The organism is Chloracidobacterium sp., assembly GCA_016711345.1.
Classification (GTDB): Bacteria; Acidobacteriota; Blastocatellia; order Pyrinomonadales; family Pyrinomonadaceae; genus OLB17.
Genome location: JADJTD010000001.1, coordinates 1,901,872 through 1,959,542, shown reverse-complemented (window position 1 = coordinate 1,959,542; position 57,671 = coordinate 1,901,872). Strand labels below are relative to the sequence as shown.

Genomic DNA, 57,671 nt, shown 5'->3' with positions numbered 1-57,671 from the left:
GCAACGGCTACAGAGACGTTTACACCAACAGCAACTGCGACGGAAACGTTTACTCCAACAGCAACTGCAACGGAAACGTTTACTCCGACTGCGACAGCGACGGAAACGTTTACTCCAACCGCAACCGCAACGGAGACGTTTACTCCAACGGCTACAGCTACGGAAACATTTACTCCAACGGCTACAGCCACGGAGACGTTTACTCCAACAGCAACTGCGACGGAAACGTTTACTCCAACCGCTACGGCAACGGAAACGTTTACTCCAACCGCGACAGCTACGGAAACGTTTACTCCAACGGCAACGGCTACAGAGACGTTTACCCCAACCGCTACAGCCACGGAGACATTTACACCAACAGCAACTGCGACGGAGACATTTACGCCGACAGCTACTGCAACGGAGACGTTTACGCCGACAGCAACCGCAACGGAGACGTTTACTCCAACGGCTACAGCGACTGAGACTTTTACAGCGACGGCAACGGCGACTGAGACGTTTACTCCGACAGCAACCGCAACGGAAACGTTCACTCCGACAGCTACGGCAACGGAAACATTTACTCCAACGGCAACGGCTACAGAGACGTTTACTCCAACAGCAACTGCAACGGAAACGTTTACTCCGACTGCAACTGCGACTGAGACGTTTACTCCAACAGCAACTGCAACGGAAACGTTTACTCCAACCGCTACGGCAACGGAAACATTCACTCCGACAGCAACTGCGACGGAGACGTTTACTCCGACAGCAACTGCAACGGAAACATTCACTCCAACAGCAACCGCAACGGAAACATTCACTCCAACAGCAACCGCAACGGAAACATTCACTCCAACAGCAACCGCAACGGAGACGTTTACACCAACGGCCACAGCGACGGAGACATTTACTCCAACAGCAACCGCAACGGAGACATTTACTCCGACAGCAACCGCAACGGAAACGTTCACTCCGACAGCTACGGCAACGGAAACATTTACTCCAACGGCAACGGCTACAGAGACGTTTACTCCAACGGCTACAGCGACTGAGACTTTTACCGCAACTGCAACTGCTACGGAGACATTTACACCGACGCCAACGCCTCCGTCCACAATCAGTGGAACTGTTTCGTACGGAAATGCCGTCGGATCAGGGCCGCGATTTGTTCCAGACGTTGTTATGAGCGCCAACGGCCCGTCTTTGATCTCCGTCATGACAGGAGAGCAAGGTTTGTATTTGCTGAGCGGCTTTGGGTCGGGTAGTTATACCGTTACGCCTTCGAAATCGGGCGGTATCAATAGTGCGATTGGTTCGTTCGATGCTGCATTGATTGCAGGATATGCTTCCGGGACGGTCTCATTAAGTCCGGTGCAGTTAGCATCCTCAGATGCTAGCGGCGGCGGCGGCGTATCATCCTTCGACGCTGCACTTGTCGCGCGGTACGCGGTCGGATTGCCGCCGCCCGTCGGACTCTCAGGAACGTGGATATTTAACCCGGCAAGCAGAATGTATTCCGCTGTTGATTCCGAACTTACGAATGAGAATTATACTGCGCTGCTGATAGGTGAAGTTTCGGGCAATTGGACTAGCGGCATCGGTGAACGCTCTGCGGGCGGCGGCGGCCCTGAAAGAACTTCGGCGGTAAGATTGCCGGATCTTGTTACGCAAAGCGGCAAAGAAATCCTTATTCCAATACACATCGAGAACGCGGCGAATAAGGGAATAATTTCCTATGAATTCGACCTCATGTATGACCCGTCGGTGATCCAGCCTCAGGCCGATCCTGTTGACCTTGTCGGAACGGCGAGCCCCTCGCTCTCTGCGGTCGCAAACGCAACTGAACCCGGACTTTTAAGAGTTGTAATTTATGGCTCGATCCCGATCGACGGTAATATCGTGCTTCTCAATCTTAGATTCTTTGCAGTCGGTTCACCGGGCGCGGTTTCGCCGCTTATCTGGGAACGCCTGATGTTTAATGAAGGCTTACCGGAAGTAATAGCAACCGATGGTAAAATTGAACTGTTTTAAGCGCAGTTTTTAACTTAGTGATACTGCTAGATCAGCGCTGAAGAGGAACTTGACTGCTCAATAAAGGTTGGCTTGGCAATGTGAGATCAGACTTGTGGGCTTTTCGTTGCTGTTTATTCAGGTACATCATCGCGTCGGCCTTAGCAATAGTGTTTTCGAGGTCATTGATATCAGTAAAATTCTCGAACGCATGCGAAATTCCTATCGTTAGGGGTTGATCGGCACCCATGACGTTTACATCCGTCAACAGTTCTTCCATTTTTACCATTCTTTTGTAGGCAACTTCCGCATCAAGCCCGACCATGATTACAAAAAATTCGTCGCCGCCCCATCGAAAGATCAGGTCCTCACCTCGAATAACTTCTCGTATCGCTCTGACTGCCAATCTTATCGCAGCATCGCCGACGGCGTGCCCGTAATTGTCGTTGATGTCCTTAAGGCCGTCTATATCGAAGAAACCAACGCTGCCAACAACTTTTTGATCCGAATCGCCCTGGCGTTTCAAATAGCCATGAAAAGCGTGCCTGTTGAGGGCCGCAGTAAGCGGATCCATATGAGCAAGTTCCTCGAGCCTTGCATGCGCTATTTGGAGCTTTTCATTAGCACTCTTCGCATCGGCGAGAACCTGTTCGAGAAGAACGATCACCATCCCGAACCCAAGCAAGATCTGTAGCGTTAGGTCGATAACTGAATTGTAAGAGAGATAATCGGTATCGATTAAAAGATACTGGCGGGCAGTAAAAACAACAAAATACTGAAAGAAATCAACGAATAGCAGGCCCAGCGCGATGAGCATGACACGCCATCCGAATGTTCGCAGTTTTGTCCGCCACAGAGCTATAAATGCGAGTATGAAAAAACCCGACAAGATCAATGAATGGGCATTGAATATAAGGTTGAAATCGTTGCCCATGAATGGCAAACCGAACGCTACGAATATGAATGGAAGTATGAAGAGCTCATTACTTATTCGCATTTCCTTGTTCTCGGTTAGGCTTCTGCATCCGGCTACAAGGAGGAATCCGAAAATGTACTCATTCAAAAAATATAGGCTGAACAGTTGAACAGAATATACCTCATAGCTAAACGCGAGACGCAGGCAAAACAGCGCAAAAGAGAGAAAAAGCCATGCATTGGTCCAATGCTTGAGCGCTACAACATTGATCGAGCGCCGCAAAAAGAGCGTCAGCAGCGTGATCAGCGAAACTCCGGCTAATTGGATAATGAGGCCTATCTTCGAGTCCATAAATGTCGGGCTTAGATTGTCGGTCGGTCAGCAAACGCTGGAAGGGCGGAAGATGAGCAAGTGGTGCGCAGGAGAAGCCACTCTTTAATTCTAATACAGCCGGTTTGTTTCGTCTATATGTTTTTTTAATAGCAAGTTTAATTCTTGTTTGTTTGGCAGCCCAGATCTCGCTCCAAATTTACGGCACTTTAGAGCTGCAACAGCGTTTGCGATGCGAGCACTATCCTCAACCGTTTCGCCGGCCAATAATCCATACAGGAGGCCGGCTCGAAAGGCGTCGCCCGCTCCGGTTGTATCTTTGCAGCCGTTTGGAACGTCAAAGCCGGACGTTTCGATAAATATGTCTCCGCACAAAAGTGTTGAGCCTTTGCGGCCACGAGTAATGCCAACTACAGCACATCCAAATCTGGAAGCGATATCGAGCATTGCCGACCTGTCGTCTTCCAAACCGGAGAACTTTCCAGAAAACGAGGCCGAAGCAGTGAAAATATCGATCAACGGTAGAAGTTGGTCTACTTCATCAAACACATTGTCAATGTCAATCGATGTTATCAAGCCTTGCAGCTTTGCAGTTTTTGCCATTTCGATCGCTGCCCTAGTGTCGTGCGGCGTCAAATGTAGAATTTTGCCGCGTTCAACAATCGCAAGCGGAGCTTCGGACGGCTGATATTGAAGTTTATTGTCACGATGCCAAATGATCGTGCGTTCACCGGTTTTCTCGTCGATCACGATAAATGCGGTTTGCGTCGCAGCACCGTCAACCATTTCCGCGTGTGCAGTATCAACACCTTCTTTGATCAATGTTTGCAGGCCAAACTCACCTTCGGCATCGGCACCAAATCTTCCGGCATACGCCGTTTTAAATCCCAACCGTTGGAGGCTGACCAACGTTGAGGCAACTTCACCGCCGGCGTCTTTTGTGTATCCAGTCAATTCGACCTTCGAATCAAAAGCAGGATATGCGGGCACGCGTATGAGATGGTCGACCGCGTTTGTCCCAAAACCTATGACGTCAAAATCCGCTTGTGGTAATAGTTGAAATGGAAACTGCATTATCAAACTCCAAAATTTGGACATAGGTCTTGCCAAATTATCGCAAATCTAGTTAGATTGAATAACATAATTATTTTCACCGTTAATCGCGTGATAGACAAATAAATCTTTAGTTTTACGGAGAGAGGTTTTTTTACATGCCCACATCAATTTGCCCCGAATGCAGCGAAGAAGTTTTCGTCGATGCCGAGATCGAACAAGGCGATACTGTCATTTGCGAAGAGTGCAATGCCAAACTCGTTGTTGTTGGTTTGGATCCGATCGAACTTGATCAATACGACGAAGAAAATGACGGAGGTTCGTCAGGTGATGACTTTAACAGTTATGAATTTGATGACGACCGCTATTAACTGTCAGTTGATAACACATCGGTCAATCTGACCGCATTGTTTCAATTTGAGCGGTCATCGAGACAGGTGACTCTTCTTTCTACACCCCCTTCTTTTTCTTTATTAGTCAAATAAATTCAGGGTTTTACGGCGTGTCTTATCATGGCACGCCGTTTGATTAGATTCTGATCGAGGCTCTCCGTTTTATTCGGGGAGTCATGCAAATATATATCCCATTTGTTGAGGATACTAATTTTGACGGGTGCTAACGAACTAGCTAATACCACCTTCGCAAGTTTCGGCCTATTCCAATGAAAGATCTAGCCATACATCAATATCGACCACCGACTTTGCTGTTATTTGGTTCTTTGTTTTTATTTACACTCGCCCTGTTAGGGTTGGCGGCCGTGTCGATCGTCGAACTTCCAATTTTTGGGATCGTTGCTCTCGCAACGGCGGCTTCTGTGTCGGGATTTGTTGGCAGATTTCAGATCAGGCTGCCCAAATCTGCCGGTGTGTTGCCTGTGCAGATATTGTTTGCGTATTGGGGAGTATTGTGGTTTGGCTTTGCCGGCGGAGTTGTTTTGGGAGTCCTTTCGACGATCTTGAACATCTGGCCATCACGAAAAAATAAAAACGATCTTATCTTCGAAACATGTTCGATGGTTACGTCGATCATAGTTTCTGTCTCTGCTTTTTCTCTTATCTTCGGCCAGGCCGCTAGCGTCGGCTCCAAACCCGGCCTCACGGCTCCTTTCGTCGGACTTATTGCCATCGGCGGTTTAACGGTCGCGGCGATCTATCTTTTTATGAACGCCGTTATATCCGCAGCTTTCTATGAGTTGGAGAGCGATGGCAAAACTCAAAGAAGTTTGCCGGACCGGTTTAAGGAGCAATGGCAGGATGGCTTATTGATGGTTTTGTCGTCGATAGTGGTCTGCTTGTCTTTTTCTCATTTTGGCATTGAATTTGGGTTTGTCGTCGCACCGATCGCGATTCTCGCAAACATTGCGTACAGCATCCATACAAAGAGATTAGATCAAAAAACGAAACAGATATCTGATGCCAGCCGGATACACCTTGCGACAGTCGAAGCCCTCGCGACCGCGATCGATGCCCGCGATCAAGTTGGCCTCGGCCACGTGCAGCGAACACAGATATATGCAATTCGAATGGGTGAATTGCTAGGCTTGGGCGAATCCGATATCAACGCACTCCGCACGGGAGCCTTGTTGCACGATATAGGCAAACTTGCTGTGCCCGATCATATCTTGAACAAGCCCGAGAAACTTACGGCTGCGGAACTCGAAAAGACCAAGATACATTCGCTCGTCGGTGCATCTATCCTTGAAAAGATCGGCTTCGATTATCCTGTTGTGCCGACGGTGAAATATAACCACGAATTTTGGGACGGAAGCGGTTATCCTGAAGGCCTCAAGGGCGAAGAAATTCCGCTAACCGCTCGAATATTGGCGGTTGCAGATGCCTACGACACGCTGCGAGGAGCTCGACCTTACCGGCCTGCGATTCCAAGAGATCTTGCGAGACAGATCATTCAGGACGAGGCAGGAACGCATTTCGATCCGGCGGTGGTTCGTTGTTTTATCAAAAATCTCGCAGGGCTTGAGGCTGAGATCGAGGCTAACGGTCTTGCATACACCGCGGAAAATGACCATGGCGGCCATAATTATGTTGAGCAAATCAAACTGGCGAATCGTGAAGTGTTTGAGCTGTATGAGTTAGCTCGCGAATTTAGCTCCGCGCTGAATTTTCAAGAAACACTTGGGATGTTCAGCAAGAAGATAGGAGAATTTGTGCCGTTTACAACGTGTGCAGTTTTCCTTCTGGATGAAACAAAAAAATACGCGTCAGCCATTCGTGTTGATGGCGAAAATTCGGTTGATCTGCACGGCGTGCGTATCAGGGTCGGTGAAGGAGCGACCGGCACAGCCTTGAAAGCAAAAGAATCTGTCCGAAAGGGTGACACACGTTTTGACCCGTCACTTTTTGATTCGGAATTGTCTGAGGGTTACTCGACAATGGCTTCGGTACCGCTGATCGCGAACGACGAGTTGATCGGCGCGGTGTCTATCTATTCGAGCGAAATAGCTGAGTATGGTGAAGAGCATCTACGGCTTTTGGAAACCATCGCAAGGATCGCAGCTGAAGCGATCGATAAATCGCAGGAGCATGACGAAGCTAAAACTAACGCTCTGACCGACCCGATGACTGGGCTTCCAAATGCCCGTAGCCTGCAAATGCAGTTTGAAAAAGAGGTTGGCCGAGCGAGTCGCGGCGGCACTTCATTTCAACTGTTGATGCTCGACCTCGATGGGTTTAAGGCGGTAAACGATTCTTTTGGGCACAAAGTTGGCGACGATGTTCTTCGTGAGGTCAGTAGGGTGATCCGTGAACAGCTCCGTGATTACGATTTCCTGGCACGTTACGGCGGTGACGAATTCGTAGCCTTGATACCGGACACTAGCCTGGAGGATGTAGCCGACCTGTGCAGTCGAATCGAGGCAGGTGTATCTGAATTCAAACTCACAGTCGAAGGCGCGAAATATGCATCGGTCGGGGTCAGTATCGGCTCAGCGAGTTATCCTGCAAGCGGAGAAACATTTGATCAAGTGATCATTGCGGCCGATAAAGCAATGTATAGGAGAAAAACTAGACGGCGGCTCGATCCAAGCAGGTTTATGATAAGCGGCATTGGTCTTGATAGAGAGATTTCCAGTCTTATTCCTAACGCTGAAGATAAGAGCGGCCTTATTGTCGAACTGGATGAGTCACATGTAGTTACGTCGAGCGCGGTAAACTAATTGTTTGTTAAATCATATTTTCATACGTGCCCAACAATATTCTTGCAAAGCAATAGGTTAGGGAGTAATCTAATCTCGTTTTTTTCGTTTAGAACAGTCATTTTTTTCGCTTCATGGAAACTGATCGTCCATGTTCCGATTGAGCATTGGTTGTGTGTTCATAAGGCACACAAGGAGATCGGTCAGCATGAAACTTCCTAAATCTTTGACTGTCACATCTTCATTACCACGCTCTCATTCGCGGAAACTCTTTGCCTTTATTTTAGTTGGTATTGGTGTTCTATTTGCTCTGTCAGAAATGCATCAACGAGCCGATGCAGGAGTGTTTGTTGAATCTACGGGTACCGAAACTCCTACAGAAACGCCGACGCCATGCTCCTCACCCGGAAGCCTTGACACGACTTTCGACAGCGATGGCAAGGTTATCACGCGTCTTAGCGACGGTAGCGTTCTTTATGCAATCGCTGTTCAAGCCGACGGCAAGATAGTCGCAGTCGGTTCAGTCGAGATGGGAACATCAAATCAGTTTTTGGTTGTTCGATACAATGTCGACGGTTCGCTAGACGAGACTTTTGCGGGTCAAGGTTATACGGTCACGGAATTCGGCGGCAGTTCGAGCAGGGCAAATGCAGTTGCGATCCAATCGGACGGCAAGATAGTCGCTGTCGGCACTGTTTTATTTAATACTAGTAATGATTTTGCAATCGCACGATACAATCCTGACGGCTCGCTAGACACCTCATTCGATGACGATGGAAAAGTTACGACCTCTGTACCTGGTCCGCACGGTGACGGTGCAGATGTCGCCAACGCTGTTGTAATTCAGAATGACGGTAAATTGATCGTCGCCGGCCGAATTCCCGATGGCTCGGGTACCGCGTCAGATTTTGGCGTATTGAGATACAACACCAACGGCTCTGTCGATCTGACTTTTGGTTTTCGAGGTTTAGCGGCGGCATCGATCACCGACGTTGATCACGCCCACTCGGTAGCGATTCAGTCGGACGGCAAGATCGTAGCAGCGGGCCTGAGCGGTTTTTATTTGGGCATGGCGCGATTCAATGCAGACGGCTCGCTTGACATGTCGTTCAGTGGCAATGGAATATTGTCAACAACATTCGGATTGTCCACCAACAGCCTTGCGATAACCTTACAGAGCGACGATAAGATCGTAGCTGCAGGCACTTACAACGGCAAGTTTGCCTTAGCTCGATTTAATGATAACGGTTCATACGATACGTCGTTTGGAACGAATGGAATTTCCCAAGCGCCTATTGGTAGAGCTACCGTTGTCTCCATGCAACCTGATGGAAAACTTGTTGCTGCGGGTGATTTTTATTCTCCGCAGCTTAGTCAATTTGTGACGGTCAGATTAAACCCGGATGGAACGCTCGACAACACGTTTGACGATGACGGCATTGTCGTGACCCCGCTGGATATCGGGAGCGGCCAAGTACAGGCACGATCACTGGCAATCCAATCCGACACAAAGATAGTTGCAGCCGGTTACGTTTCTGCGGGATCAACAAACGGGTTAGGGCTGGTGCGTTACAATGGAGCTCCGTGCGGCTCGCCGACGGCTACGCCCACCGAAACGCCGACATTCACACCATCCTTAACGCCGACTGCAAGCTCAAGCCCAACAAGCACACTTACCAATACTCCGACGGCGACTCCAACCGCGATTCCCAATTCCTCATGCACTTTCGACAACGGAGGTTCGGGCGGAGGCCTAAATCCGCAAGCCTTAACCGAAAGCGGTGTTGCCGCGCCGGAAGGTTTTTTCTGGAGTGAGGTCCAACACGACAGCGGCAATCTCGACGAGGCAAACAACGTTGGAGGCTGGAATGCTCGTCAGGGCGCTTTCAGATTGGCGGACAATTTTACGATCGCACAGCCATGCAGAATAGAGACCATTGATCTATACGGCTATCAGATCAATGCTCTGGGACCGCTTTCACCATTCACGGCCACTACATTGCGTATATGGAAAGGGCGTCCGGGCGATCTTGGGAGCCAGATAGTTTTTGGTGACACAACAACAAATCGTTTGACGGCCTCTGCCGATTCGACCTACTACCGCATATTTAACACTGTTGCTCCTCCGCCTGGAACAGAACCGGCCGTGACGAACAAGATATGGAAAAATACCGTAGCTGTCGGCACCACGCTAACCGCAGGAACATACTGGATCGACTGGGCCTCGACTGTGTCCAGCGGTGGCAATCATTTCTATCCGGGAAAGACAATTGCGGGTTCGCGAGGTGATTTATTGGATGACGCGCGACAGTTGAGCGGTTCACCTCCGCCCCAATGGTCAAATGTCATCGATTCAGGATTTCCATTTTCGGCCCTTGATTACAGGCAGGACTTTCCGTTCAACGTAACGGGCGAGATAGCTTCGCTGACACCGACAGCAACCGCGACTGCCACTCTGACGCCCACCGCAACGCCGGTCACACCTGTGACGGAATGCGATCTTGCCGAAGAATTTGATGACGTGACTACTCTTTCCGCGAGCGGATGGCCTGAGATCAATCGCAGCTTACCGATCGGTTCTGGGAAATGGTTTCAGGGTAACAACGATGTCTTTTCGTCTCAGTCCAGTGCTGACAATTCCTACATAGCTGTCAATTTTCAGAGCGGTGGCGGTGCTTCGACGCTAAGCAACTGGCTTTTGACACCGCCTTTGCTTCTGCAGGACGGCGGACGGTTGACCTTTTGGACGAGAACCGTCGATCAGCCAGGTTTTTCCGATCGGCTGCAAGTGCGTATGAGCACCAATGGCATCAGTATGGAGATTGGAGCGTCTGCTCTGGACGTAGGTGATTTTGCAACTTTACTGCTCGATATCAATCCGACCTATCAGCTGAATGCGTATCCGAATGTTTGGACACAGTACACAGTAACTATCAGCGGCCTGGCCTCGTCCGTAAAAGGACGCCTTGCGTTCCGCTACTTTGTCGAGGAAGGCGGCCCGTCGGGCAATAACTCGGATTACATCGGCATCGACTCGGTAAATTATTCATGCACTCCAACAACGCCGATCCCTACAGACACACCAACGAGTACGCCGACAGTCGCGCCTACAGCTACATCGACAACTACCCCAACTTATACCCCGACGGGGACACCTACTCCATCGATCCCACCGGCGATCGAAGGAGTTGTTACATATGGTAATGCGGCTGTGCCTCCGCAGTTTGTTTCCGATGTTACCATCAGCGGCCAAGGTTCAATTTTTGTGGAAGCCACAACGAGTTTCCAAAACGGGGCATATTACCTTATAGGTTTTGGCGAGGGTGCATACACCGTGACTCCGTCTAAACCAAGCGAATTTACCACAGCTATTTCGTCCTTTGATGCAGCGATGGTCGCTAGGCATGTAACCGGAGCAAGTTCATTGACAGGAAATCAACTTTTGGTTGCGGACGTTAGTAACAACGGTAAGATCAGTTCATTTGATGCGTCGCAGATCGCTCGTTATGTGATCTCGTCGCCGCCGCATGGAACAACCGGAACATGGAAATTTCTACCGGCGAGCAGAGATTATCCAATTATTACATCTAGTATTGCGGGTGAAGACTATAGTGCGTTATTAATGGGCGAAGTTTCGGGTAACTGGACCGATAACAATTTACGTACTGTTAATAGTCCCGAGCGTAGCATTTTTGTGGAAGCCCCTAGGCTTATGACATCCACAGATGGCGAGATCGTCATGCCTGTAACAGCACAAGGAGTCGCAAATCATGGAATTATTTCTTATGAATTCGAACTCAGATACGATCCGGCTGTGATATTACCTCAAGCTTTTCCGGTGGATGTTACTGAAACGGTCAGTCTCGGTCTCACGGCTGTAGCAAATGCTGCGGAGCCCGGATTGTTAAGGGTTGCTGTTTATGGCCCCATGCCTATCGAAAGCAATGGGGTTTTGCTGAATCTAAGATTTTTCGCGGTCGGAGCTTCCGGCACGGCGTCACAGTTGACGTGGGAACGTTTTGTATTCAATGAGGGTGATCCGCGAACGCTTATTGCCGCCGGACTTGTGGAGTTGTCCGACGCGGCTACAACTTATCGTTAAAGAATCCGACAACCAATGCCCAAGCGTCCTTTGCGGCGTTTTCGTCATAAACCTCGGACCGCGTATTGTTAAAAAAGGCGTGGTCAGCATCGTATTTGACGGAGTGAACCGGTAATTCAAATCTTTCGGCAGCATCTTCGAGCTGCGCGACCTTTTCGGGTGTGATCCATCCATCGCGCGTACCTGAGATGAAAATGACAGGAACCTTTAGCTTCTGCAAAACATCATCTGCCGGTATGTCGCCGTAAAACGGTGCGGCGGCGCTTAGGCCCTCAAGTTCGCACGCCGCGAGCAGTGCAAAGCTACCGCCCATGCAATATCCCGTTATTCCAAAATGCGAAATATCATATGCCAAAGCTATTGCGTCAATCGCATTTTTAATAGTATCTAGGCCATCTTCGTTTGTGAGGTCATGCATCATTTGCGAGGCCTCGGTGGCGTCTGCAGCGACCTTTCCGCGATAAAGGTCTGGCGCAACCGCAATAAAACCTTCGGCGGCATAGCGGTTAGCAATATCTTTGATGTGATCGTTAAGTCCCCACCATTCTTGAATAACAATGACGGCCTTGCCGTTTGATGCCTCCGGCAGTGCAACATACGCGCTCGTCGGGCCATTGGCAGCGTCGAATGACAATGTTTCATTTCGCATAAATAATTCTACTGGAATCTTAATGGGCCGCAGTCATTGCTCGCGGCGGAGTAAAGAGGTGTTTTGAACATGCCGTCTCGACGAGTTCGATTATTTCGTTTTCGCCGGGCGAGCGGCCTCTGGCATACGCATTTGTGATTTCCGAAACTATCAGCAATTTCGATTTTTCGAGTAGCGTTTGCTCGCGAAAAGACAGCTTCTTTTGGTGACTTAAGAATGTGAGCGTTTTCATCACTTCGGCTGCCTGAAAAATATCTCCCGAACGCAGCTTTTCACTAAATTCGCGCGAACGCGTTTTCCAATCGCAGCAGACCGGTTCAAAGTCCTCGGCCAGCATATCGATGAGCTTCCGGCATTGCGACGAACTGATCAGCGGCCGCAACCCCACATTGTCTGCGCTTTCCTCGGGAACGAAAATGGTGGAGTTATCATTCAACACGCGAAGACTAAAACCGTTGATCGAGCGCGTTCCTACAGTCTGCTGCCTGAATCCTTCCACAAGGCAGACGCCTTGATTTGGATACGATACTTTCTGACCGATCGTTAGCTGCATTGCCGCTTCTCTCCCAAAAATGAGATAGGACGCGCTGCGTTTCAAATCATGAAAGAGGCATTTGTCGCCCGCGCTTGCGTTGTCAAGAGATGGGAAAAGTATAGCACGTATAGTGCAGCGTTAAAAGCAACTCAAAATGGCTCTGATTTGATTTAGTGCGATGCGCGTGGAAGCTCGATGCGAAAAGTCGTTCCTGTGCCGAGAACCGAGTCTACAAAAACTTCGCCGCCGTGAAGACGGGCTAAGTGCTTGACGATCGCAAGCCCGAGGCCTGTGCCTCCGATATCACGCGAACGAGCGCGGTCAGCTCGGTAAAACCGCTCAAAGATACGTTCCGAATGTTCCGGCAGCAAGCCTTCACCGGTATCTGAAACAGAAATGAATGTGTGCCGGTCATCTGCTTCAAATCCAACGCTAACCTTGCCGCCCTGACGGTTAAACTTGATCGCATTATCGACAAGATTGGTGATCATTTGTTCAAGTCGTACGAAGTCAGCGGAAACGAATGATCCAACGGGAACTTCGTTTTTCAGGTCTACATCTCGGTCCTTTGCTTTTGCCGATAACGCAGTAAGCACATCCTGAACGGCTGAATGTAAGTTGACCTCGCGCACATCGATAGTGACGTTGCCCGATTCGATCAGTGAAAGCTCTAGAATATCCGCGATCAGGCTGTGCATCCGTTCGGCATTGCGCCGAATGATGCCGAGAAAGCGTTCATTGTTCTCTTTGTCCTCGAGTCCGCCGTTTTCCAGTGTTTCAACAAAAGCGAGTATTGATGTGAGAGGCGTGCGCAGTTCGTGTGAGATATTCGAAAGAAATTCCTGGCGTACAGTTTCAAGCCGGTCGATCTGTGTTGTTTCGTAGAAAAAACCGATTCCAAAATCGACTCCGTCAAACTCGATCGGGGCAATATGAACATCAAATTTTCGATTGCCTGCGCGACTAAGCTCGAGACGTACATCTGAAGAAATATGTTCCACGGCGGCTTTCTGAAAGGCTTCACACACACCGCGATCGCTAAAAACTTCGCTCAAATGTTCGTTCTCGAGATCGAGGCCGTCCCGGCCAAATGCAACCGCTGCCGGAACGTTACACTTGGTGATCCGCATATTTTTGCCGACAACAATGACGCCTTCGCGCGTGGTGTCCAGGATCTTTTGCAAGGCCTGAGCCGATGACGGTGTTTCAGCTATTTTGAGGCTCGTCGCTCTCATAAAAATTTCACAAGAGATCAAGCGCGGGGAAAGGTTCTGCGTTGATCTTGCCTAATCTTATCTCAGTGCCGCTATTTGCAGCCGACAAAACGATAGCCGACGCCGACTACCGTTTCAATGCAGTGGGCGCAGGCGTCCAGTTTTTGCCGCAATCGGCGAATGTGTACATCGAGAGTTCGCGTGTCGCCAAAATAACTGTATCCCCAAACATTGTCGAGAAGCTGCTGCCGCGAAGCAACGCGGCCCGCAGCTTGAATCAGGTATTCGAGCAAGGCAAATTCCTTTCGAGTTAGTATTACGGTCCTGTCGGCACACGTCACGCGCATATCGGCAAAATCAACAGCCAACAAGCCATCTTCGTATTTTGAAGCACTTTCCGTTTCTGATCGACGCAGTACGGCACGTACGCGTGCGATAACCTCTTTTACAGAGAAAGGCTTGACGATATAATCATCCGCTCCTGCCTCAAGGCCCAATATCTTGTCGCCCTCAGCCGCCCGCGCCGTGAGCATTATTATCGGTGTTTTTTCGGTCAGTGTTTCGCGGCGCAAGCGGCGGCACAAGTCCATTCCGCCGATGCCGGGCAACATCAGATCAAGCAGGATCAACGAAGGCGGGTTTTTTTCATCAAGTGCAAGACGGAGGCCCTTTTCACCGGATTCAGCTATAACCGTGCGAAAGCCTTCGCGCTTCAGATTATAGTGCAAGCCCTCGGCTATATCCCCATCATCCTCGACGATCAGAATTGTTTGCTGCATATCGATTAGTAAAATTGTAATTAATTCTTAATAGATCTGCGACTACTCTAACCGTTGGGATTGAATTGGGTGTTAACAGAATGTTACAAGGGTGTTAAATCTCTAGGCCGAAAAATGCACTTTAATTTTCCGCAGCCGTCAGCGACATCGTTCCAACTGTCGATATTTAGGTCGATCACAGCAAGAGCGGCAGTCGGCATCGGTTCCAGATCGCCGGTGAGAAAACGAATAAAACCCTCGATGCCGGGATTATGGCCGACAAGCATAGCTGTCTCTCTAGAGTTGTCGATTTCAGAAACCACTTGAAGCAATGCTTGCGGATGTGCGTCATAGATACGTTCGTCAAATTTAAGGTCGGACAAAAAACCGGCGGCGTCTTTTACAAGCTGCGCCGTACACTTTGCCCTGACAGCCGGTGAACTTATGATCATCGACGGTTCAAAACCTTTCTCACGCATGAATCTTCCCATAAACGGCGCCGTTCGCTCCCCCCGATCATTCAAGGGCCTGTCAAAATCGGCGATGCTGGCATCATTCCAAGAGGATTTCGCGTGGCGCATTAGAAAAAGAGTTTTCATCAATGGACACAATTTTACGCTCACCGCAGACAAAACTCCAAAATCTATTGCGTAGGGAACATAAAATTACTATACTTAAAAGATTGTGTTGTACCTTGATCCGGTTTCAGTAAGAAAGCGAAGCAGAAGGCGCCTGTTGGCGGCTCTCTTCTTGGTAGTCTTTCTTGCCGAAGTTGGCTCTCACGGTTTCATCTGCTCAAGCCACTCATCTACTGACGAACAGGCGGTCACTTCTCAAGAAGGCGGACATGACGACCCTTGTAAATCGCTTGCTCTATGCGGTGACAGCCAGCGTAAGGATCGGCAAATGCCAAACCTCAGTCACGATGCCGTGCAACACAATGCGTTGTTTGACGGGAAAGATGGCTTTTTTGCGCAAACGCTCTTTCAAAAAGATCCGCCTATACCATTTAAGACGGCACACTGCCTTTTCCGGTCTATAAGTCCACCTTTTCACCCTCCAGAACTCTCGTAACTGAACAAAACTCCGTGCGGAACTGATTGTCATACGTGACATCTGTGTCTGTATTTTTGTCGCACTTAGGTGCGCGTTTTGTCATGCTCCGGCATTAGTGCTGAGAGAATTTGGAGGTTGATGTAATGAATACAATTTTTGTTTTTTCCGTAGGGATCCTTTTGGGAAGCGCTGTTTGTTTTTCTCAAAGCACCGACAAGAATAGCGGCTCTATGCGGCTTACCGGCGGCTTTTGGGATAAAACCGGTGCGGTGGTTTCGTGGGCATGCGCAATTCACTGTCTGGCGATGCCGTTTCTAATTTCTTTTTTGCCTCTTATCGGTCTTTCATTCTTGGCTGATGAAGGATTTGGATTCGTATTTTTAGGACTTTCCGTTTTGGTAGCGGCCGTTAGCCTTTTGCCGGGCTATTTCAAACAACACGGCAAGATACGAACACTGCTTTTATTTATTAACGGGATCGGCCTGTTGTTTTTCGCGGATATTCTCTTTCCGGAAAATATCATCGGTGAAACGGTCTTTGTTTTGTTTGGGGCAGGCTTGATAACCGCTTCGCATATTCTCAACAGGCGCCTGTGTCGAGAATGTGAACAATGCGATGAAACCGATCCAAAGTCGGCAAATCATCCTACATTTTCGAACAACCTTTTGCTCCAAGATGCTGTGATTACAGATCCAAGCACAATTAATTCTCTCTCAGCCCGCATTAAAACCACTATGAATAATCTATTGAAACCATTACTTATTGTTATTTTCTGCGCAGTCACTTCATTAGCCCAGTCCAACGGCACCATCCGTGGTGGTGTAACAAGTCAGGTAAATAACGCCCCGCTTGCCAATGTCACGGTTCAAATAACGCAGCTCGGCCGTTCCGTCGAGACCAATGAGAATGGTGTCTATGAATTTGCTAACGTTATGCCGGGCAGGTACACGCTCGTAACCCATACCGACGGTTTTTCCGATCAGGCACAGAGCGTCGTCGTCGCCAGCGGAGCGACGTCAAACATCGATTTTGCACTAAGCCTGACTGCCCTGCGCGAGGAAGTTACTGTAACGGCCACCGGCAGCGAGGAGTCGGTATTTGAGTCATTTCAGTCGGTCAATGCCGTGGGAGCCACCCGTATAAGGGAGCAAGCGAGCACATCTATAGGTGAAGTCCTCGAGCGTGAATCAGGGGTCGGAAAACGGGCATTTGGTCCTGGAGCAGCTCGACCTGTTATTCGCGGCTTTGACGGCGACCGCGTGTTGGTAGTCCAAGACGGCATCCGCACCGGTTCGCTTGCATCGCAATCGGGCGATCACGGTGAACCGATAGATTCGCTCAACCTTGAGCGTATCGAGATTCTAAAAGGCCCGGCGACGCTGCTTTACGGCTCGAACGCCATTGGCGGCGTGATAAATGCGGTCAGCTCTGACGAGAATCAAGCACACGAAGGTTTTCGCGGGAACTTCACCGGCCTCGGTGCGACCAACAACAAACAGGGCGGCGCTTCGGGCGGTGTCGAATATGGTTTCGGCAAGTCCCTGTTCAACGCTAACGCCAATTACATCCGTGAGGGCGATTACAAAACGCCCTTTGGTGAGATACCGAACTCGGCGGCTCGTTCATTCGGCGGCCACGGGAGCTTTGGACACTACGCAGACAAATGGTTTATGGCGGGTTCCTTCAATCTCGACCGCCGTCGGTACGGAATTCCTTACGCGCCTCTTTTTGAAGAAGGTGTACTGCTGACCGATGATGACGGCAATCCGTGCGAGCCGGGTAAAAAAGCTTTAAGAGGCAAGGGCGGTGAATGCCAGTACGATATCTTTGCGATCCGCGACCGCTTTAGCAGGCAGTTGCCAGAAGTGCCGGACGAGGCCATCGACATTAAGATGAGGAGTAATAATTTCCGCGTTCGAGGTGGTTTTCGCGATGTTGGCGGTGCTATTCCCCAGGGCAATTTCAGTATCAACTATACTCGCTACCGCCACGACGAGATAGAGACGGCAGACGCCGTTGACACCGTCGCTACATCTTTTACAAACAACACGTTTTCATACCGTGGTGTTTTTCAACAAGCAAAGTCCGGTCCGCTGAGCGGCCAGTTTGGATTTGAGGGCTATGCCAGAGATTACCTGACGGTAGGAGCCGAACAGCTTATAGACGGCAAGGTCAAACAGAATAACTTTGCGTTCTTTGGTTTGGAAGAACTCAGCTTCGGGCGTGTAGCGCTGCAATTTGGCGGGCGAGTTGAATCAAACCGCTTTCGGCCCGCCAACACCACGCTTTACATCGAACGCGATTTCACAGGGTTTTCAGGTGCGGCGGCAGCCCGCATCGGCCTGTGGGAAGGCGGTTCTTTCGTTGCTAATTTTACGAGCGCTTATCGGTCACCTTCCATCGAGGAGCTTTACAATGAGGGCGCTCATATAGGCACCGTGACGTTCGAGATCGGCGATCAAAATCTTGTCCGCGAGCGCTCGAACGGTATCGAACTGAGCCTGCGTCATCGAGCAAAACGGGTGCGGTTTAGCGGCAGTTTTTTCTATTACAAGATCGACAATTTTGTCTTTATCGCGCCGCAGGACGAAGACGGTAACGGCAATGTAGATGTCGAAGACAACCTGCCGATCGGTGCTTACCGACAGAACGACGCAAGGTTCATGGGCGCCGACTTTACGTTTGATGCTGACATCAAAAAGTGGCTTGGGACTTTTTTCATTGCTGACGCTGTGAACGCCGAGCTGCGTGGCACCAGCAGCACTCCGCTGCCGCGAATCACACCGGCACGCATCCGAGCCGGGCTCGATCTCAGATACAAGGGTTTATCAGTGAGGCCTGAGGGCGTTTTTGTTGGAGCCAGAAAGATAGACGATGTGTTCATACTTGAAACGCCGACCGCCGGTTACGGCCTCTTCAACGTAAACGCATCTTACACCGTCGCCAGTGACCGAATGGCTCACATCTTCTCACTCGGCACGTCCAACCTTGGCAACCGGCTCTATCGCAACCACCTGTCATTCATCAAGGACCTCGCTCCGGAGCCTGGCCGAGGCTTGCGGTTGAGTTATACGATGAGATTTTTTTGACGGCGTAGAAGTTCGGTCAATTCGAATGATACCGACAGTGGTTTGTGAAAAAACAACGGCCCAAGGTGGTTGATCACATTGGGCCGTAGTGTTTGTAGAAAATATTCTCAGAGGATCAAACGCCCATGAGAGTCTTTATTCCATCGATCACAGCGTGCAATAAACAGCCGCAGCCGCCGATAGTTGTGTCATCTCCAACCGCTAAGTTGGGTCCGGCAATCACTATCGCTGCTAACGAGAGTGTCAAAGACGCACCAAGGATTAGTGTTGAAATTCGCTTTTTCATTTATTTTAGCCTCCAATTTTTATCCCTTAGGTGCGTTCGAGGGCTGATCGGGTCGTCACCGGCACCGTTTCGGTAACAAAGCCTACGGTACCGAGCATCATATATGTTTTTCCTGAACCTGGCAAGGTGATTTTGTGATGCTTGTTCTGTGTCCATATCTTAAGTTCGGAGCCAAAGGTTAGACTTCTGGAATTGTCCAGACCGAGGCTCCGAAAAGGCTGCGTTGATCGGGCGCAGCCTTCTTCAGTTAATTTGTCGGTTTTTTGTACCTGGCTTTGACGACAGTTTTGATGTTGCCGCGGACGTGAAAATCGCCTTCGATCTTGACCTTGAGCGGGTCGCAGGCTGCGACAAAATCTTCGAGGATTATGTTGATAACGTGCTCGTGAAAGACCTTTACCTCACGAAATGAATTGATGTAGAGTTTGAGGCTTTTTAGTTCGATGCAGAGTTGGTTTGGGACGTAGCTAAGGCGAATTACGGCAAAATCCGGGAAGTCGGAAAATGGGCAGATGGCTGTGAATTCCGGCATTTCGAATTCGATCCAGATCTTCTTGCCTGGAAACTCGTAGGCAAAGGTGTCGAGCGGTGTTAGGCCCATCTCGCCGCGCGGTGTCGGACAGATCTCGAGTTGCTGATTGTTTGCGGGTTGTGGTGACTGTTTATCTGACATATCTGTGTTTTCGCGAGCCCAATTTACGCACTGCGGCAAGATCATTTACGCCGCGATCACTCAATTTTGCGAGCAGATTTACAAAAATGTGGGCGGTCGCATAGGCGTCTGCGCTGGCTCGATGGTGATTGGTAAGATCTATAGAATAATGCTCGGCGACGGTCTTGAGTTTGTGATTTACGATGTCCGGCAGCAGTTTTCGCGACAGCAGCACTGTGCATAGACATGGATTTGCCATCCTGTAACCGCCAAAAACACGGCCGATCTCAGAATTTAGAAATCGCATATCAAAACCCGAATTATGCGCCACAAGTATCGAATCGCCGATAAAAAGCAAAAGATCATGAGCAATGTCGGCAAATTTTGGTGCTTCGCGGACCATTTCGTCGGTTATGCCTGTGAGGTTCGTGATGAAGACAGGTATCGGCATTTCAGGATTTACGAGCGTCTGAAAACTCTCCGTCACTTCGCCGTTTCGGACGCGATAAGCACCAACCTCGGTGATCCTGCACGGCGGTGCTTTGGCGCCGGTCGTCTCAAGATCAAAGACGACAAACTCGGTCTCACCCAATTCACGATTCTCAAATCCGTCATCCGCAAGCTCAACCGTGTCAATATTTAGTGTCAGTCGCGGGTCACGTTCGATAAGGTCGGCGACGAGCAATCTCGCAAGACGCGGCTCGGGCTTTCTGATCTTCATTACAAAATCAACGACACTTACCGCCGACGCTTTGCCGCCGAAGGAACGCAGCAGCGCGATGGTCTCGTTTATTAGCAATGACTCGGAAATTAAGTTAGGATACGGTGTCATCAGGAAGAGTTTAGCAGAAGAGTTACTAGAGTTTATAGAGTTCGTTGAGTTTTTTGAAGAAATATAGTTAGGATGGAGATATTAGACCAATTTAAGGAAACCAATGCCTTGCTCGAGGGGCATTTTGTGTTGTCGAGCGGCTTGCACAGCCCTAAGTATCTGCAATGCGCTTTGGCACTACAACATCCGTCAGATGCCGCCGCGTTTGGTGAAATGATAGCCGGAAATTTTACCGGCGATGCTATCGACACAGTCGCGTCGCCCGCGATCGGCGGGCTTGTGATCGGATTTGCAACTGCTCAGGCCCTCGGCGTTCGATTCATCTGGACAGAAAGAGAAAATGGCGTAATGACGCTTAGGCGCGGCTTTTCTGTTAAAGAAGGTGAGCGAATTTTAGTTGTCGAAGACGTGATAACAACCGGCGGATCGACACGCGAATGCATTGAAGCTTTGGAAAAGCACGGAGCAACCGTAATGGCCGCAGCATCTATAATTGATCGTTCAAACGGCTCGGCGGATGTCGGAGTTCCGCGTGTCTCGCTCGTTAGTCTCGATGTGCCAAGTTACACGCCCGAAGACTGTCCGCTCTGTGCAGCCGGCACCGAGGCCGTAAAACCAGGAAGCCGCATGTAATGAATGCTGACGTTCAGAAATATTGGAACGAATTTCTTATACTAAATCCGGCGATCCTGAAGGACACGCCTTTTCAGGCCTGGTTTTTTGGCAACACAGCGGAAATGGCTTTGGAACTTGCGCAGCTCGTCATCGAAAGTAAAAAATTTGCGACCGCGAGTCTAGTCGCGGTCAATGACCTCAAACCCGAAGAAGCGCCGATACCCGATGGCTACAGCGTCGTCACTGATTTTCACGGCGTTCCATTGTGTGTGATCCAAACCGTTGAGATAAAGCATTTGCCGTTTGAAGAGGTTGACGCCCAGTTTGCCGCAGATGAAGGCGAAGGCGACCAGTCGTTGGAATATTGGAGAGACGTGCATTGGCGTTATTTCACACGCGAAGCCGCCGAGCTTAGCATCGATTTTAATAAACGGTCGCTTGTATGCTGTGAGCGTTTTCTACTTTTGTATCCCAATCCAAAATGAATCATAAACTTCTTATTCAGTACGACGGAACGGATTTTCACGGCTGGCAAGTGCAGGAAAATGACCGCACCATTCAGGGCGAGCTTGAACGCGTGATCGGTATGCTTGCGGACACCGAGGTTGCTGTCGTTGGTTCTGGACGGACGGACGCAGGGGTTCACGCTGAAGGACAGGTGGCAAACGTTCGCCTTGATGGAAGCAAATTTACACCTGAAAAGCTCAAACACGCGATCAACGGCAATATGTGGCGCGATATTCGGATACTAAAGGCCGAAAAAGCGCCGGACGAGTTTCACGCTCGGTTTTCGGCAAAAAGAAAAACATATATTTATCGAGTAATAAACGCGCCGGTGATCTCACCGTTCTGGCGGCGCTATGCACATCACGAATCGCGGCCGCTCGATGTTCCCCGTATGAATGAAACGGCTAGGCTGTTTCTCGGCGAACACGACTGGACAGCATTTGCCTCGGCAAAATCGGATGGCGAAAGCCGTGTGCGCAATATACTCGATTTTACGGTCGAATCAAGTTGGGATGATCGGGCGCAGGGTTTAATGATCGAGTTTCGGATCAGTGCGAGCGGCTTTTTGAGGTACATGGTTCGCTCGATCGTCGGTACGATGATCGAGGTCGGGCGTGGCGAAAAGGATTCTGATACAATTCAGACGGCAATTGTCACAGGCGACCGCAGTCTGGCAGGCAAAACCGCCTCGGCACAAGGTCTGACGCTGTATCGCGTTGAATACGACTAACTTGAAAATGTTCATTTATCATATAGTTTTGCCAGAGATTTGGGCCGCTTTTGAGGGCGATCTTTATAAAGCGCCGAGCCTTGAAACAGAAGGTTTCATACATTGCAGTTTTGCCGAGCAGCTTGATGGCGTGATCGAAAGATATTACGGTGACAAGGATCAGTTGGTGATACTTGAGATCGATCCGGAACGTTTGATGTCGCGGATGATCAAAGAACCATCGACAAATAGCGAGGTCTATCCGCATATTTACGGTCCGATAAATCGAGACGCGATCGTCTCAGTGACAGAAAGAAATTAACCACAGATGAACGCAGATAGACACAGATAATGGGTTTTTCTATTCGAGTTAATCTGTGGTTTCAGTTTTATGTACGAGAATTTTGCCGGTATCGTTAAGCCCGATTCTGCCGAAGCCAAGTTATTGGCTGCGATCGACAAAGCGCGTTTGCCGCAACACATCGCTGTCATAATGGACGGGAATGGGCGTTGGGCAAAGCAACGTGGAAAGCCTCGCATTTTCGGGCACCGTGCCGGATCGGAATCGGTAAGGGCGATCATTGATACCTGTCGCAGACTCGAAATAAAGGCAGTCACTCTCTACGCCTTTTCGACCGAAAACTGGAAGCGGCCCCGCACAGAGATAACAGGCCTGATGCAGATGCTCAAGCGTTTTATCCGAAGCGAATTGAAAGAGGTTAACGCTAATAATATTCGCTTTCAGGCTATGGGCGACATTTTAGGCCTTCCCGACGATGTGCAAAGAGAGATTGCGACAGCAACTGAAACGACGGCGAAAAACTCCGGCATGGTTATGAACGTCGCTCTCAATTACGGAGCGCGGGCCGAGATCGTCCGTGCAGCGCGGCTTGCATTTGCCGACATCGAACGCCGTAACGACGTGATAGACCATTTGACCGAGGACGACATCAATCGCAATCTCTATACGCACGGTTTGCCGGAGGTTGATCTGTTGATCCGAACTAGCGGCGAATTTCGAATTTCAAATTTTCTATTGTGGCAACTCGCCTATAGTGAGATATACGTCACGCCAACCTTTTTTCCGGACTTTCGGCGTCCTGAGGTTTTTGAGGCGATCATTGATTACCAAAAACGTGAGCGCCGCTTCGGTGATGTAAAGCCCAAATAGCTAAAATGAAGACTCGAATTTTAACAGCCGCCATTGCCCTGCCGATCATTATCGCATCGATCGTTTTGCCGTCTTATATACCGGAGACTGTCTGGCTTTTTGTTGGCATCGCAGCGTTCGCAATTGCGGCGGGGCTTTTTGAATTTTATTCGTTTACAAAAAAGCTTGAGCTAAAGGCGGATGCATCGATAGGTTATCTAGGTTCGGTTGCTTTGTTTATGGGCTTTGCTGTCGATGCACCGGCAAAGGCTCCTGATCTGCTGATCATAATGTTGGCCTTGTTCGTTATGCTGGCCCTGATCACGCAGATGTTTCGGTTTCAGAAGGATTTTTCAAAGATGCTAACGGGCATCGGTGTAACGGTGCTCGGTGTTTTATATATAGCGTTTCTCGGTGGTTTTCTCGTCGCGATGCGTGTGGGTTTTGAAAATTTTCCAAATTTATCGACACACCTTTTAGGCTACTTTTTTCTTGTCTTGTTCGGATCTGATATCGGTGCATATTTTGCGGGCAGTGCATTTGGCAAACATAAACTTGCTCCAACGATCTCTCCGGGTAAGACCGTCGAAGGCCTCATCGGCGGCCTTTTGCTGGCGGCTGGCTGTGCGGCAATTGCTTCGCTCTCCTTCTTTCAGGAACTGCCTCTTCAATGGTCGATACCGCTTGCAATAGTGCTTGCTGCCGCTGGTGTACTAGGCGATCTTGCTGAAAGCGCCATGAAACGCGGCTCAAAAACAAAGGACGCGGCAAGCATTCTGCCGGGCCACGGCGGATTCCTTGATCGGCTTGATAGTTTGCTTTTCGGAGCGCCAATCCTGTATTATTTTGCTCGGTTCTATTTTTAAGGTTTTATGTACGCCTTTATTCGGTTTAATGACAATAATTGACTGGCGAGTACGTTAATTCTTAGCGTGCCGCCTTTCGTTGTCATAAATCGAAAGGCGTTTTTATTTTTATGCTCGATGTTTTAGGAAATTTAGAGAGATCTCACACTTGCGGCGAGTTGCGTGAAACACAGGTTGGTACGCAAGTCGTGCTGATGGGTTGGGTTGCGAAAAAGCGTGATTTTGGTGTCTTTACTTTCATCGATCTGCGTGACCGCGACGGTGTAACGCAGGTTGTAGTGAGCGCCGAGACCGCCGCCGAGGCTCATGCTAAGGCAAAGAACCTGCGCGGCGAATTCGTGATCGCCGTGAAAGGCGAGGTCGTCCGGCGTGACGAAGGTGCTAAGAACGCTAAGCTGCCGACTGGCGAGATCGAGGTGAAAGTCAGCGAAATTCTCATTCTGAACGATGCCAATGTTCTTCCATTTCAACTCGAGGTGGCTGGCAGTGAGAATCTCGCCGCTGAGGACACTCGTTTGAAATACCGCTATCTTGACCTCAGAAGGCCACAGTTGCAGCACAATATTCGCACTCGTGCTAAGGCAGTTGCGTCGATACGCGAGTATTTTGACGAACGCGGCTTTATCGAGATCGAAACACCTATATTGCTCAAATCAACGCCGGAGGGCGCGAGAGATTTTATTGTTCCGTCGCGTATTCACTCTGGTAAGTTCTTTGCGTTGCCACAATCACCTCAGATACTCAAACAACTGACGATGATCTCGGGTTTTGACAAGTATTATCAGATCGCTCGTTGTTTTCGCGACGAAGACCTCAGGGCCGACCGCCAACCGGAATTTACGCAGCTCGATATGGAGATGTCGTTTGCAAACCAGGAAATGGCATATCGCGAAATACAGGGCATGTTCAACCATGTCTTTAAGCTGATCGATGTCGAATTGCCCGCCGAGTGGCCGCGAATGACGCACGCCGAGGCAATGCAGCGATACGGCAGCGACAAGCCTGATCTGCGTTTTGAGATGGAGTTGGTCGACCTGAGTGAAGAGCTTAGAGATACGGATTTTGCACCGTTTGCAGACACGCTTAAGGCGAATGGCCAGATCAAGTGCATTGTCGTCAAAGGCAAGGCAGATTACTCGCGAAAACAGCTCGACGAGCTGCAGGAATTCGTGAAACGTTACGGAGCAAGCGCACTTGCTTGGATCAAAGTTTGTGACGAAACCACCTCATCGCTACTCAAGATCATGGGAGCTCCAAAGATCGGTGAGTTGGTTGCTGCTGCGGGAGCACACAAAGACGATTTGGTGCTGATCGTAGCCGGGAAAAGATCTGTCGTCGCTGCATCTCTTGGCGCATTGCGAAATGAGATCGCCCGTAACGAAAATCTTATTGATCGCAGCGCGTACAAACCGCTGATCGTCACAGAGTTTCCAATGTTTGAGCACGATGAAGAAAATGATGCTTATATTGCTGCACATCATCCCTTCACGTCGCCGATGGACGAAGATCTCGAAATGTTTAAGACGGCGGTCAACGACCCCTCACAGCATCATTTGCTTGGACAGGTTAGGGCAAAGGCATACGACGCCGTCATAAACGGTTATGAATGTGCGGGCGGTTCGATCCGAATTCACCAGAAAGAAATACAGGCTTTGAATTTCAAGGCCCTTGGGTTATCACCGGAAAAGGCACGCGAGCGATTTGGTTTTTTCCTTGACGCATTGGAATATGGCACGCCGCCGCATGGAGGTTTCGCAGCCGGTATCGAGCGAACGTGCATGATACTATGCGGTACCGAGAATATTCGCGACGTAATGGCATTTCCAAAAACCGCATCTGCACAAGACCTGATGATGGATTCACCTGGTGAGGTTGATGTTTCACAGTTAAAAGAATTAGGGATCGAGGTTACCGATTGACCAAAAGGCGAAAGTCGATAATGTTCTTGCTAATATCTGTCGCGGTATACAGTGCAAGTGCGTTTTTGTTTTTGCGTGCCGATACTATCCGACGAGCAACATTTGATGAATGGACCGGAGGTGGTTCTGCTAAATCCGATACTGGGAAAATAGTATTTGGCATATATTCTACGTTTGATAGCCGTTGGTTTATAGAAGATCACCTTGCATTGGTTTGTTTTGTCGTTGCTACAACAGCATTGATATACGGCGTGTGGATGAGAAAAACAATATAGGATCCATCGTTATCACAACAGCCACGACAATTATTCGAACTAATTATCTCAAAATGTCGTAGAATTTTTAGCGATGCCGACTAAGTACGATACAAACCCGCTAGATCCAGACTTTCCGGAGAAGGTAAAAGCCGCTGCTGAGGCGGAAGTAGCTACTAGTGTGCTCGACAAACACGGAGTTCAGACAAGGCAATTTGCCGAGCCGAGCGAAGATCAAACACGCAAATTTACGCAGACAAATACGTCCGGTTATGCACCGCCTTACACCGGCCAGTATGTTCCGGCGAATTACGGTCCGGCTGGATTTGCCAATTTTGATCAATCGATCTCTCGAAAGGTTGACAAGGTCGGCTTGCCTGAAAACATTCTCACTGCGCTTCCGTACATTCCGTGGTATATCGGACTGATTGCCGGATTGGTGATACTCTTTTTAGTACCGAGAACAGAGACAAAAGTGCGGTTTCACGCTGCTCAAGGCCTTGCAGCACATATCGGCATATTGATCGTGACTTCGATCCTCGGAATCGTCGGCAATATTACCGGACTTGCTGAGGTTGGCAATTTGATCTTTCAGATATTAACGACCGTAATGTTGTTTATCTGGGCTTTTAGGGCATGGAAAGGCCGTCCCGTTCACATCGAATCCGTAGAATCTCTTACCAACTGGCTCGACGATAAGATCAGTCCGAAACAGCCTTAAGATTTGGTTCGCTTCGTATCCTAACAATTCCATTTATAACCAAAAAGATCGCGAGCCCGATCAGTGCCAGCGACATAATGCCGTTAATCAACTTGATGTCAAAACCCGACGACATCTGAAAATTGCCTATCACCATCGCGCCGAGTGCCCACAGCGTAATAACCAACACAAAAAGCATCGGCAGAAGCGTAAACGCGATTCGCTTTCTTGCTTTGTAAAGCCAAACCGTTATCGACAATAAGGTTAGTGCTGCAAGCAGTTGATTTGATGCGCCAAACAGCGACCAAAATTCAATATAGCTTCCTGGTTTTGCGAGAAAGATCAGAGCAAGTGGTAATGAAACGGTAACAAGGGTTCCTATCAAGGCGCCCAAATGTCCCGGTATGCCGAGCAGTTCCTGAACCAGATAACGACCAAGACGCATCGTCACATCAAGTGTGTCGAAGACAAAGGTTGAGAAAGCCATCGCTCCAAATGTAACGGCAAATTTCAGATTTTCTTTCCCAATAATAAGCGACAAAAAATTACCGATGCCGTTGCCGTAAATCTTTCCCGCAGGCAGATTCTTGCCGTCAGGACCGACAAGCGAATCTCCAAAAGCGATCATTACTGTGACTAGCGCTATAAACGCGACAAAGCCCTCGGCAAGCATCCCGCCATAGCCGATGGGACGAGTGTGTGATTCCTTGTCGATCTGTTTCGATGTAGTGCCCGAGCAAACCAGGCCGTGAAAACCGGAACACGCTCCGCACGCGATCGTCACGAAAAGAAACGGGAATAGCATTCCCGTCATCCCACCGACGTCGAAAGATTTGAACGCCGGTTGCTGAATCGTGTAACCGCCAAAAAATATACCTATCACGCCGACCGCGATCGCCGCATAGAGCACGAATCCGCCGAGATATCCGCGTGGCTGCAGCAACGCCCAGACTGGCAGCATCGATGCAACAACGCAGTAAAGCATTATCAAAATCGCCCACGTTTGGTGGCTGAATATCAACACATGCGAGAACTGAGTGCCCAGATAAGAGAGAGCAAATGTTGCTGGGACAAAAATAATTGTCGCAAGCCAAAGCGGCGGTTTGAGAAAGCGTTCGGTGAGGCCAAGGACTATCGAAAGGCCAAGGTAGAGTACGCTTGCCATCGCAACTGCTCCGCCGGGATTAAAACTCGTTTCGCCAAGGAGCGATTCGTCACCCGAGACGAATGTTCCTGCCGTAATGTCGGTGAAAGCGACTGCTACATAAACAAGTGCGATCCAAATAAAGACCATCAACGCCCGTCCCGCAGCACCGCCCAATCGTTCGCGTGTGATCTCGGCAATGCTTTGTGCTCCATGGCGAACCGACGATGCAAGCGCACTAAAATCGTGCACCGCACCTATCAGCACCACGCCAAGAGCTATCCAAAGCAGGCATGGCAGCCAGCCGAACGTAAGACACGCTATTATCGGCCCTGCTATTGGCCCCGCTGCCGCGATCGCCGAAAAATGCTGTCCGAAAAGATAGAATGGCTGCGTCGGCACATAATCTTCGCCGTCATTTACAGCATTGGCCGGTGTGGTGCGGTTGTCATCCAGATTGAACTGTCGCACCACCCATCGCCCGTAAGCAAAATAGCCAAATACGAGCCAGACGATCACCGCAATGGCAATTATCGTAAGCATATAGATCTAAATTTCCGTTCTGAAAATAGCTGTTAAATAATAACCGATAACCGTTTACGATGCTCGATTTTTTAGACTGAATCCTCGACAATATTTTTATGACAAATAATCTTTCGCTCCAGCAAGAATATTCGCCTTCGAGCATATGTTTCGGTTGCGGACCTGCTAACGATAAAGGCCTGCACATAAATAGTTTCCCAGATGGCGACGAAGTGGTTGCAACGTGGCATGCCGAGCCGCACCATCAGGCATTTCCGGGCATGTTGAACGGCGGTATTATCGGAGCTTTGCTTGATTGTCATTCAAATTGGGCTGCAACATATTTTTTGATGAAACGTGATGGCAAAGATAAACCCGACTGCACGGTGACGGCAGAGTTTCATGTGAAACTGCTGCGTCCAACTCCGGTTGATGACCCGATCACGCTAAAGGCGCGTGTTGTTGATTCAAGTGAGGACAGAGCGACCGTAGAGGCAGAATTGATCGCCGGAGGAAAAGTTTGCGATACATGCCGAGGTGTTTTCGTCGCCGTCAAAGAAGGCCATCCTGCTTATCATCGTTGGTAAGACATTCTTTGGATTTGTGACATTCATGTCATTCGTTGGCAATGATCTTCTGGAGTTGGCGTTCGAACTCTTCGTTCAATCCAAGCTTTTCTAGCCACGCATTTTGCTCCGCCATTAAGCGAGGCAGATGCACAACATCCGAAAGAGCATAATCAACAAGTTCGTCCGTCCAGATGCCGTTCCAATTGCGGCTGAATTTTGCACGATGCGATTTGTCTAGATCGACAGCAAAATAGCGGTATAGTGTTTCGGCGAGCGACGCCGATTGGTTGGCTCCTCGCGTGAGGACCTTTTCAGCGATCATCGTGTCATATATATTTTCAACCGCGTATCCGTTCTCACCTAAAAAATCTATATCAAATTTAGCGTTGTGAAATATCTTTCGGATCGAATTATCGACGAGGATTTCGGCAAGCCGTCCTAGCGGCACACCTTCGCTGACCGGCACTAGAACATTGTATTCACCGTCGGAAAATTGGACGGAATAGAGCTTTCCGTGCCGTGCGCTCAAGCCTGATGTTTCCGTATCGCAGCCCAACTGCTCGGCCAAAGAAAGCTTCTCAAAAGCATGATCGATCTCTGCCTTAGTGCGTGCGACTAGAACATCCATGCTCTAAATTGTAGATTAATACGGTAAACTAGAAAACCGCATCTGACTTATGCTTGAAATACTCACTGAAATCGAAGCCCGCATCTTAGGCTCACTTGTCGAAAAGCAATTGACGACGCCGGAATATTATCCGCTGACGCTAAACGCGCTTGTTAACGCTTGTAATCAAAAGAACAATCGTGATCCTGTGGTTTCATATGATGAGAGTGCTGTAAACAACACGATCGAGAATTTACGCGACCGAAATCTCGTGTATGTTTTTTACGGCAGCACTAGTCGCGTGCCGAAATACAAACATATGCTGCCGAGTGTTTATGAGCTAGACGAACCGGCGACTGCGATCATTTCGGAATTGCTGCTGCGTGGGCCGCAGACGCTTGGCGAACTTCGCGGACACTGCGAAAGGCTCTATTCATTTTCTAGCCTTGGTGAGGTTCAAGAATCGCTTGACGGCCTTATGCGGCGTGATGATCCTTATGTCGTCAGGCTTCCGGTTCAACCCGGAAGGAAAGAGGCTCGTTTCGCACATCTGCTTTCCGGCGAGATCGACATCGAGGCTTTGGCAACAGCGGCGCCAGCAACCCGCGCTGCACGCTCTAGCGTAGATGTGGAAAGGATTGAAAAACTTGAGGAAGAGGTGACAAATTTGAGGTCTGAGGTTGAGGCCATCAAGCAAACATTCGAGGAGTTCAAAAAACAATTTGAATAGTTACGATCTTATCTGGAGGAGGAAAAGTTATGACAGTGGAACAGCTTCGATATTTCTTCGGCTGGTGTGCAATGTTCAATTACGGCTTGCTGATATTTTGGTTTTTGTGCTGCATTTCGTTTCGTGGCCTGTTATTGGATCTGTGCCGCAGATTTTTTCAAATATCCGAGGAAACGTACGATAAGGGAATGTTTTACGGCATCATGTTCTATAAGCTGGGCATTATCATGTTGACTGTTATGCCGTATTTTACTTTACGAGTACTAAAATAAAAGGCTAGCGTTCGCTTATCCCGCCAATTTCTCAAATGCATCTCCCGCAAACTTGAAATGTGTCTCCTCATCGTTAGAAACCGCACCTAGCTTCTTATAAAATTCGATCGAAGGTGTATTCCAGTCCAGAACCTGAAAGTCGATCCGCTCAAATCCTTTTGAAGCCGCATCGCGTGCGATCTCTTTGAGCACTGCCTCTCCTATACCTTTTCCGCGATATTCCTTCTTCACATAAATATCGTCGAGATGAAAGCCGCGTTCGCCTCGAAAGCTCGAAAAGTTTGGATAGTAAAGTGCATAGCCAATCGCCGCTTCATCATCAAAAGCGATCAATCCTTTGACGACAGGATCTGCTCCAAACATTGCAGTATGCAGACGCTCTTCGGTTACGGTGCAATACGAGATCAGATCTTCATACGCCGCAAGTTCGCGCAGTAGTTCTAAAACAGTCGGCAGGTCTTCCGGGCATATTTTTCTGATCACGATAGCTCCTTAAAGATAAAGCCAGGTCTCGATCTGCTCAAGAACCTGGCTCTCGTATTTTATCGTTCGTTATTGGGTCAATTCTTTTTCTTCGGCGTCGAAGGCACTTTTTGGGGAGCCATTTTTTGTGTTTTGAGGTAATCCACAGTTTGCTTAATGCTTTCCTTTAGTTCCTTCACCGCCAGTGTATCTGTGGGTGAAACGGGAGACATTTCGGTGTATTTCTGCATGTAATTGAGCCCTTCCTGTTCCATCTCCTTGTTTGTCGGCTCGGTTAACGAAGCCAGTCCAAAAAGTGAAAGTCCCAGTTGACCTGTTGCCTCAGCGTGGTCCGGTTTGGCGGTAAGGACCTGGCGGTATGCTTGTACTGCTTTTTCAAAATCACCAGTCCTCAACATTATATTTCCGAGCACCATTTGGGCTTCGAGTTTTTTTCCAAGGTCGGGTTCCAAAGCGATGTATTCGGTGACAATTGCGCTAGCTTCGGCGGTTTTTGTCACATCAACACCTGTCACCGCCTTCAAACGGTGAATTTCTGTAGCGACCGTATAGAGGCTTAACCTTACAGTTTCCCTTCGTTTTGACAAAACTGTATCAGTTGTCGGTGCAGCGGTCTTAAGCAAGGCGATCGCTCGCTGAAATCCCTCCAGGCCCTCATCATAAGACTTATTTGCTTCATCCCATTTCGCCCTTCTGAGATCCCTGTCTGCGGTGGCTGTGCCTTCTTTGTAAATAAGATGGCCCTTTCCTTTTAATGCCTCTATTTTGCCGTTGAGCATTATCGGCGTGCTGTCGACATAATCCGGAACAGCTTCGATGCCTTCGCTGAATTTCGAGATCGCCAGATCGAAGTTAGGCGGGTCTGCTTTTAGAGCGGTGTAGCCTTCCTTATTAGCTCTGGTTGCGATCGCGTCGGCATTTTTGGTCTTTTCGTTCTTAGCGTTGATCTCCTCGTTTTTCTTCGCAAGTTCTGCCTGAGCCTTTCTTTCCTCCTCGCTAATTTCAGAACCGGCATCGCCCGGTTTAGAAGCTGCTGCACCCTGTCGAGCTTCGGCCTCGGTAAATTTTCTTCCATCGCCGGGATACATAGTTATAACCAGCTTTTCCTGGCCTGCTTTCACAGAAAACAGTATCGGCTCACAATTGGGAGCGCTTATGGAAAGTACATACTCCGCTCCGTATGGCACACCTATAAAACGGAATTCGCCATTTTTCTGGGTCTTGGAAGACGGAAAACGGCCTTTCATGTCCGTGCGATAGACATCGATCGCGGCCGACGAGACTGGTTCGGTCGTTTTGTCTGCTTTTTGCAGAACAACGGTTCCACTGAGCTCCGTAGTTTGCGAGTATGCGCTCATTTGAGCGGTTAACGCGATCGCCGCAGCGAGAACTAGATATAAATACGATTTTCGAAACATTGAATCCTCCGATGTTGTTCAGCAGAAACCTGCGTCCTGTAAGATGCCGGACCGCTGCAAAAGTTTGTCCTTTTCCGAATATTCTAACTCAATTCAGTTCGAAAAAGCATCTGTCTCTATGGTATCTTATCCCTTCGATAAGAAAAACCATTTGCCAAAAAACAGATGACTCAGAAAGTTTACAATTTTAGTGCCGGTCCGGCTGTGATGCCGGTTACGGTTTTGGAAAAGGCACAGAGCGAGATACTTTCGCTCAGCGGCATCGGAATGAGCGTAATGGAGATCAGCCACCGCTCAAAGGCATTTGCTCCTATTCTGGCTGCAGCAGAAAGCGGCCTGCGTGAACTGCTTAATGTTCCCGACAATTACAAGATCTTGTTCTTACAAGGCGGTGCAACTCAGCAGTTCTCGATGATACCGATGAACTTTCTCGGTAAAGACGAGACTGCCGACTATGTCATCACCGGTGCTTGGGGTAAAAAGGCCCTGAAAGAAGCTAAACGCTGCGGCAATGCTGTAACGATCTTTTCGACAGCTGACGAAGGTTTCAAATCCGTGCCGGAACAGGCCGAGCTGAACTTTAGTCCTGGTGCAAAGTACGTTCATTACACGTCGAACGAGACGATCGAAGGTGTCGAGTTCAAATACGAGCTTGAAGGCAGCGGTATTCCGGTCGTATGCGATGCGTCGTCAAATATTCTGTCTAAACCGCTCGACATCGAAAAATATGCATTGATCTACGCCGGTGCTCAAAAGAACATCGGCCCGAGCGGCGTGACCGTTGTCATCATCCGCGATGACCTGTTGGCTGCTGTTCCCGAAAATCAGCATTCTATCCTCGATTACCGCCTGATCGCTGAAAACGATTCGATGCTGAATACGCCGAACACTTGGGGCATATATCTCATCAGCCTCGTTTGCGAATGGCTCAAAGGCCAAGGCGGTTTGTCGGCTATGGAAACAAAGAACGAAGAGAAAGCTGCGATCCTTTACGATGCTATCGATGCGAGCGACGGTTATTACACCGGACACGCCGATCTATCTGCTCGTTCGTTGATGAACGTCACATTCCGCCTTCCATCCGAAGATCTCGAAAAGCAATTCTGCTCAGAAGCTACTGCTCTCGGCCTTGACGGTCTAAAAGGCCATCGTTCGGTTGGCGGTATCAGAGCGTCGATCTACAACGCCTTTCCTAAAGCAGGTGTCGAGGCTCTCGTCGATTTCATGCATGAATTTACCCGTAAGAACGGTTAGGCTTGGAACATTTAATACAGACGACGAATAGTTCCAAGTGTTACACCTGTTCCAGCTAAGCAAAAGCAGCAACAGGCACTGAGCGTTTCGATGCAACAGTTGAACGGTTACGTTTTATGTTATCAATCCCGCGGAGAGTGGTTGCGGTAAGATAGCTTTCACCACAGTGTGGACAGGAAACGACTGGGACATTTTCGATTACAAGCAATTCGCTCCCGCTGCCGTAACTGCGGCTAACTTGGATTATCCTTGCTCCTCTCTTTCTGCACTTATCGCAATTCATTGAATACTTTTAATAATTGTGTTTCCTCTGAGTCTGAAACCGTTCTTAAGTCGATCATCACTTTGTCGTCAACGATCCGAGCGATGACCGGAGGATCGGCTTTTCTTAATAGTTGTTCCAGCCTCTGCGGTTTCAGCTTCCGATGTGACAGAGCGATAAGGGTTGTATGCAGTTCTGCGTTTGGAGCTGCTCCGCCTCCAACGGCAGACACTCCGTCTAAAATCTCAAATTTCAGATCTGAAATTCCGTTGAGTTTTTCTTCGAGTTGTTTTGCAAACCGCTCGACACGCTTTGCGATCTCGTCTTTGCTCATCGAGAGCATTTTCAGGACGGGAACTTCGTCTAAAACAGCTTCACGGCGATAGGCATCGAGCGTCGCTTCGAGGGCGGCATATGCCAATTTATCCACTCTCAAAGCCCTATAGAGCGGATGCTTTCTTAAACGAGCGATAAGCTCACTCTTACCTGCAATAATTCCCGACTGCGGCCCGCCGAGCAGCTTGTCTCCGCTGAAAGTGACTATGTCGGCACCGTCTGCAATGGAACGGGCAACAACAGGTTCGTCGCCTAGCCCAAATTCGCTCATATCTACCAAAGCACCCGAACCGATGTCCTCGTAAAGCAAAATTCCCTTACTGTGTGCAAGCTCGGCAAGCTCGCCCACGTTAGGCATCGCCGTAAAACCAACGATCCTGTAGTTCGACGGATGCACACGCAATATCAACCGCGTTTTGGCGTTTATTGCTTCTTGGTAATCGGCGATCTTGGTGCGGTTGGTGGTTCCGACTTCGTGCAGCTTTGCTCGTGATTGCTTCAAAACATCAGGCACTCTAAAGTCGCCGCCGATCTCAACAAGCTCGCCGCGTGAGATGACGACCTCGCCGCCCGAGGCGAATGCCGTCAGCACAAAGAACGCCGCTGCCGCACAGTTGTTGACGATCAAAACATCCTCGGCACCGGTCAATTCCGCAAGCAAACTCTCCGCTCGACGCCCACGGCGGCCTCGCTTTCCGGTTTGGATGTCATATTCGAGAGTGCAATAGCCCGAAGCATCGGTAACAGCCCGACGAGCATTTTCCGACAAAGGTGCACGTCCAAGATTTGTGTGTATGACGACGCCTGTCGCGTTAATTACTCTACTAACGCCGCTCAAACGTTCCGTCTGCCATTCGCTTGCCAAACGCTGTTCCGACAACGCCAAGAGGCTGTCTTTTGTATCTTCTTTACCCGAAGGTTTGCCGATCTCGAGCCTTATCTGTTCTATCACACCGCGACAAAGTGTCGCCGCATGGCGTTCGCCCGCAGATCCCGCGATGTCCTGAGCAATAGACGACCGAAGCAGCTCATCAACCGACGGCAGATTTCGCATTATCGAATTGGTCTCTTTGACCGAAGAAGGCATACGAAATATCTTACCGAAAAAAATCACCACAGAGAACACAGAGAGCACAGAGTCAATCTACCGATCGTTTTTCAAAATGGTAATTTCGGTAAAATCGTTCAGTTCCATCTAAAAATCTCTGTGTCCTCTGTGGTGATAAATCCGATCAATTTGCCAGGCGTTTTATGCCATCGCGCAAGAGCTTTACATTGAAATTGATCAACAATCCGATCTTCTTTTGGCTAAGCTTCAAATACGAAATGATTTAAGCCTCATGAATTGGGTGAATACGTTCAACGGATTTAAGTTCGACGATGATCTCGTTTTCGACCAAAAGATCAATTCGGTATCCGGCATCGAGCTTTATAGAATCGTACACGACAGGCACCGCAACCTGTGTTTCTACCCGAAGACCTCGTTTTTGGAGTTCATATACTAAACAGACTTCGTAGGTGCTTTCGAGCAGCCCAGGCCCTAGAGCCTTATGAACTTCAATGGCTCCACCAATGATCTTTTCGGTTATCTCGTTCAGTTCCATCTAAAAATCTCTGTGTCCTCTGTGGTGATAATTCCGATTTTAACCCAAAATTCACCACAGAGAACACAGAGATCACAGATATCAATTTACCAGTCGTTTTATGCCATCGCGTAAGAGCTTTACATTGATCTCGTTAAGTTCCATCTAAAGATCTCTGTGTGCTCTGTGTCCTCTGTGGTGATAATTCCGATTTTAACCGAAAAGTGCACAAAAACGTGGAAACAGCCTTCCGTTAGAGCTTTATTTAAAAAGGGTGAATTCTCATCCGTCATAGTCGGCAAATCTCGTAAAATGGCGATCATCGGAAACAAATTATACAGAGGTATCCAATCCAAGCAGGAAGAAGCGGCTGAACTCGACCAACAGCTTACCCGTCTTGAGGACGACATTCGCAAGCTGAAGATAGATTTTGACATCTATTTTAACGGATCACATAACGTCAATGGATTAAGTAAGCGTCCGCCGCTCGAAGCTCGTGCCCGCCTCGAATCACGCATCAAACGCATCGCCGACGACCGCACTCTGACATACGCTCAACGCTACTACTTCAACACGCTCGTCTCACGCTTCACCTCATACCGCGAACTCTGGCGGCGAACCCTAAAAGCCAAAGGCGAAGAGATCGTCTAATAAAACTTCAAAAGCCCGTACGTAAGTAAGGGTGGTACACTCAAAACCGAATGTACCGCCCTCACTCTGCATTTAGGTTACGCTGCTAACCGAAGCTGCTCGATGGGTTTTAGGCCGAGTTTTTTTGCTATGGCGAAGATGAATCCTTCGGCACCTAGTATGAATTCGTCAGCCAAGTAATCGACGATGTTTTCAAGGCTTTCGTGTACATCGGGGCGTTCGTTGGTTCGCTTGAACTCTTCCATTTTTTCGCTTTCGTTGGCGACGGTCGCCACCGCAAAGCCTTTTTGCTCGGTGGTGAACATCGGGAACAGATCCATCTTGAGAGTCTCAAGCGAAAAGTCGCGTTCCTTGCTCACCAGTCGAAACGGCCCGTTAAGAGCAACTTCGAGAAACACCTCTGGCGGCCTGTAATTGAATGCCGCATCGAGCATGTCCTCGAAATTGGCCATAAACGCCTTCCCTTTATATCGCCCCGCAATTCTCTCGATCTCAACAAAAGCCTCAAACAACAATCCGCTCGTGATATAGACCGTTTCGTGAAGTTTGTCGATGCGTTTCTCGTCGATAGAAAATGACGCGAGTTGATAATGAGCACCATTGACCCGAGCATACCTGATCGCATTAAAAAGACTCGCTATCTTGATAAGGTCAAAATACTCCTCATTGCTCTCCATCTCCGCCAACTTCTTTGTGCTTGCTGTGTAATTTAGTGTTCTGTGTATGTAGTGATCCATATGTTTTTCCTTTTGTGTTTTGTGTGTTTTATTTTGTGTTGTGTCAGTTGTGTCAGGCGTTGCGGTCTGCAACAGTGACACACTTAACACAAACGTTCTTTCAAAACTCGATCCTATACGGCTCTGCCGTCATGATGAGCGGAAAGGCTTGCCTTTCCGGCAGATTTTCCCTAAATTATCCAGAGGCTATGCCTCTGTTATGCCTCAAGTCTCATTCAACACTCCCTTTTATTTTTTCACGTCGGTGACTCACCACCGCTTACCTATATTTTGTACCGATAAGATGAAGGATGTTCTTTGTAGAGCATTTGATGAGGCTCGTGTTTCATCGGGAATGCTCTTCTTCGCGTATGTAGTTATGCCTGATCATTTTCATTTCATAACTGACAGTAAGCGTTCACCTTCAGACTCGCTGCGTTACTTGAACGGTGTCACGGCAAGGCGAGTGATCGACTACTTGAAAGACAATAACTACTCTTCTTCTCTAGATAAACTAAGACAAGAAAAAAAGAAAGATGGATATCAATACTCGGTATGGGAACACCACTCTGACAAATTTCTGTTGACCAGCGAATCGCTGTTAATGCAAAAAATAAATTACATCAATCAAAACCCGGTCGCGGATGGTTTAGTAGAGATAGCCGAGGACTATAGATACTCGAGTGCCAGGATATGGCGTGGAGCTCCGTTAGAAGATGAACCATTGGCCATGAACATTGATCAGATCAAATGGCGAACCGGTTAACGGAGGCATAGCCTCGCTTATCTTAAGGAGCCTCCCGGAAAGGCAAGCCTTTCCGCTCATCATGGCGGCTGAGCCGCAAGAATCGAATTGTCAAAGATCTATTTTGTGTCAGCTGTGTCAGTTATTAGGGGTGACACAGCTGACACAAGCTTCATTGCCTTAAATATCTAGCGGCCGTTGAAAACGATATTCCCAGGCTTTCGCCGATCTCGCGGCTGCTCTTTCCATCCGCTGACATCTCTTTTACCCTCGCGATCAACTCTTCTTTCTCTTTATCGTTTGCGGCTTTCAGATGTTCACGTTCGGTTGCGGTTCCTTTGAACGCGAACTGCAATAGCGAATCGCGTTTTTCGATGTTGCAGAGGAGGACGTTGTCGGCGTGGTAGACGATGGCCGAGTTTCGGGATTTGATCTGCTTTAGGTAGCGTGTGCCGGTTTCTTTGTGGCTTTCGCCAATGGCGAATGAGGAGTCGCAAAAGTTGATGAGCATCTTCGAACCTTGCAGGTCGTTTCTGCCCAGAGGCTTTGACGAATCGCGTTTCGGCGTGTGAGCGAGAGCCAAAATAGAAATGCCGTGCCGTGATTTCAGTTCTTTCAGATACTTCATCAGCGGCAAAGCGTTCCTGGCGTTCTCGGTCTCATCACGCAGGTAAGTCAGATTGTCGATGATCAAAACATCGGCCTTATGTTCGACGATAGTGCGGTCGAGCGATTGATTCAGGAATTCTTCAAACGTCTTGTTGCCGTTCAAGTCGCTCGTTTCAGGATCGACCTCGGCACGCTTAAAGTTGTCGTTGAATTTGTAATGGTCAGTGCAATGCTCCGCACCAGCAACACGCTCACTCAAACGCGACTCAAACTGCTTGTCCGTAAGTTCAAAGTCGAAATAGACGACGGTCTGCGGCCCGCACTCCGTGTTCAGAGTTGCGGCTTCAGCCGCGATACCACGTTGTTCATTATCAACGTTAGGATCACGCGTAAACGCGTTACTCTGAACTCCTCGACTTATGAGGTCACCGATCTGCACCGCCAAGATCGACTTCCCGACGTTCGTATCGGCGAACAAGATACAAAGCTCGCCTTCGTACCAGAATTCGCCGAATAACATTTTCGGCGAAGGGCGTGACTTGGCTTCGTTTAGCCATTGGTTGCCGGTTTTGACGACAAAGAGGTTCGCCGCCGCAGTATTTCCGTCAACCCAACGCGAACAGCCGTCAGCCATTATCGAAAGCCGCTCGGCGATCTCTTCGCGAGTCGCTCCCTCGTCCTGAACGCACTGACGTATGTAGTCAGAGATGTCGCGGCCATGCTTTTCAGCCATTTCGTACTCAGCATGAACATCCAACACCTTGACCGACGCAGCGGACTTGGAAATGAGCCTCGCGGCTTCGTTCGCCTGAACGCCGCCGGGCAGATCGTGGTCGCGAACGATCACAACGTTCGTCTTGTCTATCCAGCGGTTAAACTCAGGCCGCCAGTTCTTGAACGACGAAGCGATGAAGCCTAATTCCGTTAGACCATCTGCATCCTTTTCGCCCTCGGTCAGCCAAACGTCGCTGCCGTGACGAGCTTTGCTTGCGAGTTCCTGCAAACGGTAAGGCACTCGCTCGACGTAGTTAAGATTCCAAACCTCATTACCGTACTTATCGTAATGACGCTGCCGGAAATCCTTCGGCTCAAAACGCACGTTCTCATACAAAAGCTTCCCTGTTTCATCCGTGTACCGGTAAACAGCGGCCACCTTTGGCTGCGGCGATGCGAAATACGTTATGCCGTCCTGTGAGAACGACTGTTTTATGACAGGCACTCTCTGTGAAACAAAAAGGTCCTTCCACTCAATGCCCATTGCCTTTACAATGCTTTCCGTCGGGCAACCCGCAAAGCACCTGAGCAGCACCTTGCCGCCCGTTTCATCTACCTTCAACGATTGTTTTTTATCTTCATGTGCGGGGCATCTAGCGATAAAGCCGTTCTGGCCCTTCCTAACCCCATTAAGTTTTTGTGTTATTTCATGTATTGACATTTGTAGCACGCTTGATTCAAACTGGACGCACCCCGACAAAGCGAGACATCACCCAATTAAAATAAGCGTGAAAAAAAGCCTACCACAAAATTGTGCCATTGTCAAGATATATTTTACCCGTGCAACAAGAAATATGTGTCTCATCTGGAACATCCGGCACGTGTGGTGCGGTTATTTTAGGTGTTACAGCAAAGGGCATAACAAAAATAGTATCTTATAGAGTATGAAAACCTATTTGAGAGTGGTGACGATAACTATCAGCGTCTTTATTGGTGGAATTCTTATATCGGGCCAGTCCAATTCTGAGGCCCAATTGCCGTCGAACAACAACATCACTTCAAACTCTAATATTGAATCAATAGAGGTGCTCAGAGCTCAACGGGACCTTATGAGCAGGTATGACCAACGACTTCTCGACACTGTTTACTATGCCCTTGGTGGGCTAGCCACTACGATACTAGTAGTAATCACTCTGGGTTGGATCTCGAATTTTAGAGTGTATAAAAATGACCTCAATGAAATGAAGAGAGAACTACGTGATGAGGTGGCCAACATTAAAGCCTCAATGGGTGATGTTGCTAAGACCGCTGGAGAGCAAGCGGTAAAGGCATCTCTTAGAGATATTGAGAAATTAAAGTTTGAATTTCTCAAATTTGAGGCGGAGAAATGGGAACGCGATAAGGTATATGGGCTTGCCTTGGGCACATATTCAGAGATGCTGCCGCTGGCGGTATCAATTTTGGCCAAACTCCATGTCCCAAATACACTACAGAACATGATAAGGATCCTGAGGGACCATGAATTTGAGACTCACTCTTTTAATGTGACTGATATTGTCGAAAAGCTGAACGCCCTTCCTATTGACTTCGCTATGGATGTCGAAGCGGTGAAGACGCTCCTATCGGAAAACCGAACTAGGAAAAAAACTAACGTGTGAAGTTGAAATATCTGGCACAGTAGGTGCTATTGGTCCAGATGTTCCAGCGACGATGTTCCCTTTCTTTCACTTTCCCTCTGGTGCTAAAAAATGTATCGGTCGCAAAGGGAACCGGCGGCGTGCAGCATCATCAAGAGCCGTGTAATATTCGATCCACAGATCGAAGAGTCTTTCCAAATCAATTAATGTTATTTTTCTCTTTTCCTGAGTTCGAGCTTCGGTCCGAGCATCTTTCGTGAACGAGCCAGTCGTAACGAAGAGACCAACATCGTCATCGCTCAAGAGAGCCATAAATGAACGTAGGCCGTCCACGGTTATCGCTTGTTCCATCCGCTTAACTTGCACTTTAATTCGGGGAGGCCTGGTTCCTAGCGGATCGCCATATGCCAAAATATCGATACCGCCATCCTTTCCGGGCGGCGAAATCCATGAGACGTGGTAGCCCATCGCTCGGAGGAGAGAGGCAACTAGCTCCTGAAATTCATACGGATTGATTTCCCTAAGAAATTGTTGTATCTCTTCCCAAGCTTGTTCTTCAGCTTGCTCGAATGTGATGCTGACTTCCTTATTTGACTCGTCGGAAAGGTCATCTTCTGCTACTGCTGGAGACTCAACAGCAGATTGGTTTTGGGTTCGTTTCCATTCCCCGTACAACTTAACGGCTTCCTTGTAGAAGGTCTCGGGATCGGTGTAGCTATTGTAGGCTGTTCTGCCCTCTTCAGTTATGCTCCATGTTCCCTTGTTTTTAAGAAACCATCCTGCCCGAGCACAGTCGATTGTGGCGAAACGAACAATCTTGTCGATTCTAATGCTTCCGGAGTCGTAGTAACCTTTTTCAAACTCGGTCAATTCAATTCTGTTAGCTAATTCGGCAAGGGCGTTTTTCGCACGCAGGCCATCTGGTTGGCTCATTAAAATCTCGAAGAGTTTTCTTAATAACTCGCCGGTGCGTCGGTATGTAATGTTAGGCATATGGCAGAATTTTCTTTGTAAGGTCGGAAAAGGACCCTTGGAACATCTGGAACATGTGTTTCAGTCTTGCCAGATGTTCCAGCCAGAGGTTGATCATATCCTCAGCGGCATGACTATGTATTTGTAGTCGTAGGTGGTTTCGTCGGCGATGGACATTTGGGTTTGGGCGTTGGCGTCTTTGAATTCGAAACGGACGCGGAGCGGTGCTTTGCCTTCGCGGGCTGTGGCGGTTCCGGCGGCGGCTTTAGTTGACCCAGTCGCTATCGCTCCCGGTTCTGACTCGGAGGCTGCTGCCGGTTCTGCCCCTGATGCTACTGCTTCGAGGTCGCCGGTGGCGGCGTTGTTTAGGAATTCGAACAGGTACTGCCAGTTAAAGCCGAGCTGGATCTCTTCGCCCTTGTAGTCGGCCTGGACCTTCTCGCTGCCTTCGCCTTCTTCGCTGGATTGGGCGGTGACCTCGATCTCGCCTTCGCGGATGGTCATGCGGATCGAGCGGTTGCGTTCGTCAGCGATGAGCGACATACGGCGGACCGCTCCACGCATTTCTTCGAGGTCAAATGTGGCAGCTTTGTCGTTGTCCTTGGGCATTACCATCTCGTAATTAGGAAATTGGCCGCTGAGTTTGCGGGTGATGAGCAATCTTCCCTCAGTCTCAAAGTAGATGTGGTTCTGGTCCTCGCCAAACGAGACCTCGCCATTGGCACGTGCAAGCTTGACCAACTCCAAAAGTGCCTTTCTCGGCACGAGCGTGTCCATCACAGCGTCTTTGTCGTCGATAGCACGCTCAACATAGGCGAGGCGGTGGCCGTCGGTCGTGATCATCTTTGCTCGGCCTTCGCCAAGGATGAATTTGGCACCGGAAAGCGTAAACCGTGACTGTTCGTTAGTGATCGCAAAGGCAGTGTTGCGGATAAAGTAGTTGAACGTCTCTCCTGCAAGCTTGAGCGGTGTGCTCTTAAAAGTCGGCAGCTCGGGAAACTGCTCCTTGCTCACACCTGCAAGACGGAAATTAGCATTGCCGCATTTCATCGTCACCCAGTTGTTGTCCTCTTTCTTGAAATGCACGTCGCCGGCACTAAGGGCACGAGCGATGTCAAACAGCTTACGTGCCTGTATACAGATCGCACCGGCCTTGATGATCTCAGCCTCGGCGTCGCAGCGTATCGTGCAGTCGAGGTCCGTTCCGACGATGCGGATCTCATTCTCGCCGATCGATTCGATCAGGATGTTGGACAACACAGGTATGGTCGTCTTACGCTCAACAACGCCCTGGATAAATCCTAATTCTTCTTTTAATACGCTCTGCTTGATCTTGAATTCCATGATTACTTCTCCTCAAATTTCATCTGTGAGATACTATACCACATCGTTTCACCTCTTTTCTACAACTAATAAATTCAAATCAGAGATTAAGAATAGTAGTAGTAATAGAGCCTGTGTAAATGTGTAAAAACGGCCTAACTTCTTATAATAAAAGGCACTTTTCCTTCCACACCCTATTGTGGAAAACCTGTGGAAAACCTATCCGGCCTGCGGATAACCCTTTCAACCCCGACTTTTCCACCTCTATCCACAGCCAATGTTTGCCTGAGCCTGCGGATATGTGGAAAAACAACATTCAAATATCAGAAAACAAACGACTTACGTCTATCTAAGTCTTTCGCCACGTGTGGAAAAGTTCACGAGCGTTTCAATGCTAAAACATCTTTAACTAGCTGCAAAGATTATCGATAAGGTCTTTTATTTCCCTGTGGAAATTACGGTCGTCCTTTTCTAACGCCGTTATCTTCTCAACCGAGTGCATCACGGTCGTATGATGCTTGCCGCCGAACTCTCGGCCGATCTCAGGAAAGCTGTGTCGGGTCAACCTTTTACACAGATACATCGCCACTTGCCGAGGCACAGCGACGGAACGCGAGTTGCTCTTGGCCTTCATCTCCTCGACCGACAATTTGTAGTGCGAAGCGACCTCACGGGCGATGTGTTCCATCGTCAACCCGGCAGGACGCTCGGCGTCGAGGATGTTCTTCATCGCTTCTTTAGCAAGATCCTTTGAAATCTTAACGCCTCTCATCGAAGCGATCGCAAGCAGGCGAATAAGCGAACCCTCAAGTTCGCGGACGTTGCTCCTGACCTTGCCGGCAATGTAGATCGCAACGTCATCCGACAATTCGATGCCGTCCATGTCGGCCTTACGTTTTAAGATCGCAACCTTTGTCTCAAGATCAGGTGGTTCGAGATCGGCGATCAAACCCCACTCAAAACGCGAGTGTAGACGCTCTTCAAGCGTAGGTATCTCTCTGGGAGGGCAATCGCTCGAAACGATGATCTGCTTCTGGCTGTTGTGGAGAGTGTTGAACGTATGGAAAAACTCTTCCTGGGTTCGCTCTTTGCCAGCCATGAACTGAACGTCATCCATCAGCAGAACATCGATCGATCTGTATTTGTCTCTAAACGCAGGCGTCTTATTAAAACGGATCGCATTGATCAGCTCATTCATAAAACGCTCGGACGTGATGTAAGAGACACGCATATGCGGACTGCGGGCCTTGATGGTATGGCCGATCGCATGCATCAAATGAGTTTTACCTAAGCCGACACCGCCGTAGATAAAAAGCGGGTTGTATGTCGTGCCGGGAGTCTCAGCCGCAGCCTTGGCCGCAGCGTGTGCAAACTGGTTGCACGAACCAACGACAAACTTTTCGAACGTGTATTTAGGGTTTAAGTTCTCCTCTACCGGCTCGATGTCGATGAATGGTGCCGAGCTGCTGGTCGGCCTCACAGGAGAAGAGCTGCTCTTTGGTGAAAAGAAGATCTCAGTTTCCGGCTCGTCAGCGAATAGTGGTTCATGCGGTTGATCAGCGTCGATCTGCCATTTCAGACTATAATCGGAAAGCCCTGTCTCAGCCAGCATCACATCAAGCATCTCCGCATAATACTCACAGACCCAATCTTTGGTGATCTGTCCCGCTCGAAGGTTCAAGGTCTTCTGTTCGTCATCCTGATTGATGAAAGTGATCGGGCGAAACCATGTGTCATAAACATCCTTATTCAGGCGGCGTTTGACAAGGTGAAGAACGTCCTTCCAAGCGGTTGATTTTTGCGAAATTGCTTTCAAAATAGTCTCTCAAAGACGGCTCTTCGCAGAGCGGCGTCTCTCGCTCGATATCGTCCGACAAAGTGTGTGTCGGTCCCCTTGTTCAGCGCCTTGTTCTTAATGACAGGGCTTTGTATCTTGGTGTTTTGCGACCCCACGAAAACCGGGTGCCGCTAAGGTTATTCACAGCTTTTTCACAGGCTTGTGAAAAAGGCGCGTAAAACTTAAAGTAACTCTTTAAGCCATTTACTATCAACGGTTTACAACAGCTTAATATTCGATTCGGATAACAGACTAACACGAAAAAGAAGACAAGCGCAAACGAAATCCACAGGTTTTTTTCGGACAGTTTAACATAGATTTAACTTGCTTTCGTGTCAACAATTCGCTCCCTTTTTCGAATGTGTTAGGATAAGAAATCAGTCAAAAAAAGCGCCGAAAACTGATCAAAAATGCAAAATTATTTTCATAAAAATAATAAAAATGACAGCGAGCTTTTTCGCAAGATCGAACAGGTGTGCGAAGGCCTGACCTACATCAGTGAAGCCGACGCTCCCATTCAAGCATTTTTCGGTCAACCAACCGACACAGTCACTGGTGAGATAATTTTACAGCAAGCAGGTTTGTCACCGGAATCGGTTATCGAAGAAAAGAATTTTAGTGATCTTTTTGTGCGACTGGCGACGATCAAAGACTGGCATGGCGAAGCAGAAATTGCCCGCGCAAAAAAATTCCTCGAGCTGAAAACTCTGCTCGAGGAAAATTTGCGTGACCTGAAAGTGTTCCGAATTGGAAAGAGACGGCTCGATATTTTTGCCGTTGGTATCGACCAAGACGGAAACCTAATGGGAGTTACGACCACAGCCGTGGAAACTTAGTCTAGCTTCACGCCTAAAGGCGTAACTCTGAACGAATCATTTCTGCGAGATGTGACTGGCTCCGCTTGTATTTTTATGAAGAGATGCCGGCGTTCCTGTGTAGACGATCTTGCTAGCTCCCGAGGCATCTACCGAAAGATCTTCGGAAACGTTTACATCGATATAGCTGGCACCGCTGGCCTCCACATTAGCTTTTGAGGCCTTCAACTCTTCGGCATCAAGCTTTGAAGCCCCGCTTACCTCAACATTCAATTTTGTCGTCTCACCGGCGATCTTTAATTTCGAAGCGCCGCTGGCCTCTACTAAAAGGCTTGAATTCTTAACACGGCTCAGCGTCAAATTTGCCGCACCGGAAACGTCAAGGTTGTCGATATCAGGAGCTGAAATACGCACTTTTATCTGGTCCGTCGGCGAGAGTTTTCCTTCGGCCTCGATCTTCAAAACACCGTTCTCGATCTCTGTCGTGATGAGCGGCAAAAGATTGTCGTCGGTCTCGATCTCAAAGCTGAAATCCTTCTGTGCGGTGATCTCGACGACAAAAACACCGCCAACCTCGACCGCATTAAATCCTTTCAGGTCGCGTTGCTCCGTGATGATCTTGCCCGAGCCTTTCTCGCCTCTGAAATTGACCGAAAAATGGAAAAGACTGTCGCTCATACGCCCAAACGAGAATATATTCGAAACAACAAGCCCGATTATTAGTGCCGATGCAAATATTATAATTCCTAACCTTTTCATAATTCCCTCCGATGTAAAACTTGCTTACAGTCAGAGAAAACGAACGCAAGACAGAAAAAGTTCTGGATTTATAAGCAAAAGGCCCGCGATCGCTCGCGAGCCTTTCAATGTCGATCAACAAATCGAGGTTACTTCGTTTTTGGCGAAACGGTGTTTGCCGCTTTGTCGTCCTTGCCGGTCTTTGCTCCCTGCGACGTGTTTGGCGTCGGCGAGGAAGAAGGTTTACCAGTCGGCGAACCTGCTTTCACAGGCGATCCGCTTGGCGAAGCGCTTGGGCTAGGTGCGACGCTTGCCGATGGCGAAGGGCTTGCGACGGTCGGCTTGACCGGTTCAGGTTTCGGTGGCTCGCACGCACCAAGAACGGCGACGCTTGCCGCCAAAACTGTCGACAAAATGAATGATCTTCTCATTGTTTACTCCTATTGTTGAAGCTCGCACATTTACAAGCAGCGTGTTACGCCCTTACTAACGTGTGCAGGCTTCTGCAAAAAACGCGAACGAAACGCCGTCCGCAGCACAGGCATCCGCAGCCGGACTGATATGAAGCGTCTTTCTGCAAAAGGTAAGCATAAATTGCCCGCTCTTTTGCCGCTCCAAATCAACGCTGCGCTCGATAGAACGTGCGAGCTTAGATTACTTGCAGGATTTTTGTTGATAAAAAACTATTCGACCACTTCAAAATCGATGGACTGGCTCGTTATGGCGTTTTTGCCGTCAGCCAAGAGGTCTTTGATTATTATCTGAATAGAATAATCGCCTAGATCCATCTGCGGTTTTAGCTTCAAATAGCCAAAGTCGTTGATACGTGTCCAGTCGGCCTGCTTTTCGAGTTGTGCGCTTTGAGGTGCGCTATCCATGACCAACTCGCCGTTGTAATAGAGCTTTGTTTGAACCGAGAGTTTTGGCTGGCCCGTTGATGGATCGAGTTTGGCATTATAGACAGTATAGGCATAAGCCATCACCGAGCCGCGGGGAAACCGGCGGATAGCGGGAACCGCAGCAGTCATCGTCGCTGTAAGAGCTTTTTCAGGCTTGACAGCTTCAGGGATAGTAAATTTCCCTGTCGAGTCGACCTGTGCGACAGTCAATCCCGAAACAAAAACTCCGGTTTTCTTCAAATCGGGTATCTCGACCAACTGGTACGAAGTGCCGATATGTTTGCTCGCCGTGTCTTTTACGGCAACGCGAAAGTTGTAGGTGCCTGGTTTTTTGACAATAACATCGGTCGAGTAGATCAAACCATTCTTCAGAATTGTTGGCATGAATACGGCCTTTTCTTTGTAGATGACACCGTGTGTAAATTCGTCAACGACCTTGCCCTTTTCGTTGAGAGTCACGGCAACGACATCGAACTCCGTTTTTTTCAAGCCGTCTTTATCGTCGACAAAGGTGAGATCGCTCCCGTTTATGCGGAATAACGCTCGGACGACATTTCCGGCCTCGGCTGAATTAACAAAATAGGCTGAAAGCTTCACATCCAAACTGGGGCGCGGCAGCGGAGCAGCGATGGCCTCGTAGAGGTCGCTGTCTTCGGTTTTGCGTTTTGGCTTGGCGGTTGGCTCGACAACGCCAAAAAATCCGGCTCGCGAAACGACCTTGAGGTCAGGTTGATTGACCTTTATCTCGATCTTGTTGAATTTCTTGCCTTTGAAGGTATCTTCTGACGGCTCGTAACCGATCAGGTAATAGCCCGTCTCTGTGGCTAGATTTTTTTTAATCGGGCCGTCAAGGAAGTTTTGATTCTGGGTAAACTTTCCGCCAGTCTCGCGTGCGAGGAACCTAAGCCCGTTACGCGAATTGCTGACGATGTCACCTCGCTCATCGCGAATATTATTGGTTGCCAGAATATCATCCTGTGCATAGACCTCGTCACGGGCCTCGATCATACCTTCGTCAAACACGCCCCGCACGTCCATCGTATTGATGACCACAGACGACCGGTTTGCCAGCTCCGTCAGTTCTTTCATTGGGCCGATCGAATCAAGGAAACGTCCGTTACGCTCGAAAATCGATAAACCATCGGAAAGAAGGAACATGATCTTTCGTCCAGGCACACGCTGCAAACCCTGAACCACATATCTGATCACGCCCAGCGTTCCAACGATCTGATTGTTGGCTGCCATGTCCTCTGTATGTTGACGAGTTCTTTTTTCGGTTTCCGTTTCAATAGTATTTGTGACCGGGCCGCTTGGCGTTTGTTTAATGTACGTGTTCGATTTAGCTGCAGCGAAAAAACTTCCGTCATTTGAGGCGCAGCTACCCATAGGCGGCATCCAACGGATCTTGCCAGCTATTTTTAGCAAGCGGGCCTTGTCGTTTGTATATTGCTGAAGAGTGTTGCTGCCCGAACGCGTCTGATATATCGCTACCATATCGGTCGGCTGCATTTGTTCGCGGATAAATTTTTCGAGGCCTTCTTTCGAAGCTCTCATTCCGATGTTTGAGGCCGCGCAATTGCCGTCATCGACAATGAAGGTGATAATTCGCCCGGGGTTTGCCGGTGAGATCTTTACAGGCGGAGCGATCGGAGCGTCTTTTATCTTTACCTCGGTCTTTTCCTTTACTGTAGCTGCTGGCGCAGCAGACTGGCCCGCTTCGGTATTGACGTAGGAAAGATTTGTGATCTTTTGCGGCTTGCCGTCCTCGAGAACTGTGAAATCGGCCGCAGTCAGGTTTCGCACCTGATTGCCGTCCTTATCAACAACGATCAAGTCGAGCTGGACCAATTTCGTCGTGATCTTAACGACATCGTTGTCCTGATTCGGCGAAGCCTCCGGCGTCGGCGTTTGCTGCTGGCCAAACACCGAAAGACACAACATAAACAAAACGACAAAGGGCGCGACTTTTCTCATAACACCGCTATTAAATGTGATTTGCCCCTAAACGTCAAGGATGTCTTATGTTCGTTGCATCGACACATTGAGAATATGTGTCGATAAAATCGAATAACATCGACATATTTCCTTGACATGTCGCTGGTATCGACATATCCTGCAAATGTGTCGATAAAACGACAAAACGCTAACACATAATGCCAAAATGGGATCCGACAATACCTTATCAGGAACTGCCGCAATTGCCGCCGGCGGAAGAAATTGAGACAAAAGCCGTGCTGCGCCAATGTATAAACTCGCGTGCGGCCCTTGCCGAACTAAAACAGGCAGCCCAACTGATCCCAAATCCCGCGATACTCATAAACACTTTGCCGCTGCTTGAGGCAAAAGCAAGCTCTGAGATCGAGAATATCGTTACGACCACTGACAAACTGTTCGAGCATCTGAAAAACGAGGGAAATGCCGATCCTGCAACCAAGGAAGCTCTTCGCTACAGTTGGGCGTTATTTCATGGATTTCAGACCCTTGGCGAGCACCCGCTTAATACTAGGACAGCGGAAATGATCTGCAGCAATATAAAGGGAGTCGAGATGCGAGTTCGCCGGATACCGGGAATCGCATTAGGGAACGAGGCTCGCGGCGAGATAATCTACACGCCGCCGGTCGGTGAAGATGTTCTGCGAGGGTTGCTCGCAAACTGGGAGAAGTTTCTTCATGAACAAATAACCCTCGATCCGCTGATTAGGATGGCGGTCGGACATTATCAATTCGAGGCGATCCATCCATTCACGGACGGAAACGGAAGGACGGGACGCATTATCAACAGCCTGTTTCTGATCGAACAGGGGCTCCTTACTTTGCCGGTGCTATATCTGAGTAGGTACATTCTCAAATATCGAGGACACTACAACCAAGTGTTGCTTCAGGTGACAACGGAGAAAGATTGGGAGTCATTGATCCTGTTCATATTGAGAGGCGTCGAGGAAACATCGAAATGGACCACGGCGAAGATCGCGGCCATCAAAGAGCTAACAACCCATACACTCGAATACGTAAAAGAGACGGAACCAAAGTTATACAGCTATGAACTGGTAAATACTATATTTGAGTTGCCATATTGCCGGATCGTTAACCTGGTAAATAGGGGTATCGCTAAACGTCAGGCAGCCTCTCAATACCTGAAAAAGCTGGTCGATATAGGCGTTCTGGTCGAATTTCCGTCAACCAAGGAAAAGCTGTTTGTTCATCCAAAGCTGATGCAATTGCTTACGCAGGATGTAAATGACTTCAAGCCCTACAAATAACAATCGATACAAGAGCAGAACTAATCGATGCTCAGCTTAGGGTTAGTTTTTTCGGCTCTGCCGCTTGCTGAGCGGAATGGCTATGCCTTTCTGAAACGCCCACCTAAAGAATAGAGGCTGTGCCTCCGCTTCTTGCCGCGTTAGCCGCAATGTAGCCGTAGGTTTCAACCCACGCAAAGCTAGTGTAGAATTATCCGCGTTGCGTCAGCGGTCGGCGTTAATAGTATTTAATCGTCAACGTTTGAACTGAAGCATTCATAAATGAGAACCGAAATCAGAAATACAAAAGGCGAGATTATTTTTGAGTCTGACGAGCCTCTGGATAGGGCGTACTTAGAAGATCGCGATTTAAGCGATGCGATGTTTGAAAATGCGAACCTTGAAGGCATTTGTTGGATGGGGACGGTTCTTCGTAACGCTAATCTAAAAAATGCAGATTTGTATTGGGCAAGTCTTTTTACATCGGATTTGAGCGGCGCAAATCTTGAAATGGCCAATCTTCAGGGAGCAGATCTGAAAGAAGTTAATCTTCGCGGTGCAAACTTGAGAAGCGCCAATTTGGGGTTGGACAATCTGGGCGGCTCAACACAATTAGAAGCTGCAGACTTACGAGACGTAACAAACGCAAATTTTAACGGCGCAAGATATGATTCTCGAACAAAATTTCCAGATAATTTTGATCCACAGAATCACAACATGGTATTTGGTGAAACAGGCTGATCAAAACTAGGAAATGCATAACTAATTAATGGGGCGAAGACGGAAACAGCTACTTTCTTATTACGTTGCTCATTGATTCTTAGCTTGCATGCCGGGGGTTTGGCCCAATGTTATCCCTGCCGTTAGATGGTTCGCCTACGCTGAAGACAGAATTGCATGACTTACATCCTGACAAAAGACAGGCTGAATAATTCTTATGAAGAGTGGCAAGCTGGCTACTCGGCTTATAGCGCCTATCTTAAATCTGTTAAACATCGGTTGCCGCGATGCGCCTACGAATTTGCCGCCGCTTTGTGGCATTACAATTTCGAGGATCATCGTTCGCCCCATGATGGCTGGCTTGAGGAGATTATTATCCGCGAGTCTGCCTTCGGGGAGAGAGCGGAGAATCGTTCGTTTGAAATTGTCGTTCGATTATTTGCCGCATATCACGATGGGCACATTGAATTTAAGTATTCAGATGTTCAAGGTTATTCATTGGCTTCAGATATTACGAATGGCAGAGGCCATGGAGATTGGTTGTATGATGAGGTCAGGCTGTCGGAGCGAGGGTGGGTACTTCATGAAATCGAATGGTCGAGAGGTGGGCTTTGGCTCATAGAATGCATCGATGTGGCGTATAAATGGATGCCGCTCGGTTCTGCAGAGGCCGCCGTCTTACAAAAGCATCCCGCGTCGAGGCCGCCTCCCGGTTAAGGGCCGCACAGCCTATTTCTTTTTTCTCCTCTTTCTGCCGCCGACTGAGATGGTTTCTTTGAGGTTTAGCAGCTGGGTGTCAGCGTCGATGTTGAAATTCCGGCAAAATGGAGCGCATTTGTCATCATTTCCAATAAGGATCGTCTTTCCAGTCGATGGGAAATCCCATTGTTCTGCAATCAACGACCGTATACTTTTCAAACAGTGCTCTTAGTCTTTTAATAAAGCTTGATTGCGGGTTTACCTGCCGAAGCATATGCACAAGACAGCATAGGAAATAATAGATCTTGTCATTGGCTGGTGGCGTAGTATTTACCCAAAATGAAGGTGGTTTTTGGATGAGTTTTGGTGTTTCGGTCAATGTCCGATTCCAAAGACGACTATGATGTGCGCAGATATTTCGAACATAAGTCATACTGCGTATCCAGCTTTGAAAAACTCGCGGCTCTGAAAGCCCAAAGTGGTTTGCGATGTGCTTCTTAGCAGGTGAAGAAAACTTGAGGTTGTTATACAACCTGGATAGCAGGCCCAATGAAGCTACCTCAAAGGAGATCCACGCTGGCGGCCTTTTCTCAGAACTATATTTGGCGAAAAAGTGTTTGATAAATACTTCACCTGAACGGGCGACCTCCTCATCGATTTTCTTGACCTGTTCCGCCCATCGAGTGCGATCACCAAAATGCGCCGGATCGAGGAACCAAAATGGACCATAAAGGTTCGAGGGTTGGTAAATAAGTTGCGTCCGGAATGCGATCTCGACCCTCTCGACTGCATCAAAAACAAGCAGCCGAAATTCCCGGTCAAACAAATAGTGATCCAGAACCTCATCAAAGGTTGTTCCGGTTACATAATTGTCTGTGGGCAACTGACGATACGGGTAGAGATACGCGCTTAACCTGTAATAACTGATATTTGAAAGGTAATGGGCAGCTTTTGCGTGATCGGATATTACCAAACCTCTTCCCTCCAGATGCTTTATCTGGTCGGCTATTGGGAGTGAAGGTTTGATATATTTCATGTTAAGAACATAAGAAAGCCCACCGATTTGAGCGTGCCTTACGGCAGAGGCTTGGCGGGCATGGTCATTTTCAGCATACGGCACGTAACTATTACTGTCAAGAGGATTGCTTTCCTCGGTAGTGATGCAGCACCACCCTTTCCTCGACTACGCGATGCGGCGGTTGCCTTGCGGTTACGGGCCGCGCGGCCTATTTCTTTTTTCTCCTCTTTCTGCCGCCGACTGAGATGGTTTCTTTGAGGTTTAGCATTAGGGCATCGTTTTTGATCTCGGGGCGGTTGAATTTTAGTTGGGTGTCGATGTCGATGTTAAAATTCCGGCAAAAGGGAGCGGCGTTGATGCGCCAGTTGCAGAGATTTTGGATCACGGGGAACGCCTCAGCCGAGCGCGCGCTGGTAGGTTCGATGGCGATGATATCGCTAACTCGTGAGTAATTTAAGTAAACCGCGGCGGGTTTCCCCAATAGGTTGTACATGTTGCGATTAAGCAAGATCAGCTTTGCCGGGCTGATGGTGACATGAAGCCGTTTTGACGCCGCCTCGTTCGGCCCGCCGTGAAATCTCTCAAATTCTCTATCAAGTGCCATAATGTTTCACAGATTACACGCCTTTGCGCGTTGTGTCAAGCGCAATTTGCGAAAATTTGTGACCTCTGTGTCTTCGTCCTTTGTGATCTTTGTGTTTAAAAAGCTTCAACACAACGGCCACAGAGTTTTAAGACACAAAGAACACAAAGCGCATTGCGCCTGTGACCGGCAGGATTCCGTCTATCTCAGACACGTCTTATTGATTTTGGGCATTTTAGCAGTGTCGTGGAACAGGGCCTAAAAACCGGAAAAATGCGATGGCTTTTTGATAGTTTGAAATGGCTTTTTGGGGGGTGTCCGATGGCTTTTTGGGGTCGTGCGATGGCTTTTTTCAGAAAATTTACATCACAAAGGCACGAAGTACACAAAGAAAATACTCCTTTGTGCTCTTAGTGCCTTTGTGGTGTAGATCTTAAACGTCGAGATTTTTTACGTCGAGAGCGTTGTCCTCTATAAATTTGCGCCGCGGCTCGACCTGGTCGCCCATTAGTACGGTGAAAATGCCGTCGGTCTCGATCGCGTCTTCGATACGAACTTGCAGCATCGTTCGCTTTTCAGGGTCCATCGTCGTTTCCCATAGCTGCTCAGGGTTCATCTCGCCCAGACCTTTGTAACGCTGGATGGTGAGGTCCTTTTTGGCCATCGCCATGACCTTTTCGAGCAAATCTTCGCGGGTGTTTACGGTTTCGCTCTTGCCGTTTTCACCGACGATGAACGGTGCCGGAAAATCGATCTCGAGCGACTTTCTCAGCTCGATTGCTTTCTGAAACTCGACGAGGCTTGCGAGGTTCCAGTCGATCTGCCGCGATGTGCCGTTAGGAAATGAAAGGTTGATGCTCCACAGACTGTGCTCGGTGTCTTCGACCAGATCGGTGCTGTATTCGCCGAGCAGCTTGCCTTCTATTTCAGCCATCATTTCGCGGTCGCCAAAAACCTTTCGCAGACGCACCGAGTTTTTGACAAGCACGCCGTCTTTACCGGCGAACGCATCCAGGATCATCGCGACCAGAGTTGGATCGTTGTTGAGGCGTCGGGCTATCCGCTCGGCGTAATTCTTGAGCTGTTTTGTTTGATCTAGGACCTTTGTTAGTTCACGGCCGGAAAATTCCTTTGTCTCAGATTTTATCTGGATGTCGCCCGTCGCCATTCGCATCAGGTAGCTGAACATTGCCGGTTCATCCTTGATGTACTCTTCCTTTTTGCCGCGTTTCACCTTGTAAAGCGGCGGCTGGGCGATGTAAACAAAGCCGTTTTCGAGCAGTTCCGGCATCTGTCGATAGAAAAACGTCAACAAAAGCGTGCGGATGTGGCTGCCGTCAACGTCGGCGTCGGTCATCAGGCAGATCTTGTGATATCGGAGCTTTGTAACGTCAAAATCCTCTTTGCCGATGCCTGTTCCGAGTGCGGTGATAAGGGCCTTGATCTCACCGTGGCCGAGCATTTTGTCGAATCGTGCCTTTTCGACGTTTAGGATCTTACCCTTGAGCGGCAAAACGGCCTGATTCTTGCGGTCTCGTCCCTGTTTTGCCGAGCCTCCGGCCGAATCACCCTCAACAATGTAAATTTCTGACAACGCAGGATCTTTTTCCTGACAATCTGCTAATTTTCCTGGCAATGTAGATGATCCCAAAGCACTCTTACGGACGATCTCTCGTGCCTTACGGGCCGCATCGCGAGCACGTGCGGCATCTACGGCCTTGCCGACGATCTTTTTAGCTACGCCCGGATTCTGCTCAAAAAACTCGCCAAGCTTTTCGTTAAGAAACGACTCGACCGGCCCTTTCACAGGCGAGTTAAGCTTACCTTTTGTCTGCCCCTCAAACTGCGGCTGAGGTATCTTGACACTGATCACAGCCACCAACCCCTCGCGAACATCGTCGCCGGTGAGCGTGACCTTAGCATTCTTCGTCAGGCCCAAGGCTTCGGCGTAGTTATTGATCGTACGAGTGATCGCACCGCGAAAGCCGGATAAGTGCGTGCCGCCATCGACGGTATTGATGTTGTTGGCGAACGAAAAGATCTTTTCGTCGTAACTGTCGTTATACTGCATCGAAACCTCGATCGAGAGTTCGTCGTCGATGAGCTCGAAATACAGCGGTTCGTCGTGCAAAGGACTCTTATTTTTGTTGAGATGCTTTACAAATTCTGCTATCCCCCCCTTATAGTAAAACTCATGCGCTTTCTCGGGCTCTTCTCGCTCATCTTTAATAAAGATACGTATGCCCTTATTCAAAAAGGCCTTTTCTCTCAACCGTTCTGATAGCTTTTCAAAACTGTAAACAGTCGTCTCAAAAATGCTCGAATCAGGTCGGAATGTGATCTTTGTACCGCGTTTTGTGGTTGTGCCGGTCTGTTTGAGCGGGGCGACCGGTATTCCGGCCTCAAATTCCATCTCGTGGGTTGCTCCGTCGCGCCAGATTTCTAATCGCAGGTACTCGCTTAGAAAGTTGACGCAAGACACTCCAACGCCGTGCAAACCGCCGGAAACCTTATACGAATTCGAGTCGAACTTACCGCCCGCGTGCAGGATAGTCATCACGACCTCAGCCGCGCTTCTCCCTTCCTGTTTATGTATGTCCGTCGGAATTCCGCGGCCGTTATCGATGACCGTTACGGAATTGTCCATGTGGATCGTGACCTCGATAGTATCGCAATAGCCTGCGAGAGCCTCGTCAACCGAGTTGTCGACGACCTCGTAAACCAAATGATGCAGCCCGATCTCGCTTGTCGAGCCGATGTACATCGCCGGACGCTTACGCACTGCGTCGCGACCCTCTAAGACTGTTATCTGATCTGCGCCGTATTCCTGTTTTGCTTTAGCCAATTTATAATATCCTCGTGTCTGAACGTATGTTTTTATGATTTGTTTCTTGCCGCTTCTTGACCTCTGGATTGTGAGTTATTAGCGACTCGAACGGATGGAAAATATCCACATAAACTATCCAATTATTTTATCATTTTTTAGGGAATAAACACAGAGGGGAAATACAATAAAAATCTAGATTTCAGAGTATTTTGGCAGCTCCGTTTTCGACTCTGAAAATGCGCGCATTTGAGCCGAATTTTTCGACCAAACTTTCCTTTGATGTAGTAACAAAAGTCTGGGTCTTGTCCTTTAAGAATTCAAGCAGTTTTCCGATGCGTTTGTAGTCGAGCTCGGCATCGATGTCGTCGATCAAAAAGAGAGGGTATTCACCACGTGTGGCGTTATAGACGGAGA

General features: G+C 48.8%; 53 protein-coding genes and 1 pseudogene (2 of these 54 only partly in view). 25 read left to right on the top strand and 29 right to left on the bottom strand.

What is annotated here, in order from left to right; translation table 11 throughout:
* Nucleotides 1–2,013 carry the 3' portion of a hypothetical protein gene (locus IPL32_08220; GenBank protein ID MBK8465801.1) on the top strand. Its footprint begins 3,642 nt before the window's first position, so only the last 2,013 of its 5,655 coding nucleotides appear in the window; the start codon falls outside the window, past its left edge; it ends in the stop codon at nt 2,011–2,013.
* Nucleotides 2,014–2,044: 31 nt separating this feature from the next.
* Here the strand turns inward: IPL32_08220 and IPL32_08215 are convergent, their stop codons facing one another.
* Both IPL32_08215 and IPL32_08210 read right to left on the bottom strand, forming a co-directional pair.
* Entirely contained in the window at nt 2,045–3,259 is a 1,215-nt protein-coding gene (locus IPL32_08215; GenBank protein MBK8465800.1) for a diguanylate cyclase, read from the bottom strand.
* 90 nt (nt 3,260–3,349) lie between these two features.
* Nucleotides 3,350–4,312 (bottom strand): carbohydrate kinase family protein, encoded by a 963-nt coding sequence (locus IPL32_08210; protein ID MBK8465799.1) that lies wholly within the window; start codon nt 4,310–4,312, stop codon nt 3,350–3,352.
* Nucleotides 4,313–4,449: 137 nt separating this feature from the next.
* Here IPL32_08210 and IPL32_08205 point away from each other — a divergent pair, with 137 nt between their 5' ends.
* From IPL32_08205 to IPL32_08195, 3 genes are all read left to right on the top strand, one after another.
* Nucleotides 4,450–4,662, top strand: a complete 213-nt coding sequence (locus IPL32_08205; GenBank protein ID MBK8465798.1) for a hypothetical protein — start codon at nt 4,450–4,452, stop codon at nt 4,660–4,662.
* Nucleotides 4,663–4,952: 290 nt separating this feature from the next.
* Nucleotides 4,953–7,463, top strand: a complete 2,511-nt coding sequence (locus tag IPL32_08200) for a diguanylate cyclase (GenBank protein MBK8465797.1) — start codon at nt 4,953–4,955, stop codon at nt 7,461–7,463.
* Between the two features lie 187 nt (nt 7,464–7,650).
* Nucleotides 7,651–11,544: a choice-of-anchor J domain-containing protein gene (locus IPL32_08195; protein ID MBK8465796.1), complete on the top strand. Its 3,894-nt coding sequence runs from the start codon at nt 7,651–7,653 to the stop codon at nt 11,542–11,544.
* On the opposite strand, the gene IPL32_08190 is transcribed toward IPL32_08195, so the two are convergent.
* The 5 genes from IPL32_08190 to IPL32_08170 form a co-directional block, all read right to left on the bottom strand.
* A complete protein-coding gene (locus IPL32_08190) occupies nt 11,528–12,193 on the bottom strand; it encodes a dienelactone hydrolase family protein (GenBank protein MBK8465795.1) in 666 nt (221 codons plus the stop codon). The two genes, IPL32_08195 and IPL32_08190, sit on opposite strands and share 17 nt — an antisense overlap.
* 19 nt (nt 12,194–12,212) lie before the next feature.
* The gene (locus IPL32_08185; GenBank protein ID MBK8465794.1) at nt 12,213–12,746 is read right to left on the bottom strand and encodes a hypothetical protein; all 534 of its coding nucleotides are present in this window, start codon (nt 12,744–12,746) and stop codon (nt 12,213–12,215) included.
* 152 nt (nt 12,747–12,898) lie between these two features.
* Nucleotides 12,899–13,963, bottom strand: a complete 1,065-nt coding sequence (locus tag IPL32_08180; protein MBK8465793.1) for a hypothetical protein — start codon at nt 13,961–13,963, stop codon at nt 12,899–12,901.
* Nucleotides 13,964–14,034: 71 nt separating this feature from the next.
* A complete protein-coding gene (locus tag IPL32_08175) occupies nt 14,035–14,721 on the bottom strand; it encodes a response regulator transcription factor (GenBank protein MBK8465792.1) in 687 nt (228 codons plus the stop codon).
* Nucleotides 14,722–14,804: 83 nt separating this feature from the next.
* Nucleotides 14,805–15,299, bottom strand: a complete 495-nt coding sequence (locus IPL32_08170; GenBank protein MBK8465791.1) for a histidine phosphatase family protein — start codon at nt 15,297–15,299, stop codon at nt 14,805–14,807.
* A gap of 600 nt (nt 15,300–15,899) precedes the next feature.
* Here IPL32_08170 and IPL32_08165 point away from each other — a divergent pair.
* A complete protein-coding gene (locus IPL32_08165; GenBank protein MBK8465790.1) occupies nt 15,900–18,845 on the top strand; it encodes a TonB-dependent receptor in 2,946 nt (981 codons plus the stop codon).
* Nucleotides 18,846–18,960: 115 nt separating this feature from the next.
* Here IPL32_08165 and IPL32_08160 read toward each other — a convergent pair whose 3' ends face one another.
* From IPL32_08160 to IPL32_08150, 3 genes are all read right to left on the bottom strand, one after another.
* A complete protein-coding gene (locus tag IPL32_08160; GenBank protein ID MBK8465789.1) occupies nt 18,961–19,131 on the bottom strand; it encodes a hypothetical protein in 171 nt (56 codons plus the stop codon).
* Between the two features lie 247 nt (nt 19,132–19,378).
* Nucleotides 19,379–19,804, bottom strand: a complete 426-nt coding sequence (gene queF / locus IPL32_08155; protein ID MBK8465788.1) for an NADPH-dependent 7-cyano-7-deazaguanine reductase QueF — start codon at nt 19,802–19,804, stop codon at nt 19,379–19,381.
* Nucleotides 19,794–20,615 (bottom strand): hypothetical protein, encoded by an 822-nt coding sequence (locus IPL32_08150; protein MBK8465787.1) that lies wholly within the window; start codon nt 20,613–20,615, stop codon nt 19,794–19,796. Before IPL32_08150 ends, queF begins: the two co-directional genes overlap by 11 nt.
* Before the next feature lie 72 nt (nt 20,616–20,687).
* On the opposite strand from IPL32_08150, the gene IPL32_08145 reads away from it, so the two are divergent.
* The 9 genes from IPL32_08145 to IPL32_08105 all read left to right on the top strand — a co-directional run bounded on the left by IPL32_08145 (nt 20,688) and on the right by IPL32_08105 (nt 27,356).
* Nucleotides 20,688–21,248, top strand: coding sequence for an orotate phosphoribosyltransferase (locus IPL32_08145; protein ID MBK8465786.1), 561 nt, complete (start codon nt 20,688–20,690; stop codon nt 21,246–21,248).
* Nucleotides 21,248–21,715 carry an ASCH domain-containing protein gene (locus IPL32_08140; protein ID MBK8465785.1) on the top strand — a complete coding sequence of 156 codons (468 nt, stop codon included), beginning with the start codon at nt 21,248–21,250 and terminating at the stop codon, nt 21,713–21,715. Before IPL32_08145 ends, IPL32_08140 begins: the two co-directional genes overlap by 1 nt.
* Nucleotides 21,712–22,467, top strand: a complete 756-nt coding sequence (gene truA, locus IPL32_08135; GenBank protein MBK8465784.1) for a tRNA pseudouridine(38-40) synthase TruA — start codon at nt 21,712–21,714, stop codon at nt 22,465–22,467. Before IPL32_08140 ends, truA begins: the two co-directional genes overlap by 4 nt.
* A gap of 7 nt (nt 22,468–22,474) precedes the next feature.
* Complete coding sequence (locus IPL32_08130; protein MBK8465783.1) at nt 22,475–22,768, top strand: DUF952 domain-containing protein; 294 nt, start codon at nt 22,475–22,477, stop codon at nt 22,766–22,768.
* Nucleotides 22,769–22,837: 69 nt separating this feature from the next.
* The gene (locus IPL32_08125; protein MBK8465782.1) at nt 22,838–23,617 is read left to right on the top strand and encodes an isoprenyl transferase; all 780 of its coding nucleotides are present in this window, start codon (nt 22,838–22,840) and stop codon (nt 23,615–23,617) included.
* Between the two features lie 5 nt (nt 23,618–23,622).
* Nucleotides 23,623–24,462, top strand: a complete 840-nt coding sequence (locus IPL32_08120; protein MBK8465781.1) for a phosphatidate cytidylyltransferase — start codon at nt 23,623–23,625, stop codon at nt 24,460–24,462.
* Nucleotides 24,463–24,572: 110 nt separating this feature from the next.
* Nucleotides 24,573–26,381, top strand: coding sequence for an aspartate--tRNA ligase (aspS, locus tag IPL32_08115; protein ID MBK8465780.1), 1,809 nt, complete (start codon nt 24,573–24,575; stop codon nt 26,379–26,381).
* Nucleotides 26,382–26,401: 20 nt separating this feature from the next.
* Nucleotides 26,402–26,656, top strand: coding sequence for a hypothetical protein (locus IPL32_08110; GenBank protein ID MBK8465779.1), 255 nt, complete (start codon nt 26,402–26,404; stop codon nt 26,654–26,656).
* A gap of 73 nt (nt 26,657–26,729) precedes the next feature.
* Complete coding sequence (locus IPL32_08105) at nt 26,730–27,356, top strand: hypothetical protein (GenBank protein MBK8465778.1); 627 nt, start codon at nt 26,730–26,732, stop codon at nt 27,354–27,356.
* On the opposite strand, the gene IPL32_08100 is transcribed toward IPL32_08105, so the two are convergent.
* Nucleotides 27,337–29,022 carry a carbon starvation protein A gene (locus IPL32_08100; protein ID MBK8465777.1) on the bottom strand — a complete coding sequence of 562 codons (1,686 nt, stop codon included), beginning with the start codon at nt 29,020–29,022 and terminating at the stop codon, nt 27,337–27,339. The two genes, IPL32_08105 and IPL32_08100, sit on opposite strands and share 20 nt — an antisense overlap.
* 98 nt (nt 29,023–29,120) lie before the next feature.
* Here IPL32_08100 and IPL32_08095 point away from each other — a divergent pair, with 98 nt between their 5' ends.
* Nucleotides 29,121–29,588 carry a PaaI family thioesterase gene (locus IPL32_08095; GenBank protein MBK8465776.1) on the top strand — a complete coding sequence of 156 codons (468 nt, stop codon included), beginning with the start codon at nt 29,121–29,123 and terminating at the stop codon, nt 29,586–29,588.
* A gap of 28 nt (nt 29,589–29,616) precedes the next feature.
* Here IPL32_08095 and IPL32_08090 read toward each other — a convergent pair whose 3' ends face one another.
* Nucleotides 29,617–30,198 carry a hypothetical protein gene (locus tag IPL32_08090; protein ID MBK8465775.1) on the bottom strand — a complete coding sequence of 194 codons (582 nt, stop codon included), beginning with the start codon at nt 30,196–30,198 and terminating at the stop codon, nt 29,617–29,619.
* Between the two features lie 49 nt (nt 30,199–30,247).
* On the opposite strand from IPL32_08090, the gene IPL32_08085 reads away from it, so the two are divergent.
* Both IPL32_08085 and IPL32_08080 read left to right on the top strand, forming a co-directional pair.
* Nucleotides 30,248–30,907, top strand: a complete 660-nt coding sequence (locus IPL32_08085) for a YceH family protein (protein ID MBK8465774.1) — start codon at nt 30,248–30,250, stop codon at nt 30,905–30,907.
* Between the two features lie 29 nt (nt 30,908–30,936).
* Nucleotides 30,937–31,179, top strand: a complete 243-nt coding sequence (locus IPL32_08080; protein MBK8465773.1) for a hypothetical protein — start codon at nt 30,937–30,939, stop codon at nt 31,177–31,179.
* A gap of 15 nt (nt 31,180–31,194) precedes the next feature.
* Here IPL32_08080 and IPL32_08075 read toward each other — a convergent pair whose 3' ends face one another.
* Together IPL32_08075 and IPL32_08070 are read right to left on the bottom strand one after the other, a co-directional pair.
* Nucleotides 31,195–31,662 (bottom strand): GNAT family N-acetyltransferase, encoded by a 468-nt coding sequence (locus IPL32_08075; protein ID MBK8465772.1) that lies wholly within the window; start codon nt 31,660–31,662, stop codon nt 31,195–31,197.
* 77 nt (nt 31,663–31,739) lie between these two features.
* On the bottom strand, nt 31,740–33,080 hold the full coding sequence (locus IPL32_08070) for a tetratricopeptide repeat protein (protein ID MBK8465771.1): 1,341 nt from the start codon (nt 33,078–33,080) through the stop codon (nt 31,740–31,742).
* 165 nt (nt 33,081–33,245) lie between these two features.
* Here IPL32_08070 and serC point away from each other — a divergent pair, with 165 nt between their 5' ends.
* Nucleotides 33,246–34,334 (top strand): 3-phosphoserine/phosphohydroxythreonine transaminase, encoded by a 1,089-nt coding sequence (gene serC / locus IPL32_08065; protein ID MBK8465770.1) that lies wholly within the window; start codon nt 33,246–33,248, stop codon nt 34,332–34,334.
* A gap of 55 nt (nt 34,335–34,389) precedes the next feature.
* Here the strand turns inward: serC and IPL32_08060 are convergent, their stop codons facing one another.
* The 3 genes and pseudogenes from IPL32_08060 to IPL32_08050 form a co-directional block, all read right to left on the bottom strand.
* Complete coding sequence (locus IPL32_08060; GenBank protein ID MBK8465769.1) at nt 34,390–34,617, bottom strand: type II toxin-antitoxin system MqsA family antitoxin; 228 nt, start codon at nt 34,615–34,617, stop codon at nt 34,390–34,392.
* The gene (locus IPL32_08055) at nt 34,604–36,019 is read right to left on the bottom strand and encodes an L-seryl-tRNA(Sec) selenium transferase (protein ID MBK8465768.1); all 1,416 of its coding nucleotides are present in this window, start codon (nt 36,017–36,019) and stop codon (nt 34,604–34,606) included. Before IPL32_08055 ends, IPL32_08060 begins: the two co-directional genes overlap by 14 nt.
* 145 nt (nt 36,020–36,164) lie before the next feature.
* Nucleotides 36,165–36,536: pseudogene (locus IPL32_08050) on the bottom strand (GxxExxY protein).
* Between the two features lie 291 nt (nt 36,537–36,827).
* On the opposite strand from IPL32_08050, the gene IPL32_08045 reads away from it, so the two are divergent.
* Nucleotides 36,828–37,166 (top strand): hypothetical protein, encoded by a 339-nt coding sequence (locus tag IPL32_08045; protein MBK8465767.1) that lies wholly within the window; start codon nt 36,828–36,830, stop codon nt 37,164–37,166.
* Nucleotides 37,167–37,243: 77 nt separating this feature from the next.
* On the opposite strand, the gene IPL32_08040 is transcribed toward IPL32_08045, so the two are convergent.
* Nucleotides 37,244–37,903: a hypothetical protein gene (locus IPL32_08040; GenBank protein ID MBK8465766.1), complete on the bottom strand. Its 660-nt coding sequence runs from the start codon at nt 37,901–37,903 to the stop codon at nt 37,244–37,246.
* Nucleotides 37,904–37,943: 40 nt separating this feature from the next.
* On the opposite strand from IPL32_08040, the gene IPL32_08035 reads away from it, so the two are divergent.
* The gene (locus IPL32_08035) at nt 37,944–38,648 is read left to right on the top strand and encodes a transposase (GenBank protein ID MBK8465765.1); all 705 of its coding nucleotides are present in this window, start codon (nt 37,944–37,946) and stop codon (nt 38,646–38,648) included.
* Nucleotides 38,649–38,799: 151 nt separating this feature from the next.
* On the opposite strand, the gene IPL32_08030 is transcribed toward IPL32_08035, so the two are convergent.
* On the bottom strand, nt 38,800–40,671 hold the full coding sequence (locus IPL32_08030; protein MBK8465764.1) for an AAA family ATPase: 1,872 nt from the start codon (nt 40,669–40,671) through the stop codon (nt 38,800–38,802).
* A 223-nt stretch (nt 40,672–40,894) separates the two neighbouring features.
* Here IPL32_08030 and IPL32_08025 point away from each other — a divergent pair, with 223 nt between their 5' ends.
* On the top strand, nt 40,895–41,608 hold the full coding sequence (locus IPL32_08025) for a hypothetical protein (GenBank protein ID MBK8465763.1): 714 nt from the start codon (nt 40,895–40,897) through the stop codon (nt 41,606–41,608).
* 66 nt (nt 41,609–41,674) lie between these two features.
* Here the strand turns inward: IPL32_08025 and IPL32_08020 are convergent, their stop codons facing one another.
* From IPL32_08020 to dnaA, 3 genes are all read right to left on the bottom strand, one after another.
* Nucleotides 41,675–42,580, bottom strand: coding sequence for an Mrr restriction system protein (locus IPL32_08020; protein ID MBK8465762.1), 906 nt, complete (start codon nt 42,578–42,580; stop codon nt 41,675–41,677).
* Nucleotides 42,581–42,673: 93 nt separating this feature from the next.
* Entirely contained in the window at nt 42,674–43,903 is a 1,230-nt protein-coding gene (gene dnaN, locus IPL32_08015) for a DNA polymerase III subunit beta (GenBank protein MBK8465761.1), read from the bottom strand.
* A gap of 388 nt (nt 43,904–44,291) precedes the next feature.
* Nucleotides 44,292–45,689 carry a chromosomal replication initiator protein DnaA gene (gene dnaA, locus IPL32_08010; protein ID MBK8465760.1) on the bottom strand — a complete coding sequence of 466 codons (1,398 nt, stop codon included), beginning with the start codon at nt 45,687–45,689 and terminating at the stop codon, nt 44,292–44,294.
* Between the two features lie 440 nt (nt 45,690–46,129).
* Between dnaA and IPL32_08005 the strand changes: the two genes are divergently transcribed.
* Complete coding sequence (locus tag IPL32_08005; protein MBK8465759.1) at nt 46,130–46,555, top strand: nuclease A inhibitor family protein; 426 nt, start codon at nt 46,130–46,132, stop codon at nt 46,553–46,555.
* 36 nt (nt 46,556–46,591) lie between these two features.
* On the opposite strand, the gene IPL32_08000 is transcribed toward IPL32_08005, so the two are convergent.
* The 3 genes from IPL32_08000 to IPL32_07990 all read right to left on the bottom strand — a co-directional run bounded on the left by IPL32_08000 (nt 46,592) and on the right by IPL32_07990 (nt 50,145).
* Complete coding sequence (locus IPL32_08000) at nt 46,592–47,293, bottom strand: DUF2807 domain-containing protein (GenBank protein ID MBK8465758.1); 702 nt, start codon at nt 47,291–47,293, stop codon at nt 46,592–46,594.
* 128 nt (nt 47,294–47,421) lie between these two features.
* Nucleotides 47,422–47,703: a hypothetical protein gene (locus IPL32_07995; protein MBK8465757.1), complete on the bottom strand. Its 282-nt coding sequence runs from the start codon at nt 47,701–47,703 to the stop codon at nt 47,422–47,424.
* Between the two features lie 252 nt (nt 47,704–47,955).
* On the bottom strand, nt 47,956–50,145 hold the full coding sequence (locus tag IPL32_07990) for a VWA domain-containing protein (protein MBK8465756.1): 2,190 nt from the start codon (nt 50,143–50,145) through the stop codon (nt 47,956–47,958).
* 179 nt (nt 50,146–50,324) lie between these two features.
* Between IPL32_07990 and IPL32_07985 the strand changes: the two genes are divergently transcribed.
* The 3 genes from IPL32_07985 (at nt 50,325) to IPL32_07975 (ending at nt 52,847) form a co-directional block, all read left to right on the top strand.
* A complete protein-coding gene (locus IPL32_07985; GenBank protein MBK8465755.1) occupies nt 50,325–51,431 on the top strand; it encodes a Fic family protein in 1,107 nt (368 codons plus the stop codon).
* 261 nt (nt 51,432–51,692) lie between these two features.
* The gene (locus IPL32_07980; GenBank protein MBK8465754.1) at nt 51,693–52,151 is read left to right on the top strand and encodes a pentapeptide repeat-containing protein; all 459 of its coding nucleotides are present in this window, start codon (nt 51,693–51,695) and stop codon (nt 52,149–52,151) included.
* Nucleotides 52,152–52,307: 156 nt separating this feature from the next.
* Complete coding sequence (locus IPL32_07975) at nt 52,308–52,847, top strand: hypothetical protein (GenBank protein MBK8465753.1); 540 nt, start codon at nt 52,308–52,310, stop codon at nt 52,845–52,847.
* A 124-nt stretch (nt 52,848–52,971) separates the two neighbouring features.
* Here IPL32_07975 and IPL32_07970 read toward each other — a convergent pair whose 3' ends face one another.
* From IPL32_07970 to recF, 4 genes are all read right to left on the bottom strand, one after another.
* Complete coding sequence (locus tag IPL32_07970) at nt 52,972–53,865, bottom strand: Abi family protein (GenBank protein ID MBK8465752.1); 894 nt, start codon at nt 53,863–53,865, stop codon at nt 52,972–52,974.
* Between the two features lie 190 nt (nt 53,866–54,055).
* The gene (locus IPL32_07965) at nt 54,056–54,451 is read right to left on the bottom strand and encodes a hypothetical protein (protein MBK8465751.1); all 396 of its coding nucleotides are present in this window, start codon (nt 54,449–54,451) and stop codon (nt 54,056–54,058) included.
* Nucleotides 54,452–54,863: 412 nt separating this feature from the next.
* A complete protein-coding gene (gene gyrB, locus IPL32_07960; protein ID MBK8465750.1) occupies nt 54,864–57,275 on the bottom strand; it encodes a DNA topoisomerase (ATP-hydrolyzing) subunit B in 2,412 nt (803 codons plus the stop codon).
* Nucleotides 57,276–57,456: 181 nt separating this feature from the next.
* On the bottom strand, nt 57,457–57,671 hold the final stretch of the coding sequence (gene recF / locus IPL32_07955) for a DNA replication and repair protein RecF (protein ID MBK8465749.1). Its footprint extends 886 nt past the window's final position; 215 of the gene's 1,101 nt are visible here — the last part of the coding sequence; its start codon lies off the right edge, out of view; its stop codon occupies nt 57,457–57,459.

Coding starts and splice junctions, on each gene's coding strand:
- IPL32_07970 (MBK8465752.1), bottom strand. CDS start 53,865: ATGAAATATATCAAACCTTCACTCCCAATAGCCGACCAGATAAAGCAT.
- IPL32_08180 (MBK8465793.1), bottom strand. CDS start 13,963: ATGAGAGCGACGAGCCTCAAAATAGCTGAAACACCGTCATCGGCTCAG.
- IPL32_08100 (MBK8465777.1), bottom strand. CDS start 29,022: ATGCTTACGATAATTGCCATTGCGGTGATCGTCTGGCTCGTATTTGGC.
- IPL32_08055 (MBK8465768.1), bottom strand. CDS start 36,019: ATGCCTTCTTCGGTCAAAGAGACCAATTCGATAATGCGAAATCTGCCG.
- IPL32_07985 (MBK8465755.1), top strand. CDS start 50,325: ATGCCAAAATGGGATCCGACAATACCTTATCAGGAACTGCCGCAATTG.
- IPL32_08060 (MBK8465769.1), bottom strand. CDS start 34,617: ATGAATTGCGATAAGTGCAGAAAGAGAGGAGCAAGGATAATCCAAGTT.
- IPL32_08120 (MBK8465781.1), top strand. CDS start 23,623: ATGAAGACTCGAATTTTAACAGCCGCCATTGCCCTGCCGATCATTATC.
- IPL32_08110 (MBK8465779.1), top strand. CDS start 26,402: ATGTTCTTGCTAATATCTGTCGCGGTATACAGTGCAAGTGCGTTTTTG.
- IPL32_08040 (MBK8465766.1), bottom strand. CDS start 37,903: ATGGATCACTACATACACAGAACACTAAATTACACAGCAAGCACAAAG.
- IPL32_07980 (MBK8465754.1), top strand. CDS start 51,693: ATGAGAACCGAAATCAGAAATACAAAAGGCGAGATTATTTTTGAGTCT.
- IPL32_08095 (MBK8465776.1), top strand. CDS start 29,121: ATGACAAATAATCTTTCGCTCCAGCAAGAATATTCGCCTTCGAGCATA.
- IPL32_08160 (MBK8465789.1), bottom strand. CDS start 19,131: ATGAAAAAGCGAATTTCAACACTAATCCTTGGTGCGTCTTTGACACTC.
- IPL32_07975 (MBK8465753.1), top strand. CDS start 52,308: ATGACTTACATCCTGACAAAAGACAGGCTGAATAATTCTTATGAAGAG.
- truA (MBK8465784.1), top strand. CDS start 21,712: ATGAATCATAAACTTCTTATTCAGTACGACGGAACGGATTTTCACGGC.
- aspS (MBK8465780.1), top strand. CDS start 24,573: ATGCTCGATGTTTTAGGAAATTTAGAGAGATCTCACACTTGCGGCGAG.
- IPL32_07965 (MBK8465751.1), bottom strand. CDS start 54,451: ATGGCACTTGATAGAGAATTTGAGAGATTTCACGGCGGGCCGAACGAG.
- IPL32_08125 (MBK8465782.1), top strand. CDS start 22,838: ATGTACGAGAATTTTGCCGGTATCGTTAAGCCCGATTCTGCCGAAGCC.
- IPL32_08020 (MBK8465762.1), bottom strand. CDS start 42,580: ATGCCTAACATTACATACCGACGCACCGGCGAGTTATTAAGAAAACTC.
- IPL32_08085 (MBK8465774.1), top strand. CDS start 30,248: ATGCTTGAAATACTCACTGAAATCGAAGCCCGCATCTTAGGCTCACTT.
- IPL32_08175 (MBK8465792.1), bottom strand. CDS start 14,721: ATGCAGCAAACAATTCTGATCGTCGAGGATGATGGGGATATAGCCGAG.
- IPL32_08080 (MBK8465773.1), top strand. CDS start 30,937: ATGACAGTGGAACAGCTTCGATATTTCTTCGGCTGGTGTGCAATGTTC.
- IPL32_08005 (MBK8465759.1), top strand. CDS start 46,130: ATGCAAAATTATTTTCATAAAAATAATAAAAATGACAGCGAGCTTTTT.
- IPL32_08205 (MBK8465798.1), top strand. CDS start 4,450: ATGCCCACATCAATTTGCCCCGAATGCAGCGAAGAAGTTTTCGTCGAT.
- IPL32_08070 (MBK8465771.1), bottom strand. CDS start 33,080: ATGTTTCGAAAATCGTATTTATATCTAGTTCTCGCTGCGGCGATCGCG.
- IPL32_08145 (MBK8465786.1), top strand. CDS start 20,688: ATGGAGATATTAGACCAATTTAAGGAAACCAATGCCTTGCTCGAGGGG.
- IPL32_08000 (MBK8465758.1), bottom strand. CDS start 47,293: ATGAAAAGGTTAGGAATTATAATATTTGCATCGGCACTAATAATCGGG.
- IPL32_08025 (MBK8465763.1), top strand. CDS start 40,895: ATGAAAACCTATTTGAGAGTGGTGACGATAACTATCAGCGTCTTTATT.
- IPL32_08045 (MBK8465767.1), top strand. CDS start 36,828: ATGGCGATCATCGGAAACAAATTATACAGAGGTATCCAATCCAAGCAG.
- queF (MBK8465788.1), bottom strand. CDS start 19,804: ATGTCAGATAAACAGTCACCACAACCCGCAAACAATCAGCAACTCGAG.
- IPL32_08190 (MBK8465795.1), bottom strand. CDS start 12,193: ATGCGAAATGAAACATTGTCATTCGACGCTGCCAATGGCCCGACGAGC.
- IPL32_08200 (MBK8465797.1), top strand. CDS start 4,953: ATGAAAGATCTAGCCATACATCAATATCGACCACCGACTTTGCTGTTA.
- serC (MBK8465770.1), top strand. CDS start 33,246: ATGACTCAGAAAGTTTACAATTTTAGTGCCGGTCCGGCTGTGATGCCG.
- IPL32_08165 (MBK8465790.1), top strand. CDS start 15,900: ATGAATACAATTTTTGTTTTTTCCGTAGGGATCCTTTTGGGAAGCGCT.
- IPL32_07995 (MBK8465757.1), bottom strand. CDS start 47,703: ATGAGAAGATCATTCATTTTGTCGACAGTTTTGGCGGCAAGCGTCGCC.
- IPL32_08090 (MBK8465775.1), bottom strand. CDS start 30,198: ATGGATGTTCTAGTCGCACGCACTAAGGCAGAGATCGATCATGCTTTT.
- IPL32_08030 (MBK8465764.1), bottom strand. CDS start 40,671: ATGTCAATACATGAAATAACACAAAAACTTAATGGGGTTAGGAAGGGC.
- IPL32_08140 (MBK8465785.1), top strand. CDS start 21,248: ATGAATGCTGACGTTCAGAAATATTGGAACGAATTTCTTATACTAAAT.
- IPL32_07990 (MBK8465756.1), bottom strand. CDS start 50,145: ATGAGAAAAGTCGCGCCCTTTGTCGTTTTGTTTATGTTGTGTCTTTCG.
- IPL32_08210 (MBK8465799.1), bottom strand. CDS start 4,312: ATGCAGTTTCCATTTCAACTATTACCACAAGCGGATTTTGACGTCATA.
- IPL32_08130 (MBK8465783.1), top strand. CDS start 22,475: ATGTTCATTTATCATATAGTTTTGCCAGAGATTTGGGCCGCTTTTGAG.
- IPL32_08195 (MBK8465796.1), top strand. CDS start 7,651: ATGAAACTTCCTAAATCTTTGACTGTCACATCTTCATTACCACGCTCT.
- IPL32_08150 (MBK8465787.1), bottom strand. CDS start 20,615: ATGACACCGTATCCTAACTTAATTTCCGAGTCATTGCTAATAAACGAG.
- IPL32_08170 (MBK8465791.1), bottom strand. CDS start 15,299: ATGAAAACTCTTTTTCTAATGCGCCACGCGAAATCCTCTTGGAATGAT.
- IPL32_08105 (MBK8465778.1), top strand. CDS start 26,730: ATGCCGACTAAGTACGATACAAACCCGCTAGATCCAGACTTTCCGGAG.
- dnaN (MBK8465761.1), bottom strand. CDS start 43,903: ATGGAATTCAAGATCAAGCAGAGCGTATTAAAAGAAGAATTAGGATTT.
- IPL32_08185 (MBK8465794.1), bottom strand. CDS start 12,746: ATGCAGCTAACGATCGGTCAGAAAGTATCGTATCCAAATCAAGGCGTC.
- IPL32_08215 (MBK8465800.1), bottom strand. CDS start 3,259: ATGGACTCGAAGATAGGCCTCATTATCCAATTAGCCGGAGTTTCGCTG.